Annotated in this window: 49 protein-coding genes and 1 pseudogene (1 of these 50 only partly in view); 28 read left to right on the top strand and 22 right to left on the bottom strand. The window is 69.0% G+C overall.

Annotated elements, in window-relative coordinates; all coding sequences use genetic code 11:
• From ACTWQN_RS28545 to ACTWQN_RS28535, 3 genes are all read right to left on the bottom strand, one after another.
• On the bottom strand, window positions 1-753 hold the 5' portion of the coding sequence (locus ACTWQN_RS28545) for an NB-ARC domain-containing protein (RefSeq protein WP_443206686.1). It extends 1,335 nt beyond the left edge of the window; only the first 753 of its 2,088 coding nucleotides appear in the window; its start codon is at window positions 751-753; the stop codon falls past the left edge of the window.
• 109 nt (window positions 754-862) lie between these two features.
• On the bottom strand, window positions 863-1,090 hold the full coding sequence (locus ACTWQN_RS28540; protein ID WP_443206685.1) for a hypothetical protein: 228 nt from the start codon (window positions 1,088-1,090) through the stop codon (window positions 863-865).
• A gap of 230 nt (window positions 1,091-1,320) precedes the next feature.
• Window positions 1,321-3,417, bottom strand: a complete 2,097-nt coding sequence (locus tag ACTWQN_RS28535) for an NB-ARC domain-containing protein (protein WP_443206684.1) — start codon at window positions 3,415-3,417, stop codon at window positions 1,321-1,323.
• 187 nt (window positions 3,418-3,604) lie between these two features.
• Between ACTWQN_RS28535 and ACTWQN_RS28530 the strand changes: the two genes are divergently transcribed.
• Window positions 3,605-4,411: an SAM-dependent methyltransferase gene (locus tag ACTWQN_RS28530; protein ID WP_443206760.1), complete on the top strand. Its 807-nt coding sequence runs from the start codon at window positions 3,605-3,607 to the stop codon at window positions 4,409-4,411.
• Between the two features lie 24 nt (window positions 4,412-4,435).
• Here ACTWQN_RS28530 and ACTWQN_RS28525 read toward each other — a convergent pair whose 3' ends face one another.
• From ACTWQN_RS28525 to ACTWQN_RS28510, 4 genes are all read right to left on the bottom strand, one after another.
• Window positions 4,436-5,032 carry a DUF1349 domain-containing protein gene (locus ACTWQN_RS28525; protein ID WP_443206759.1) on the bottom strand — a complete coding sequence of 199 codons (597 nt, stop codon included), beginning with the start codon at window positions 5,030-5,032 and terminating at the stop codon, window positions 4,436-4,438.
• A 94-nt stretch (window positions 5,033-5,126) separates the two neighbouring features.
• Complete coding sequence (locus ACTWQN_RS28520) at window positions 5,127-7,652, bottom strand: DEAD/DEAH box helicase (RefSeq protein ID WP_443206758.1); 2,526 nt, start codon at window positions 7,650-7,652, stop codon at window positions 5,127-5,129.
• Between the two features lie 403 nt (window positions 7,653-8,055).
• The gene (locus tag ACTWQN_RS28515) at window positions 8,056-9,708 is read right to left on the bottom strand and encodes a thiamine pyrophosphate-binding protein (protein WP_443206683.1); all 1,653 of its coding nucleotides are present in this window, start codon (window positions 9,706-9,708) and stop codon (window positions 8,056-8,058) included.
• Window positions 9,709-9,788: 80 nt separating this feature from the next.
• Window positions 9,789-11,222 carry a sodium:solute symporter family protein gene (locus tag ACTWQN_RS28510; protein ID WP_443206682.1) on the bottom strand — a complete coding sequence of 478 codons (1,434 nt, stop codon included), beginning with the start codon at window positions 11,220-11,222 and terminating at the stop codon, window positions 9,789-9,791.
• Window positions 11,223-11,412: 190 nt separating this feature from the next.
• On the opposite strand from ACTWQN_RS28510, the gene ACTWQN_RS28505 reads away from it, so the two are divergent.
• From ACTWQN_RS28505 to ACTWQN_RS28465, 9 genes are all read left to right on the top strand, one after another.
• Window positions 11,413-12,936, top strand: coding sequence for a PucR family transcriptional regulator (locus tag ACTWQN_RS28505; protein ID WP_443206681.1), 1,524 nt, complete (start codon window positions 11,413-11,415; stop codon window positions 12,934-12,936).
• A gap of 77 nt (window positions 12,937-13,013) precedes the next feature.
• On the top strand, window positions 13,014-13,211 hold the full coding sequence (locus ACTWQN_RS28500; RefSeq protein ID WP_443206680.1) for a DUF8847 domain-containing protein: 198 nt from the start codon (window positions 13,014-13,016) through the stop codon (window positions 13,209-13,211).
• Between the two features lie 241 nt (window positions 13,212-13,452).
• The gene (locus ACTWQN_RS28495; RefSeq protein WP_443206679.1) at window positions 13,453-15,357 is read left to right on the top strand and encodes a methylmalonyl-CoA mutase family protein; all 1,905 of its coding nucleotides are present in this window, start codon (window positions 13,453-13,455) and stop codon (window positions 15,355-15,357) included.
• On the top strand, window positions 15,354-17,561 hold the full coding sequence (gene scpA, locus ACTWQN_RS28490) for a methylmalonyl-CoA mutase (protein WP_443206678.1): 2,208 nt from the start codon (window positions 15,354-15,356) through the stop codon (window positions 17,559-17,561). The genes ACTWQN_RS28495 and scpA overlap by 4 nt, the downstream gene beginning before the upstream one ends.
• Before the next feature lie 2 nt (window positions 17,562-17,563).
• The gene (meaB, locus tag ACTWQN_RS28485) at window positions 17,564-18,550 is read left to right on the top strand and encodes a methylmalonyl Co-A mutase-associated GTPase MeaB (protein ID WP_443206677.1); all 987 of its coding nucleotides are present in this window, start codon (window positions 17,564-17,566) and stop codon (window positions 18,548-18,550) included.
• Window positions 18,551-18,618: 68 nt separating this feature from the next.
• On the top strand, window positions 18,619-19,212 hold the full coding sequence (locus tag ACTWQN_RS28480; protein WP_443206676.1) for a DUF4232 domain-containing protein: 594 nt from the start codon (window positions 18,619-18,621) through the stop codon (window positions 19,210-19,212).
• A gap of 71 nt (window positions 19,213-19,283) precedes the next feature.
• Window positions 19,284-19,640, top strand: coding sequence for a GntR family transcriptional regulator (locus tag ACTWQN_RS28475; RefSeq protein WP_443206675.1), 357 nt, complete (start codon window positions 19,284-19,286; stop codon window positions 19,638-19,640).
• Between the two features lie 426 nt (window positions 19,641-20,066).
• A complete protein-coding gene (locus tag ACTWQN_RS28470; protein ID WP_443206674.1) occupies window positions 20,067-21,260 on the top strand; it encodes a cytochrome P450 in 1,194 nt (397 codons plus the stop codon).
• Between the two features lie 834 nt (window positions 21,261-22,094).
• Window positions 22,095-23,291, top strand: a complete 1,197-nt coding sequence (locus ACTWQN_RS28465) for a cytochrome P450 (protein WP_443206673.1) — start codon at window positions 22,095-22,097, stop codon at window positions 23,289-23,291.
• A 7-nt stretch (window positions 23,292-23,298) separates the two neighbouring features.
• Here ACTWQN_RS28465 and ACTWQN_RS28460 read toward each other — a convergent pair whose 3' ends face one another.
• On the bottom strand, window positions 23,299-23,940 hold the full coding sequence (locus ACTWQN_RS28460; protein ID WP_443206672.1) for a DUF305 domain-containing protein: 642 nt from the start codon (window positions 23,938-23,940) through the stop codon (window positions 23,299-23,301).
• A 153-nt stretch (window positions 23,941-24,093) separates the two neighbouring features.
• Between ACTWQN_RS28460 and ACTWQN_RS28455 the strand changes: the two genes are divergently transcribed.
• Window positions 24,094-25,539 (top strand): LVIVD repeat-containing protein, encoded by a 1,446-nt coding sequence (locus ACTWQN_RS28455; RefSeq protein WP_443206671.1) that lies wholly within the window; start codon window positions 24,094-24,096, stop codon window positions 25,537-25,539.
• A 79-nt stretch (window positions 25,540-25,618) separates the two neighbouring features.
• Here ACTWQN_RS28455 and ACTWQN_RS28450 read toward each other — a convergent pair whose 3' ends face one another.
• The 3 genes from ACTWQN_RS28450 to ACTWQN_RS28440 form a co-directional block, all read right to left on the bottom strand.
• Window positions 25,619-27,781, bottom strand: a complete 2,163-nt coding sequence (locus ACTWQN_RS28450; protein ID WP_443206670.1) for a putative bifunctional diguanylate cyclase/phosphodiesterase — start codon at window positions 27,779-27,781, stop codon at window positions 25,619-25,621.
• A 105-nt stretch (window positions 27,782-27,886) separates the two neighbouring features.
• Window positions 27,887-28,696: an SAM-dependent methyltransferase gene (locus ACTWQN_RS28445; RefSeq protein WP_443206669.1), complete on the bottom strand. Its 810-nt coding sequence runs from the start codon at window positions 28,694-28,696 to the stop codon at window positions 27,887-27,889.
• Window positions 28,697-28,850: 154 nt separating this feature from the next.
• The gene (locus tag ACTWQN_RS28440; RefSeq protein WP_443206668.1) at window positions 28,851-29,756 is read right to left on the bottom strand and encodes an oxidoreductase; all 906 of its coding nucleotides are present in this window, start codon (window positions 29,754-29,756) and stop codon (window positions 28,851-28,853) included.
• Between the two features lie 615 nt (window positions 29,757-30,371).
• On the opposite strand from ACTWQN_RS28440, the gene ACTWQN_RS28435 reads away from it, so the two are divergent.
• Entirely contained in the window at window positions 30,372-31,826 is a 1,455-nt protein-coding gene (locus tag ACTWQN_RS28435; RefSeq protein WP_443206667.1) for an MFS transporter, read from the top strand.
• Window positions 31,827-31,836: 10 nt separating this feature from the next.
• Window positions 31,837-32,424 carry a TetR/AcrR family transcriptional regulator gene (locus ACTWQN_RS28430; protein ID WP_443206666.1) on the top strand — a complete coding sequence of 196 codons (588 nt, stop codon included), beginning with the start codon at window positions 31,837-31,839 and terminating at the stop codon, window positions 32,422-32,424.
• A 64-nt stretch (window positions 32,425-32,488) separates the two neighbouring features.
• On the opposite strand, the gene ACTWQN_RS28425 is transcribed toward ACTWQN_RS28430, so the two are convergent.
• The 4 genes from ACTWQN_RS28425 to ACTWQN_RS28410 all read right to left on the bottom strand — a co-directional run bounded on the left by ACTWQN_RS28425 (window position 32,489) and on the right by ACTWQN_RS28410 (window position 35,491).
• A complete protein-coding gene (locus ACTWQN_RS28425; protein ID WP_443206665.1) occupies window positions 32,489-32,722 on the bottom strand; it encodes an HAD-IA family hydrolase in 234 nt (77 codons plus the stop codon).
• 63 nt (window positions 32,723-32,785) lie between these two features.
• Window positions 32,786-33,406, bottom strand: coding sequence for a class I SAM-dependent DNA methyltransferase (locus tag ACTWQN_RS28420; RefSeq protein ID WP_443206664.1), 621 nt, complete (start codon window positions 33,404-33,406; stop codon window positions 32,786-32,788).
• A gap of 206 nt (window positions 33,407-33,612) precedes the next feature.
• Window positions 33,613-34,173: an NADPH-dependent FMN reductase gene (ssuE, locus tag ACTWQN_RS28415; RefSeq protein ID WP_443206663.1), complete on the bottom strand. Its 561-nt coding sequence runs from the start codon at window positions 34,171-34,173 to the stop codon at window positions 33,613-33,615.
• A gap of 355 nt (window positions 34,174-34,528) precedes the next feature.
• Complete coding sequence (locus ACTWQN_RS28410) at window positions 34,529-35,491, bottom strand: nitroreductase family protein (protein WP_443206662.1); 963 nt, start codon at window positions 35,489-35,491, stop codon at window positions 34,529-34,531.
• Between the two features lie 200 nt (window positions 35,492-35,691).
• Here ACTWQN_RS28410 and ACTWQN_RS28405 point away from each other — a divergent pair, with 200 nt between their 5' ends.
• From ACTWQN_RS28405 to ACTWQN_RS28395, 3 genes are all read left to right on the top strand, one after another.
• A complete protein-coding gene (locus ACTWQN_RS28405) occupies window positions 35,692-36,954 on the top strand; it encodes an aminotransferase family protein (protein WP_443206661.1) in 1,263 nt (420 codons plus the stop codon).
• Window positions 36,955-37,453: 499 nt separating this feature from the next.
• On the top strand, window positions 37,454-37,966 hold the full coding sequence (locus ACTWQN_RS28400; protein ID WP_443206660.1) for an ATP-binding protein: 513 nt from the start codon (window positions 37,454-37,456) through the stop codon (window positions 37,964-37,966).
• Window positions 37,967-38,231: 265 nt separating this feature from the next.
• Window positions 38,232-40,055 carry a transketolase gene (locus tag ACTWQN_RS28395; RefSeq protein WP_443206659.1) on the top strand — a complete coding sequence of 608 codons (1,824 nt, stop codon included), beginning with the start codon at window positions 38,232-38,234 and terminating at the stop codon, window positions 40,053-40,055.
• Window positions 40,056-40,108: 53 nt separating this feature from the next.
• Here ACTWQN_RS28395 and ACTWQN_RS28390 read toward each other — a convergent pair.
• A pseudogene (locus ACTWQN_RS28390) lies at window positions 40,109-40,588 on the bottom strand (MFS transporter); the annotation flags it as partial.
• A 314-nt stretch (window positions 40,589-40,902) separates the two neighbouring features.
• Here ACTWQN_RS28390 and ACTWQN_RS28385 point away from each other — a divergent pair.
• Complete coding sequence (locus ACTWQN_RS28385; RefSeq protein ID WP_443206658.1) at window positions 40,903-41,103, top strand: DUF2795 domain-containing protein; 201 nt, start codon at window positions 40,903-40,905, stop codon at window positions 41,101-41,103.
• A 26-nt stretch (window positions 41,104-41,129) separates the two neighbouring features.
• Here the strand turns inward: ACTWQN_RS28385 and ACTWQN_RS28380 are convergent, their stop codons facing one another.
• The 3 genes from ACTWQN_RS28380 to ACTWQN_RS28370 form a co-directional block, all read right to left on the bottom strand.
• Window positions 41,130-41,408, bottom strand: a complete 279-nt coding sequence (locus tag ACTWQN_RS28380) for a DUF3040 domain-containing protein (RefSeq protein WP_443206657.1) — start codon at window positions 41,406-41,408, stop codon at window positions 41,130-41,132.
• Between the two features lie 183 nt (window positions 41,409-41,591).
• Window positions 41,592-42,617 (bottom strand): MBL fold metallo-hydrolase, encoded by a 1,026-nt coding sequence (locus tag ACTWQN_RS28375; protein WP_443206656.1) that lies wholly within the window; start codon window positions 42,615-42,617, stop codon window positions 41,592-41,594.
• Window positions 42,618-42,656: 39 nt separating this feature from the next.
• Window positions 42,657-43,031 carry a hypothetical protein gene (locus ACTWQN_RS28370; RefSeq protein ID WP_443206655.1) on the bottom strand — a complete coding sequence of 125 codons (375 nt, stop codon included), beginning with the start codon at window positions 43,029-43,031 and terminating at the stop codon, window positions 42,657-42,659.
• 116 nt (window positions 43,032-43,147) lie between these two features.
• Between ACTWQN_RS28370 and ACTWQN_RS28365 the strand changes: the two genes are divergently transcribed.
• The 4 genes from ACTWQN_RS28365 to ACTWQN_RS28350 all read left to right on the top strand — a co-directional run bounded on the left by ACTWQN_RS28365 (window position 43,148) and on the right by ACTWQN_RS28350 (window position 47,439).
• The gene (locus tag ACTWQN_RS28365) at window positions 43,148-44,281 is read left to right on the top strand and encodes an amidohydrolase family protein (RefSeq protein WP_443206654.1); all 1,134 of its coding nucleotides are present in this window, start codon (window positions 43,148-43,150) and stop codon (window positions 44,279-44,281) included.
• Window positions 44,282-44,375: 94 nt separating this feature from the next.
• Window positions 44,376-45,077, top strand: coding sequence for a FadR/GntR family transcriptional regulator (locus ACTWQN_RS28360; RefSeq protein ID WP_443206653.1), 702 nt, complete (start codon window positions 44,376-44,378; stop codon window positions 45,075-45,077).
• An 18-nt stretch (window positions 45,078-45,095) separates the two neighbouring features.
• Window positions 45,096-46,514, top strand: coding sequence for a four-carbon acid sugar kinase family protein (locus ACTWQN_RS28355; RefSeq protein WP_443206652.1), 1,419 nt, complete (start codon window positions 45,096-45,098; stop codon window positions 46,512-46,514).
• A 46-nt stretch (window positions 46,515-46,560) separates the two neighbouring features.
• Window positions 46,561-47,439: an NAD(P)-dependent oxidoreductase gene (locus ACTWQN_RS28350; RefSeq protein ID WP_443206651.1), complete on the top strand. Its 879-nt coding sequence runs from the start codon at window positions 46,561-46,563 to the stop codon at window positions 47,437-47,439.
• Between the two features lie 124 nt (window positions 47,440-47,563).
• Here the strand turns inward: ACTWQN_RS28350 and ACTWQN_RS28345 are convergent, their stop codons facing one another.
• A complete protein-coding gene (locus ACTWQN_RS28345; RefSeq protein ID WP_443206650.1) occupies window positions 47,564-47,899 on the bottom strand; it encodes an Lrp/AsnC family transcriptional regulator in 336 nt (111 codons plus the stop codon).
• A gap of 117 nt (window positions 47,900-48,016) precedes the next feature.
• Here ACTWQN_RS28345 and ACTWQN_RS28340 point away from each other — a divergent pair, with 117 nt between their 5' ends.
• Both ACTWQN_RS28340 and ACTWQN_RS28335 read left to right on the top strand, forming a co-directional pair.
• Window positions 48,017-49,540 carry an AbgT family transporter gene (locus ACTWQN_RS28340; RefSeq protein WP_443206649.1) on the top strand — a complete coding sequence of 508 codons (1,524 nt, stop codon included), beginning with the start codon at window positions 48,017-48,019 and terminating at the stop codon, window positions 49,538-49,540.
• Between the two features lie 20 nt (window positions 49,541-49,560).
• The gene (locus ACTWQN_RS28335) at window positions 49,561-50,814 is read left to right on the top strand and encodes an amidohydrolase (RefSeq protein ID WP_443206648.1); all 1,254 of its coding nucleotides are present in this window, start codon (window positions 49,561-49,563) and stop codon (window positions 50,812-50,814) included.
• A 392-nt stretch (window positions 50,815-51,206) separates the two neighbouring features.
• Here ACTWQN_RS28335 and ACTWQN_RS28330 read toward each other — a convergent pair whose 3' ends face one another.
• Entirely contained in the window at window positions 51,207-51,839 is a 633-nt protein-coding gene (locus tag ACTWQN_RS28330) for a TetR/AcrR family transcriptional regulator (protein ID WP_443206647.1), read from the bottom strand.
• Window positions 51,840-51,897: 58 nt separating this feature from the next.
• Between ACTWQN_RS28330 and ACTWQN_RS28325 the strand changes: the two genes are divergently transcribed.
• From ACTWQN_RS28325 to ACTWQN_RS28315, 3 genes are all read left to right on the top strand, one after another.
• The gene (locus tag ACTWQN_RS28325; protein ID WP_443206646.1) at window positions 51,898-52,737 is read left to right on the top strand and encodes a class I SAM-dependent methyltransferase; all 840 of its coding nucleotides are present in this window, start codon (window positions 51,898-51,900) and stop codon (window positions 52,735-52,737) included.
• 158 nt (window positions 52,738-52,895) lie between these two features.
• Window positions 52,896-54,632 carry a WXG100 family type VII secretion target gene (locus ACTWQN_RS28320; protein ID WP_443206645.1) on the top strand — a complete coding sequence of 579 codons (1,737 nt, stop codon included), beginning with the start codon at window positions 52,896-52,898 and terminating at the stop codon, window positions 54,630-54,632.
• 2 nt (window positions 54,633-54,634) lie between these two features.
• Entirely contained in the window at window positions 54,635-55,480 is an 846-nt protein-coding gene (locus ACTWQN_RS28315) for a hypothetical protein (protein ID WP_443206644.1), read from the top strand.
• 3 nt (window positions 55,481-55,483) lie between these two features.
• Here the strand turns inward: ACTWQN_RS28315 and ACTWQN_RS28310 are convergent, their stop codons facing one another.
• Entirely contained in the window at window positions 55,484-55,954 is a 471-nt protein-coding gene (locus ACTWQN_RS28310) for a hypothetical protein (protein WP_443206643.1), read from the bottom strand.
• Window positions 55,955-56,119: 165 nt separating this feature from the next.
• Between ACTWQN_RS28310 and ACTWQN_RS28305 the strand changes: the two genes are divergently transcribed.
• Window positions 56,120-56,965: a helix-turn-helix domain-containing protein gene (locus ACTWQN_RS28305; protein ID WP_443206642.1), complete on the top strand. Its 846-nt coding sequence runs from the start codon at window positions 56,120-56,122 to the stop codon at window positions 56,963-56,965.
• Window positions 56,955-57,131 carry a DUF397 domain-containing protein gene (locus ACTWQN_RS28300; protein WP_443206641.1) on the top strand — a complete coding sequence of 59 codons (177 nt, stop codon included), beginning with the start codon at window positions 56,955-56,957 and terminating at the stop codon, window positions 57,129-57,131. The genes ACTWQN_RS28305 and ACTWQN_RS28300 overlap by 11 nt, the downstream gene beginning before the upstream one ends.
• Window positions 57,132-57,204 lie beyond the last annotated feature (73 nt).

The following is a 57,204-nucleotide window of genomic DNA, read 5'->3' as shown; positions in this document are numbered from 1 at the left end:
CTGGGCGGCAAGCACCCGTAACGCGAACGGATTCCTGCCGCATGCCGTCGTCAACTTCCGTAGCGCGGATTCCTCGACCACCGCCCCTTCATCGAGCGAACAAGACAGCAGCGCGATAGCCGAATCTTCCTCAAATGGCCCAACTGGCATCGGCTGAACACCATAGGTACGGAAGGTAAGCTTGAAACGGCTCGTAACAAGCACTGCGCTGGTCGGCGACGACGGCAGCAAGGCCTGCGCCTGATCAGCATCCGCGACATCGTCAAGGATCACTAGGATTCGACGCCGTGCGGTGATCTCGCGGAATGCCGCGCCACGCTCCGCCTCCGTTGGCGGAATCGCCCGGTCCGTCAGGCCGAGCCTCCTGAGGAACACCCCAAGCACCTCGGCTGGAGTTCGCGCTCGGGCGGGATCAGAGCCATGCAGTTCCCCGAAGAAGACCCCATCAGGGAACTCTTCAACCTTCCGGTGTCCCCACCGAAGAGTGGTCATCGTCTTGCCAATTCCCGGCATGCCGCTGAGCACAACGAAAAGCGGCCGCCCCACTCCCGACGCGGCCTGCCACAGCCGATCGAGTTCAGCCATCTCAACGACGCGGTTTGCAAATCCAAGATATTCGGGGTCCATCGTCAGCATGTTCGGCATCGGTAGCTCGGCGTGCCCACCAATGTGCATCATGATCTCGTCGATCCGACCAGCCTGGATCATGATCCCGTTCACCGAACCGCTGTTGGAGTTGTGCCACTCGACCATGCTGGCTCCCACAGGCGCTGTCGATCTGCTTTTAAGAGCGACGATACCGGGCAATGCGCCAGAATGTAATGGATCGATTACACATCGTTGTCGAAGCGGTTTCCATCAACTACGGCATTCGCCGGACTGGGCTTGGCGGCCCGCCGCCGCGTACGCCGTCGGCCGGGTCCACAGTGGACGAAATGTGGTGTTGGAGCGCTATCCGGCGGAGATGGTGCTGCCGGAGCAGGTTCCGCCGCGGAGTCACCTCGTCGTGGCCGCCGACCATCCCGAGCCGCGGCTGCGCGAGATCGCCGACATCATCGTGCTCACCGAGGCGGCGCAGTGGGGCCGCCACGCCGAAACCTGGCTGCGGGACGCACTTTCCGCGCATCGCGGACCGCAACTCGCCGCCGCGGTGCACGGCGACTGCTGCGTGGTCCGGACTCGCGGCGGGAACCAGGTCCGCCTCACCGGCGGCGACGACCCGGTGCTCTACGCATCGGCGGTGTTCGAGTGGCTGGCCACCGGTCGCGAACTCGCCGACCTCTCCCCGGCCTGGCCGTCAACGGGCGCCCGGTCGCGGTGTCATGACTGGCGTCCCAGCAGGGCCTGGGCCCGTCGATTTCCCAGCACCGCGAGGATTTCACCCGCCTCCCGGCGCTGCGCCGCTGCCGCCTGCTCGTCGCCGCCGCGGGCGCTGATCTCGGCGAGCAGTTCCAATGCCGCGGCCTGGTCGGCGGCCATCCGAGCCGCCTGGCAGAGCTCCAGCGCCTGCCAGCCCCAGTCCGAAGCCGCCGCGAGATCTCCGCTGCGCAACTGGGCTTCGGCCAACGACAGGGCCACCTTCGCGCTGTTGGCCGCTTCCCCGAGTTCGGTGAAGAACTCGAACGCCTCGACCAGGTGCGGCAACGCCTCCGCCGCCCGCCCGGCCTGCGTCAACACCTGGCCGGTATGCATCCGGTAGAGCGCGAGCGGTCGAGGCCGCCGTTCGGGCTCGAAGCGGGTCTGCACGATCTCGCGGGACCGCTCGAAGCAGTCCAGCGCCGCGTCGAACTTGCCGCGCCGCTCGTGCACCAGGCCGCGCCATTCGATCGCGCTCTGCTGCCCCCACGCGTCGTCGTGCTGCTCGGCGATTTCGGAGCAGCGCTCGAACTGCCGCATCGCCGCGTCGTACTCACCGACCGCGTAGCACGCCGAACCGTACTGCGAGTGCATCCGCACCTGGGCTTGGGGATCATCGAGCAGTTCGGCCGCCCGGATCCCGATCCGGTGGATTTCCACCAGGTCCACGAAGTAGTTGCGGTCGGTGAAGTACGGGAACAGGCTCTCGCACAACTGCCAGGCGCGGTCGTACAACTCGACCTCCGCCGCGATGCCCACCAACGCCGACAGGGTTTCGCGCTCCGCCTCCAGCTCGCCCAACGCCCGCTGCGCCGCGTGCTCGCCGTGATGCGCCGCGACCACCGCCTCGTACCGCGAGCTGAGCCGACGGCGCTTCGACAGCACGACGTCCCGCGCCATCACGAAGTCGTGGTAGTGCTCGACCATCCGGCGCCGGGCCGCCCGCGCATCGTCGTCGGCGGTCAGCTTCGCCCGCGCGTGTTGGCGCAGCAGCGCGTGGATGCGGTACCGCTCGCCGCCGACCGCAACGATCAGGTTGGCCCGGGCCAGCGCCCGCAGCAGGTCCTCGGTGTCGACGGCTGGCCGGTCGAGCAGCGCCGCGGCCGCGGCCAACGAGAACTCCGTCGCCGGATGGCAGCTCAGCAACCGGTAGGCGAGCTGCTGATCGGTCGACAGCGCCAAGTAGCCGAACTCGAAGGGCCCCTGAAGGGGATTCTCCCCATCGGCTTCCAGGCGCCGCAGCAGATCCGGCGTTATCCGGTCCACATAGGACGATATCGACGAGCGACCGCGCAGCTGGGCGGCGGCCAACTGCAACGCCATGGGATGCCGCCCGCATGCCTCGCTCAACTTCCGCAGCGCGGCATCCTCGTCCGCTGCGCCCGCACCGAGCGAACCGGCCAGCAGCTCGATCGCCGAATCCTCCTCGAAGGGCGCCATCCGCATCGTCTCGATCCCACCGGTGAGGAAGGTGAGCTCGCGTCGGCTCGTGACGAGCACCGCGCTGGTCGACGTCGACGGCAGCAGCGCCCGCACCTGCCCGGCGGTCGCGGCGTCGTCGAGGATCATCAGGATCCGGCGCTGCGCGGTGATCTCGCGGAACGCCGCACCGCGCTCCTCCTCCGTCGGCGGCAGCGCCGAGCCGGTCAGCCCGAGCCGCCCCAGGAAGATGCCCAGCACTTCGGCCGGGGTGCGCGCCCCGGCCGGATCGGATCCGCGCAGGTCCCCGACGAAGATCCCGCCCGGGAACGCCTCGCGCACCCGGTGGGCCCAGCACAGCGCGAGCAACGACTTGCCGATGCCGGGCATGCCGCTGAGCACCACGACCAGCGGGCTACCGGTGCGCTCCGCGTCGTGCCACAGCCGATCCAGTTCGGCGAGCTCCGCGGCCCGGTTGGCGAACCCGAAGTGTTCGGGGTTGAAGGTCAGCATGTCCGGTTTCGGCGGCGTGGTGTGGCCGCCGATCCGCATCACGAGCTGCTCGATGCGACCGGCCTGGATCACGTTGCCCGTCACGTCACCGCTGTTGGCGTTGTGCCACGAGTCCAATCCGACCCCCATCGGCGCTGATGATCTCCTCCTTCGGACCTTACCGGCCGGAACCTCGGAGTGTGACGACATAGACACAGCCCGGCAGGGTTCCCTCTGGCAAAGTCCGGAGGAGCAACCACGGGCAGGAAGCCGGGAAGGAGACGTCGTGCCTGGTGAGCAGTGGGACATCTCGTCCGGGGTCGGTATCACCGCGCTGATGGTCGCCGCCGCCCGCGCCCTGGAGACCACGCGCGAGGACCGGCTGATCGACGATCCGTACGCGGCGGCGCTGGCGAAGGCCGCCGGAGCGCCGGTGCCCGTCGCCGAGTCCGACTTCGGCTCCGGGTGGCAGGACGCCATCGACTACATCGGGGTGCGCTCCCGGTTCTTCGACGACTGGTTCGAGAAGGTCTGCGCCGACGGTTCGCGGCAGGCTGTCATCGTGGCATCCGGCCTGGACACCAGGGCGTTCCGGCTGCCGTGGCCGGACGGCGTGCGGCTGTTCGAGATCGACCAGCCGAAGGTGTTGGCGTACAAGGAAGAAGTGCTCGCCACGCAGGATGCCCGGCCCGGGTGCGATCGCCGCGTGGTTCCGGTCGACCTCCGCGACGACTGGGCCGGTGCGCTCCGGCAGGCCGGTTTCGACCCGACCCGGCCCACCGCGTGGCTGGCCGAGGGCCTGCTGCCCTACCTGTCCGCGGCGGCCGAAGTGCAACTGGTGCGGACGATCCACGAGCTTTCCGCGGCGGGCAGCGAAGCCGCGATCGAGAACCTCACCACGAAGCGGTCCATGCTGCTCGGCCCGGATCTGTCGGAGCAGTCGCGACGCTGGGGCGTCGACCTCGACGAGCTGTTCAGCAGCGAAGACCGGCCCAGCGCCGCGGATCTGCTCACCGAGCGCGGCTGGTTGGTGCAGCGGGAAACCAGCACCGAGGCGGCCGGTCGGTTCGGCCGCGAACTCGGCGGCGCGGCCCGCGGCATTTCGCGGGTCGGCGACCTGCTGACCGCCGAGCTGCCGCACTGAGCAGGCGTGGTCCTACCGCAACGATCACTCATCAGCCGAATCGGACAGCGCTAATTCGGCGAAGCGGATCGGGAAGCCCGCGCCGTCCGGCGAGGCGCACATCGGCCCGGCCTCGGCCGGGACGTCCGGCGGGAAGTACGCGACCCGCAGCAGCGTCTTCGGCTCGCCGCCCTCGGCGGCGTAGCGGATCGTCACGGAGTCGTCGGCGCGCTGCATTTCGAGGGTGATCGACTCGACCGCACCGCACACCGCCGCCAGCGGCACCACGTTCCAGTCCGAGACCTCGCGGGTCACCACCGCGCTGAGCAGCTGCTCGCCGTCGACGTACTCGATGCCGGTCTTGATCCAGTTGCGCTCGTCCAGCCGCAGCAGCAACCCGGCCTGGTCGTACTGCTCGCGGTAGTCGCCGAAGAACCGGGTCGTCAACTTGAACCGCGGCCCCACCTCTTGCAACAGCGCATGCCCGTTGTCCCGGACGAATCCGTAGTGGGTCGTGCGCCAGAAGTCGGTGCCGGAGTCGGTGGTGACCGTCAACCCCGCGTAGGACAACCAGTTCGCCGGTTCGTTGAGCCACCGCCATCCGTCGAGCCCGAACAGCGTGAGGTCCTCGGCCTGCTGCATGCCCACCCGTTTCCACTTGTCCGGCCAGCACGCTCGCCGTCCGGAGACGGCAGACGATATCCGAATCGCACCGTTCGGTGCCAGACCAGCAGTTTCAGAGCTGGTTGACGGCGGTGATGCGCAGCACCACCGTACCGGCCTCGTCGGATTCGGCTAGGTCGATCTCGGCGCTGAGGCCCCAGTCGTGGTCCTCGGCCGGGTCGGCGAAGATCTGCCGCACCAGCCAGCGCTGCGGTTCCTCGGTGATCATCAGCAGCGCCGGGCCGCGCGCGTCCGGGCCGGTGCCGATCTCGTCGTGCTGCTCGAAGTACTCCTCCAGCGCGTCGGCCCACGCGTCGGCGTCCCAGCCGCCCTCGGCATCCAGCGCACCGAGCTCGTCGTAGCGCCGCCGGGCCGCGAGCTCGACGCGCCGGAACAACGCGTTGCGCACCTGCACCCGGAAGGCCCGCTTGTTCGCCGTGACCCGCTCCGGGCCAACGTCGGCCGCCACCACCGCGGTCGGCTCCGCACCCGGGTGCCGCAGCTTCTCCCACTCGTCGAGCAGGCTGGAGTCGACCTGCCGGACCAGCTCGCCGAGCCATTCGATGATGTCGGTGAGCTCCTCGGTCTTGGCGTCGTCGGGCACCGTGTGCCGCAGCGCCTTGTAGACGTCGGCCAGGTAGCGCAGCACCAGGCCTTCGGAGCGGGCCAGCCCGTAGTGGTTGACGAACTCGACGAAGTTCATCGCCCGCTCGTACATGTCGCGGGCCACCGACTTCGGCGACAGCTCGTGCTCGCCGACCCACGGATGCCCCTTGCGGTAGGTCTGGTAGGCGGCTTCCAGCAGCTCGGCCAGCGGCTTGGGGTGGGTGATCTCCTCCAGCAGCTCCATGCGCTCGTCGTACTCGATGCCCTCGGCCTTCATCTGCGAGACGGCCTCGCCACGGGCCTTGAACTGCTGCTGGGACAGCACCTGCCGAGGATCATCCAAAGTGGACTCGATTACCGACAGCAGGTCCAGCGGGTAGTTCGGCGAATCGGCGTCGAGCAGCTGGATGGCGGCCAGCGCGAACGGCGACAACGGCTGGTTGAGCGCGAAGTCGAACTGCAGGTCCACGGTCAGCCGAACCCGGCGGCCCTGCTCGTCGGGCTCGTCGAGGCGCTCCACCACCCCGGCGGCCAGCAGCGCGCGGTAGATCGCGATGGCGCGCAGGATGTGGCGGCGCTGCGTCGGCCGGTCCTCGTGGTTGTCGGTGAGCAGGTGTTTCATCGCGGCGAATGCGTCGCTGTGGCCACCACCGGGCCGGTTGATCACGTTCAGCAGCATCGCGTGGTTGACCGCGAAGCTGGAACGCAGCGGCTCCGGCTCGGCAGCCTCCAGCTTCTCGAAGGTCTTCTCGCTCCAGGACACGAAGCCCTCGGGCGCCTTCTTGCGCACCACCTTGCGCTTCTTCTTCGGATCGGCGGCGGCCTTGGCAAGCGCCCGCTCGTTCTCGATCTCGTGCTCCGGCGCCTGCACCACCACGTAACCGGCGGTGTCGTAACCGGCCCGCCCGGCGCGACCGGCGATCTGGTGGAACTCCCGCGCCTTCAGGTGCCGGGTGCGCACCCCGTCGTACTTGGTCAGGCCGGTGATCAGCACGGTGCGGATCGGCACGTTGATGCCCACCCCGAGGGTGTCGGTGCCGCAGATGACCTTGAGCAGCCCGGCCTGCGCGAGCTGCTCCACCAGTCGCCGGTACTTCGGCAGCATCCCGGCGTGGTGCACCCCGATCCCGTGCCGCACCAACCGGGACAGCGTCTTGCCGAATCCGGCGGTGAACCGGAAGTCGCCGATCGCCTCGGCGATCTCGTCGCGCTGCTCGCGGGTGGCGACCTTGACGCTCATCAACGCCTGCGCCTGCTCCAGCGCCGACGCCTGGTTGAAGTACACGACGTACACCGGAGCCTGCTGCCCGGCCAGCAGTTCCTCGATGGTCTCGTGCAGCGGCGTCTTGGCGTAGCGGAAGGTCAGCGGGATCGGCCGCTGCGCCGAGGTGACCACCGCGGTCTCCCGGCCGGTGCGGCGGGCCAGGTCCTCCTGGAAGAAGCTGACATCGCCCAGCGTCGCCGACATCAGCACGAACTGGGTGCGCGGCAGCTCCAGCAGCGGCACCTGCCACGCCCAGCCCCGGTCGGGTTCGGCGTAGAAGTGGAACTCGTCCATCACGACCTGGTCCACGTCGGCGCGGGCGCCATCGCGCAGCGCGATGTTGGCCAGGATCTCCGCGGTGCAGCAGATGATCGGGGCGTCGGCGTTGACGCTGCTGTCGCCGGTCATCATGCCGACGTTCTCCGCACCGAAGACATCGACCAGGGAGAAGAACTTCTCCGACACCAACGCCTTGATCGGCGCGGTGTAGAAGCTGCGCTTACCCGCGGCAAGCGCGGCGAAGTGCGCGCCGACGGCCACCAGGCTCTTGCCGGAGCCGGTCGGGGTGCTCAGGATCACGTTCGCCCCGGTCACGACCTCCATCAGCGCTTCCTCCTGCGCCGGGTAGAGCTCGATGCCCTGGTCGGTGGTCCAGGACACGAACGCGTCGAACAGCGCATCGGGGTCCGGGGCGTCGGTCGGGCTGGGGAGTTGGTCGGTGAGCTTCATCGTGCTTCCCATCGTCCCTGTCCAACTCCCACCAGGACGACCCGGGGTGGCCGAGCCCGGCACCTCTCAGATCCTGTCTTTGAACTCGTTTTGGGTGGCGGTGCGGGTGGCGGAACTTCAGTGCCTGTTTTTGAAGTGGTCGTGTCGGGCCGTCCACCTCGGGTGAGGTGGCGATTTCGCGCGAAATCGCCAGGTCTGCCACCCGCACCGCGAAGCAAAACGAGTTCGAAGACAGGCTCTCAGAGGTCTTCTCGTCTCCGGGATCCCCGACTCATGTATCTCCGATACACCACGTCGAGGCAGGCCTCCCAGAGAACGCCAGTGGGCAGAGTCTGAGAACCCGCGGCGGTGCAAGTGCCGTACGTGGGCTAAGCGGCTGGCGCCGCCTCAAAAAACAAGCCTCTCAGCGCTGGTCCAGGTGGGTGGGGGCGAACATGCGGAGCCGCTGCGGGAGGACCACGACGCTCGGGCCCGGGGTGCGCAGTGCGGCCGCCAGGTCCTGGCGGAGGCGCTCCGCGGTGGATTCGACGGCCGGGACGCCGAAGGCCGCCGCCAGCGCGACGAAGTCGGGTCGGGCCAGTTCGGTGCCGGTGGACTCGCCGAACGCGTCGGTCAGGTATTCGCGGAGGATGCCGTAACCGCCGTCGTCGACGATCAGCCACGTCACGTCGAGCCGGTGCTGCACGGCGGTCGCGAGTTCGGCGATGCCGTACATCGCCCCGCCGTCGCCGGAGACCGCCAGCACCGGGCCCGCGGTGGCGGCGGCCGCGCCGAGCGCGGCGGGCAGGCCGAAGCCGAGACCACCCGCGCCCTGCGCGCTGTGCAGCGGCGCACCGTCGGCGTTCCACGCCGACCAGGCCCAGTAGCCGAGGATCGTCATGTCCCAGAAGCTCGGCGTGCCCTCCGGCAGCGCGGCGCGGACCTCGGCGAGCACCCGCTGCTCCAAACCCAGGTCCTGTTCCCGCAACCGGGCCTGGATCTTCTTCCGCAACTCGGCCACCGCCTGCTCGGCGCGCCCGTCGGGTGTCCGGCGCGGCACCTTTTCCAGCAGCGCCGACAGCGCGAGTCCCGCGTCGGCGTGCAGGCCCAGCGCCGGGTAGTTCGATTCGAGCTTGCCCGCGTCGGCCTCCACCTGGATGATCCGGCCGCGCGGCGCGAAGCGGTGGTAGTTGCTCGACAGCTCACCCAGCCCGGATCCGAGCACCAGCAGCACATCGGCGGCGGCGAGGAACTCGGTGCTGTACCAGTCCTCCAGCCACGACTGCCCGGACAGCGGGTGCTCCCAGGGGAAGACGCCCTTGGCGCCGAAGGTGCTCAACACCGGGGCGCGCAGCGCTTCGGCCAGTTCGAGCAGCTGCCCGGCCGCTGCGGCGCGGGCCACGCCGCCCCCGGCCAAGATCACCGGCGACTCGGCGCCCGCGAGCAGCCGGGCGGCCTCGTCGATCAGCTCGGGCAGCGGATCGAGGCGGGCCGGGGCGGCGCTGATCCCGGTGATCGGCGGCAGCCCGGCGGGGGCGAGCAGGACGTCCTGCGGGATCTCCACCCACACCGGCCCGTACGGCGGGGTTGCCGCGGACTGCCACGCCGCGCGCAGCGCGCCGGGGATCTGGCTGGCCGTCCGCACCACGTGCACCGACTTCACCACGTCCCGGAAACTCGCCTGCTGGTCGAGGAGTTCGTGCAGGTAGCCGTGCCGACCACCGCCCAGGCCAGCCACCGGGACCTGGCTGGCGATGCCCAGCACCGGCACTGCTGCCGCCCGGGATTCCTGCAGCGACGACAGCGTCAGCAGCGCCCCCGGCCCGGTCGAGACGATCATCGGCGTGACCGGGACCGGGCCGCTCGGGTCGGCGGCCAGCCGGGCGCGGGCGTGGCCGTCGGCGGCGAAGGCGAGGTTGTTCTCCACCCGGGAGCTGATCACCCGCAGCTCGGGGGTCCGCCGCAGCGCGTCGAACAGGCCCAGCGCGTGCTGGCCGGGCAGTCCGAAGACCGTCTCGGCGCCGAGCGCGCGCAGCGCCTCGACCACCAGGTCACCGCCGATCCGACGGTCGGTCATGTCGTCCTCCAGATCATTTGCGATTTCGCGCGAAATCGGCACCCAGCAGCGGAACGCGGGACGAGCTCAACGACAGCCTCTCAGGCCTCGGCGGGGGCCGGTTCGGCGTCGGCGCCGCTGACGCGGCGGTTCCACGCCGCCAGCACCGCCGCGTCGGTGCGCGGCGTCAGCAGGCTCACCACGACGTAGCTGAGCAGGCTCGCGCCGAGACCGTAGTAGATCGGTTCGTTGGCCAGCAGGCCGTGCACCGCCATCGAGATGATCACCACCACCGACCCGACGACCATCGAGACCAGCGCTGCGGCGCGGGTGCCGCGCTTCCAGACCAGGGCACCGAGGATGGCCACCAGCAGCCCGCCGACCAGGATGTTGTAGGCCACCGTCAGCGCGGCGACCACGTCGTCCACCACCGCGGCGATGCTGATCGCCAGCACCCCGAGCACCAGCGTCGTGATCCGGTTCGCGGTGACCTCGGATCCGCCCGGCGCGCGGCGCAGCTTGGCCATGATGTCCGTGGTGGTCACCGTGGAGCAGGCGATCAGCGCACCGCTGGAGGTCGACATCAGCGCGGAGAGCGCGGCGGCCAGCACCAGGCCCCGGACGCCGGTCGGCAGCAGGTTCGCCACGATGGTCGCGAACGCGTCGTCGGCGTCGGCGAGGTTCGGGTACAGCGCCTTGGCCGCGGTGCCGATCAGCGCTCCCGCGAAGCCGTAGACCAGGCAGTACACCCCGGAGACCAGCCCACCGGCGGTCGCCACCCGCGGGCTGCGCGCGGTGAACACCCGCTGCCAGATGTCCTGGCCGATGAGCAGCCCGAACCCGTAGGTCAGCACGTAGGTGACGATCGTCGCGCCGCCGATGCTGGTCAGGTCCAGGAAGTCGGCCGGTACCCGACTCGCCAGCCCGTCGCCGCCGCCGACCGCGACCAGCGCCACCGGCAGCAGGACCACCAGGATGCCGATGGTCTTGATGACGAACTGCGCGATGTCGGTGAGCGTGATCGACCACATCCCGCCGAGCACCGAGTAGAGCACCACGATGGATCCGCCGATGGCGATGCCGACGACGCTCGGGATGTCGAACAGCACGTGGAAGATGGTGGCGAAGGACAGCATCGAGGTCACCGTGAGCATCAGCGTGTAGCCCCACATCACCACACCGGCGATCACGGTCGACGACCCGCCGTAGCGGAGGTCGAGCATCTCCGAAACGGTGTAGACGCGCAGTTTCACCAGCCGCCGCGCGAAGAACGCGTGCAGCGCCAGGATGCCGAGTCCGATCGTCAACACCAGCCAGGCGCCGGAGATGCCGTGCGTGTAGCCGAGCCCGACGCCGCCGATGGTGGACGCGCCGCCGAGCACGATCGCCGACATGGTGCCGGAGTACATGAACCAGCCGAGCCGCCGACCGGCGACGAGGTAGTCGCTCTTGGTGCGGGCCAGGCGCATGCCGATCCAGCCGATGCCGATCATCCCGACGATGTAGAGCGCGATCACCGCGTAGTCACCGACCACGGCGGCCTCCTTGGTGGAAGTGGATCCCGAGTGGGGAAATCGAGCACTGCGGCGCGAGAAGCACGCACCGGTGCGCCCGGCGGGGTCGGCGAACGAGCCGGACCACTGCCGTTGTCGCAACACCGTAGGCCTGGACGACCACCGGCGACATGGGACGATCCGTCCTGGTTCGATCTAGGCTCTGGTCCCTATGACCAGTGGTGTCGTTTCCGCTGCCATTCCGCTGCGGGCGGTCGTCGACGATCCGGGGCTCGCCCTGGACGTCGTCGCGGACAGCATCCGCCCCGGCGCCTTCGACCTGCCGGTGCGCTGGGCGCACGTCAGCGAGCTGCGCGATCCGGCCCCGTACCTGCTGGGTGACGAGTTGCTGCTGACCGCGGGCGTGAACCTCGCCGTCGAGCGGGAAGACGTCGACCGCTACGTCCGGGGCCTGCTCGACGCCGGGGTCACCGCGCTGGGTTTCGGCCTGACGCCGCCGATGCACGAGGAACTGCCGGAGTCGCTTCGCGCCGCGTGCGTGCGGCACGGTCTGCCGCTGCTCGTGGTCGCGCAGCGCACGCCGTTCCTGGCGATCAGCCGGGCCGTCGCGGTCGCGCTCGCCGAGGCCGAGCAACGCGACCAGCGGCGGGCGGCCGTCGCGCGGGAGGCCCTGACCAAGGCGGCCGTCGACGGCCTGGTCCCGTTGATCCGGGAACTCGCGCAGCGGTTGGGCGGTTGGGTCGCCCTGGTCGGGGCGCGCGACGAGCCGGTCGCCGAGCACCGCGCACCGGCACCGTGGCCGCCCGCCGAACTGCCGGAGCTGCTCGCCCGGCTGCGCACCGGTCGCGGGCCCCGCACCGCCACCACCGAGCTGCCCGATGGGACTTCCGTGCTGGCGCAACCCGTTTCGCCGCAGGCGACGGCCTCGCACCTGCTCGTCGTCGGCCGCCGGACCCGCTTCGACGGCGCCGAGCGAGCGATCATCGCCGTCGGCGCGGGGCTGCTCGGCCTGGCGGACCGCTCCGGAACGGGAACCGCCGCGCTCGGTGCGGCCACCACCTCGCTGCTGTTGCACAGCGCGTCGCCCACCGACGTGCTGCGCGGCGTGCTGCCGGTTGATCGCTATCGCGTGGTCGCCGGAGCCGCGCTGCGTCGGCGGCCGAAGGACCGCGCCGCCGACCACGACTGGTTGAGCGCCCGCCTGCGGACGCCGCTGGTGCGGCTCGCCGACGACGGCGGCTTCACCGCGATCGTCGGCACCGCGCCCGATCCGGAGGTCGTCGCCGGGATGCGCGAGCAGGGCTGGCTGGTGGTGGTCGGCCGGGCGCACGACGCGGCGGCGCTGCCGCAGGCGATGCGGGAGGTCGAGAACCTGCTGCACCGCGCCCAGGCGCTCGACCGCCCGATCCTGGCCGACAGCACCGGACTCGGACTGTCCACAGTGGTCGAATCGGCTTCGGCGGAAGCCTTCGCCGCCGAGGTGCTCGGTCCGCTGCACCGGCTCGACCCGGACCAGCGCAGCGGCGGCCTGTTCGACACGCTGCGCGTCTGGCTCGCCCACCACGGCAGCTGGGAGCGGACCTCGACCGCGCTCGGCGTGCACCGCAACAGCGTGCGGCACCGCATCGGGCAGGTGGAACGGACGCTGGGGGTGGATCTCGGCGACCCGGAAGTTCGGATGGAATTGTGGTTCGCGCTGCGCTGGTGTCGCGCCCCCGAGATCGGAGACCATTGAACGGAGACACCGGACTGGGACTCTGGACTGGGCCCACCGGACCGGGCAGCAGACCTGCGTACGGGAGGAGGCGTGTCATGGCGAGCCGGAACGTGCGTTTCGTCGGGGGACCGTTGGACGGTCGGGTCCAGGACCTCCGCGATTCGGAAGCGGTCGCGGGTCGGCTGTTGCGCCACATCCACCTGCACGACGGCCCGAAGATCGAAACCCACTACGAACTGCACTACACCCCGGAAACGGGCTGGGTCTACCACGTCTGCGGCCGCCAGCCGTAAGCCCCGCACCTGAACACATTTCACGTAACGCCACGAGCAGCGCCGTTCTCCGTTCGGGTGACAGGTGAAGGGCACCTTTCGCCAAGTTGGTAGAAGGTGCCCTTCACCTCGTCTTCATCGGGTGAACCCGTGGTGTTGGTGGGTGGGGCGCGCAATTGTTGATGGTCCACAAAACTGCTTGGGACGCGTGTCACAGGTCTGATCAGGTTGGGTTCGGGGGCACCGGCCTACCATCTGTCCCATGGTGGCGCACTCGACGTCGAGCGGCGGCAGCCCGCAGCCCGCCCACACCGTGGAGCCGGGGCGCGCGACGGCCCCGCACGAACGCAGTCCGGAACCGACCCGCGAGCAGTGGCGGGCCCAGGTCGAGAAGGTGCTGCGGCGCTCCGGGCTGCTCGGTGAGCAGACACCGCCGGGACCGGTCGAAGACGCACTGGCCTCGTCCACCTACGACGGCATCACCGTGCACCCGCTGTACACCGAAGGCCCGGCGGAGGTCGGTGTGCCTGGGCTGGCGCCGTTCGTGCGCGGCAGCCGCCCGCAGGGCAGCGTCGCCGAGGGCTGGGACGTGCGGCAGCGGCACGAGAACCCGGACGCGGCCGAAACCAACCGGGAGATCTTGGCGGATCTCTACAACGGGGTGTCGTCGCTGTGGCTGCGGCTGGGGCCCGGTGGGCTGGCCGTGGACGACCTCGCCGACGCGCTCGTCGGAGTCCACCTCGACATGATCGGCGTGACCCTGGACGCGGGTGCCGAATTCGCCGCCGCCAGCGACGCCTTCCTGGCGCTGGCCGCCGAGCAGGGCCTGCGCGCCCACGCGCTGCGCGGCAACCTCGGCGCCGACCCGCTCGGGGTGCGGGCCCGCACCGGCGAAGTCGGCGACCGCAACGGCGCGGTCGCGCTGGCCCGCCGCTGCGCGGCGGAGTTCCCGGAGCTGAAGGCGCTGGTCGTGGACGGTTTGCCGTACCACGACGCGGGCGGATCGGATGCCCAGGAGCTGGGCTGCGCGCTGGCCGTCGCCACGACCTACCTGCGGTGGCTGACCGATGCCGGGCTGGACATCGACACCGCCGCCGGGCTGCTGGAGTTCCGCTTCGCCGCCACCGCCGACCAGTTCCTGACCATCGCCAAGTTCCGCGCCGCGCGGCGGCTGTGGGAGCAGGTGACCCGCTCCAGCGGCGCGTCGGAGTCGGCGCGCGCGCAGTCGCAGCACGCGGTGACCTCGGCGGCGATGCTGACCCGGCGCGATCCGTGGGTGAACATGCTGCGCACCACCATCGCGACCTTCGCGGCCGGGATGGGCGGCGCCCAGGCGGTGACCGCGCTGCCGTTCGACGCCGCGATCGGCCTGCCGGATGCCTTCGCGCGACGCATCGCCCGCAACACCCAGTCGCTGCTGCTGGCGGAATCGCACCTGGCGCAGGTGATCGACCCAGCGGGCGGATCCTGGTACGTCGAGTCGCTGACCGACGAACTGGCGCGCACCGCCTGGCGGTGGTTCCAGCAGATCGAGGCGGCCGGGGGGCTGCCCGCCGCGCTGGAATCCGGTCTGATCGCCGACCGGCTGGCCGCGACCTGGGCCGAGCGCCGCGCCGCGATCGCGCGCCGCGCGGACGCGATCACCGGTGTCAGCGAGTTCCCGAACTTGGACGAGCCGCCGTTGGCGCGGGCGCCCGCCCCCGAGCAGCCTTCGGGCGGTCTGCCGGTGCACCGCTACGCCGAGGACTTCGAGCGGCTGCGCGACGCCGCCGATGCGCACCTGGCCGCCACCGGCAGCAGGCCCGCGGTGTTCCTCGCGACGCTCGGCTCGCTCGCCGAGCACAACGCCCGCGCGTCGTTCGCGCGGAACCTGTTGGCCGCTGGTGGGATCGAGGCCCCCGACGCCGGAGCCACCGAGTCCACTGAGGACGTTCTCGCCGCCTACCCCGGCGCACCGGTGGTGTGCCTGTGCTCCAGCGGCGCGGTTTACGCCGAACGCGCCGTGGACACCGCGCGAGCGCTGCGGGACGCTGGCGCGCAGCGCGTGCTGTTGGCCGGGAAACCGAGCGATCCGGCACCGGCGGGCGTCGACGGGTTCATCTTCGCCGGATGCGATGCGCTGGCCGTGCTCACCGATGTCCAGGCCAGGATTGGAGTGGGGAAATGACGCAGATCCCGAACTTCGCCGATGTCGCGCTGGACACCCCGGTCGTCCCCGCCGACCCGGCGCGGTGGCAGCAGGCGCTGCTGGCCGCCACCGGCAAGGACGCCGACGCGTTGGTGTGGGAAGCGCCGGAAGGCATCGGCATCAAGCCGCTGTACGCCCCGGCCGACGTCGCGGGACTGGACTTCCCGCACACCTATCCGGGTCTGGCGCCGTTCCTGCGCGGGCCGTACCCGACGATGTACGTCAACCAGCCGTGGACGATCCGGCAGTACGCCGGGTTCTCCACCGCCGAGGAGTCCAACGCCTTCTACCGCCGCAACCTGGCCGCCGGGCAGAAGGGCCTGTCGGTGGCCTTCGACCTGGCCACCCACCGCGGCTACGACTCCGACCATCCGCGGGTGGCCGGTGATGTCGGCATGGCCGGAGTGGCGATCGACTCGATCTTCGACATGCGGCAGCTCTTCGACGGCATCCCGCTGGACCGGATGAGCGTGTCGATGACCATGAACGGTGCCGTGCTGCCGGTGATGGCGCTCTACATCGTCGCCGCCGAGGAGCAGGGCGTCGCACCGGAGCAGCTCGCCGGGACCATCCAGAACGACATCCTCAAGGAGTTCATGGTCCGCAACACCTACATCTACCCGCCGCAGCCGTCGATGCGGATCATCTCCGACATCTTCGCCTACACCTCGCAGCGGATGCCGAAGTTCAACTCCATCTCGATCTCCGGCTACCACATCCAGGAGGCCGGGGCGACCGCCGACCTGGAGCTGGCCTACACCCTCGCCGACGGTGTCGAGTACCTGCGCGCCGGACGCCAGGCCGGGCTGGACATCGACTCCTTCGCGCCCCGCCTGTCGTTCTTCTGGGGCATCGGGATGAACTTCGCGATGGAGGTCGCCAAGCTCCGCGCCGCCCGCCTGCTGTGGTCGAAGCTGGTGGCGACCAACGAGGCGAGCAACCCGAAATCGCTGTCGCTGCGCACCCATTCGCAGACCTCCGGCTGGTCGCTGACCGCCCAGGACGTCTACAACAACGTGGTGCGCACCTGCGTCGAGGCGATGGCCGCCACCCAGGGCCACACCCAGTCGCTGCACACCAACGCGCTCGACGAAGCCCTCGCCCTCCCAACGGATTTCTCCGCCCGCATCGCCCGCAACACCCAGCTGGTGCTGCAACAGGAATCCGGCACCACGCGGGTCATCGACCCGTGGGGTGGCAGCTACTACCTGGAGCGCCTCACCGCCGACCTCGCCGAACGCGCCTGGGCGCACATCGATGAGGTCGAGAACGCCGGGGGCATGGCGCAGGCCATCGACGCCGGGATCCCCAAACTGCGCATCGAGGAGGCGGCGGCCCGCACCCAGGCCCGCATCGACTCCGGGCGGCAGCCGCTGATCGGCGTCAACAAGTACCGCTACGACGGCGACGAGCAGATCGACGTGCTCAAAGTGGACAATGCCGGGGTCCGCGCGCAGCAGTTGGCGAAACTTCGGCTGCTGCGGGACGAACGCGACAGCGCGGCCTGCGAGGACGCACTGCGCCGCCTCACCGCCGCCGCCGAGGCATCGCTGTCGGACGAGCGGCCGAACGACCTGGCGCACAACCTGCTCACCCTCGCCGTCGACGCGGCGCGGGCGAAGGCGACCGTCGGCGAGATCTCGGATGCGCTGGAGAAGGTTTTCGGCCGCCACTCCGGGCAGATCCGTACGATCAGCGGCGTGTACCGGGACGAGTCGGGGCCCTCGGAGCGGTTGGAGACCGCCCGCCAGCAGGTCGCCGACTTCGCGGTGGCCGAGGGACGCCGACCGCGCATCCTGGTCGCCAAGATGGGGCAGGACGGCCACGACCGCGGGCAGAAGGTGATCGCCACCGCCTTCGCCGACCTCGGCTTCGACGTCGACGTGGGCCCGCTGTTCCAGACCCCGCCCGAGGTGGCCAGGCAGGCTGCCGAGGCCGATGTGCACATCGTCGGCGTCTCCAGCCTCGCCGCCGGGCACCTCACCCTGGTGCCCGCACTGCGCGATGAGCTGCGCGAACTCGGCCGCGACGACATCATGATCGTCGTCGGCGGGGTCATCCCACCGGCCGACTTCGACGCCCTCCGGCAGGCCGGGGCCAGCGCGATCTTCCCGCCCGGCACGGTGATCGCCGACGCCGCGCTCGGCCTGCTCGACGAACTCCGCACCCGACTCGACCACTGACCATGCCCCGAACCATCGACGTCCAGGACTACGCCAAGGGCGTGCTCGCCGGTTCCCGCACCAAGCTGGCGCAGGCGATCACCCTGGTGGAGTCCACTCGCGCGGATCACCGCGCACTGGCCCAGGAACTGCTCGTCGAACTGCTGCCGCACAGCGGCGGGGCGCACCGGGTCGGCATCACCGGGGTGCCGGGCGTTGGCAAATCGACGTTCATCGAGTCGCTGGGTTCGATGCTCACCGCGGCGGGGCACCGCGTCGCGGTGCTCGCGGTCGACCCGTCGTCGACCCGCAGCGGCGGCAGCATCCTCGGCGACAAGACCCGGATGGGTCGGCTGGCGACCGACCCGGCGGCGTTCGTCCGGCCGTCACCGTCAGCGGGCACGCTCGGCGGTGTCGCGCGCGCGACCCGCGAGACGATCCTGCTGATGGAGGCGGCCGGTTTCGACGTGGTGCTGGTGGAAACCGTCGGCGTCGGCCAGTCCGAGGTGACCGTGGCGGGCATGGTCGACTGCTTCCTGCTGCTCACCCTCGCCCGCTCCGGCGACCAGTTGCAGGGCATCAAGAAAGGCGTGCTGGAGCTGGCGGATGTCATCGCGGTCAACAAGGCCGACGGCGACCACGCGGCCGAAGCCCGCAAGGCCGCGCGCGAGCTGCGCAGCGCCCTGCGGCTGCTCACCCCGCTCAGCGCCACCTGGACGCCACCGGTGCTGACCTGCAGCGGTCTGCAGGGGCTCGGGCTGGATGCGGTGTGGGGGCAGATCGAGCAGCACCGGGCGGTGCTGGCCGAAACCGGCGAACTGGCCGAGAAGCGCAGCCGCCAGCAGGTCGAGTGGATCTGGGCGCTGGTGCGCGACCAGCTGATGTCGGACCTGGCCAACCACCCGGGGGTGCGGTCGATCGTGGGCGAGGTGGAAACCCAGGTGCGGGCTGGAGAACTCACCGCGAGCCTCGCCGCCGAGCGGCTGCTCGATGCCTTCCGGAAATCCTGAACCCGCGCGCAACCTCCCGGCGTCCGATGCGTCCAGTGATCAACAGTCCGACACTGGAAGGAAAGAAATTGCGACGCCACCAAGCTCTCCGGGCCACCACCGCCGTCCTAGCCCTGGCCGCGACGGCCGGACTGGCCGCCTGCGCGCCGTCCCCGGCTCCCGTCTCGCCGTCCGCGCCGGGGGCGCCACGGGCCGGTATCGCGCCCGGTGAGTCCGCGATGCATGGCAGTGACCAGCCGTCCGAGGATCCGGGAGAGGGCACCGGTTTCGGCAAGTGCTCCGCCGAAACGCTGTCGATGCGCGTCGAGTACCACGGCGACGAGGACGTGGCCCGCAGCGCCGACCTGTTCATCGCCAACGTCGGCACCAAAGCCTGCAACCTGCCCGGCTTCCCGGAACTGGCGTTCTACGACGCGAACAACCAGCCGATCAGCATCCCGACCTCGACGATCGGGGAGAGCCAGTCGTTGCTGGAGATCAAGCCGGGCGAACGGTTCTCCGCGCCGCTGGGCTGGTCGTCGAGCCCGGAATCCTCGCCCTGCGTCACACCGAAGACCGTCGGCGTGACGCCGCCGAACACCTCGGAGCAGAAGCAGATCCCGTGGACCGGCGCAGTGGTGTGCGCCAACGGCATCTCGATTTCCCCTTACCAGCGCGCCTGACCCGCCGCGAGTCCACGTAGGACCCGGGCCGATACTGGCCAGGCCAAAAGCCTCGACCTGGGACGGCAGCCATGCGGATCAGCGTTGACCACACCTCCGACGTTCCCCCCTTCGAACAGGTGCGGTCGGCGATAGCGGAGCAGATCAACAGGGGTGAACTGCCGGTGGGCGCGAAGCTCCCAACGGTCCGAGCCCTGGCGAGCGACCTGGGCATCGCGGCCAACACGGCGGCGAAGGCCTACCGCGAACTGGAACACGCTGGCCTGCTCGAAACCCGCGGCCGCGCGGGAACCTTCGTCAGCAGCGCGGGCGACGAGGCAGCAACCCGCGCCGCCGAAGCAGCGCAAACCTACGCCCAGATCACCCGCGCCTTGGGCATCTCCCGAGACGAAGCGCTGTCCATGGTCCGAGCCGCCCTGGAAGCGTGATTTTGCCGGGCTGAAGGGCACCTTTGACCGGCATACTTGGTCAAAGGTGCCCTTCACCCACCACCTGATCAGGTGTTGGGTTGTGCCCAGGTCTCGGCGGCGGGGCGTGGTGGGCGTGACAGGTGAGGGGCACCCGTGACCAACTAACCGGGCCACGGGTGCCCCTCACCTTCAGCCGGACCAATGCGCTGCGCCGGTCGGTGGCCGGTTCCGCTGATCAGGCGGTTTTTGTTGGGGTGCAATGGGATTCGTCACCCGAAAATCGGACCGGTTGGTGGTCGCCCAAAGATCATCCGCTCGGTAGCCTCCATCGCGAACCGCGGGATCCAGGTCGCCGGAGGGCCGTGTTCCGGCGGGCTGCGCCTTTTCGGCGACCGCGGCTCATCGTGTTGCGACTCTCCGGTGGGTTCCTCGTAGGGAGGCGTTTTGCGCGCAGCTGGAGTCGATCTCCTTCCGGTGTTTCCGTTCAGCGATCCCGATGCCACGTTCGCCCGGCTGCGTGCCGTGCAGCCCGTTTCGCGGGTGCTGCTGGCCGGTCAGCCGGTTTGGCTGATCACCCGTTACCAGGACGCGCAGTCGGTGTTCCTCGACCCGCGATTCAGCTTGGCGCGGGCCGCCGATCCGGACGTCCCGAGGCTCGGCACCTTCGAACCTCGACCCGGCCTGCTGCTGTCCATGGATCCGCCGGAGCACACCCGGTTGCGCAAGCTGGTGACGAAGGTGTTCACCGCGCGGCGCATCGAGCAGTTGCGGCCGCACGTGCAGAACACGGTGGACGGCTTGCTGGACCGCCTCGCCACCACGTCGCCGCCGGTCGATCTGATCGAGAACTTCACCGCGTCGCTGCCCATCGAGATCATCTGCGAAATGCTCGGAGTGCCCTGCGAAGACCGGCCCCGGTTCCAGGAGTGGACCGAACTGATCATGACCGTCTCCGGCCGGTCGCGCGCCGAAGTCCAGGCCGGTTGGGCGCGGATGACCGACTACATCGCCGGGTTGGTCGCCGAGAAGCGGCAGCGCCCGACCGACGACCTGCTCAGCTCGCTCATCGCCGCCCGCGACCAGGGCGACAAGCTCGACGAGAACGAACTCGTCCTCTTCGGAATCGTGCTGCTCGTCGCCGGGCACGAGACCACCAAGAACCAGCTGACCAACTCGGTGGTCATGCTGCTCGCCGAGCATCCCGACCAATGGCACCGGCTGGTCGAGCAACCCGAACTCGTGCCGTCGGCGATCGAAGAACTGCTGCGCCTGGTGCCGCTGTTCGGCTCGGACGTGACATTCCCTCGGGTCGCCACCGCGGAAGTCGAGTTGGGTGGCGTGACCATCGGCGCGGGCGACACCGTGCTCGTCTCGCTCACCTCGGCCAACCGCGATGCTGCCGCCTTCGACGCCCCGGAGGTCTTCGACCCCGAGCGCACCGACAACCGACACCTGGCCTTCGGCAACGGCATCCACCGCTGCCTCGGCGCCCAACTGGCCAAGATCGAGCTCGAAATCGGCCTCGGCGGGCTGCTCCGGCGGTTCCCGCACCTGGAACTCGACGTCGACGTCGACGAACTGCCGTGGAACACCGGTGGCTTCATCCGCGGCCTGCACGCCCTGCCGGTCAGGTGGTGAGCGGAGGTCAGCCACCTCGATCCGCAGGGCTCGCATGGTGTTGACCACACCTCGGACGTACCGCCCTTCGAACAGGTTACGGAGCAGATCAACAGCGACGAACACACGGCGGCGAAGGCCTACCGCGAACTGGAACACGCTGGCCTGCTCGACACCCGCAGCCGCGCGGGAACCTTCGTCAGCGACGCGGGCAACCAAGCGGCAGCCCGAGCAGCAGAAGCCGCCGCCACCCACTCCCGGATCACCCCGCCCTCGGCATCCCGAAAGAACAAGCCCTGGCCATCGTCCGAGCCGCCCTGAAAGCGTGATCTTTTCCGAGTGAAGGGCACCTTTGACCGACTTACCCGGTCAAAGGTGCCCTTCACTCATGAGCGGAGATCACGATTAGGAGCGGGGTGGCGGTGTCGCATTCCTTTTTGCGAGCGGGAGATCAGGGTCCGGTGGACGCTGGGAGACGGCCCGTTGCGGGCCAGGCGTGCCTACCGGGACGCGTGGCTCAGAGAACGCCAGCGCCATTAACCCGCAGGGCCACCGAATTCGATGGTTGCGGTGCCCGCGCACCGACATGCGACACGGTCAGTAACTGGGTGCGACTGTTCAGGTGATGGATTTGGACTGCGGTGCAACGGGTTTCGTCACTCAAATTTCGGATGGGCCGTTGGTCGCCGACCCACCGCCGGGCTCGGTACGCTGCGCAGGAACTGCCTGTTTTGTCCGAAATTTCTGGGGTTTCGGGGAATTTCACCGGTTGGCATATTCCGTCGAATCGGGTCGTCCGCCAACGGTTTCGGCTGCCCTGATGCGCTTGCCGGTTCCCCTTGAGAGGAGGGCGTTGTGCGTGCCGAAAGCGATCTTCCGGTTTTTCCCCTGAGCGACGCTGGTGGTGACGACGGCCTTCGGATCTCCCGGTTGCAGGCCGCCGCGGATCCCGTTTCGCGCGTGCGACTTTCCGGCCAACCCGTTTGGCTGGTGACCCGGTACGCCGAAGCGCACGCCGTGCTCGTCGACACGCGGTTCAGCCTTGCCCGCGCCACCGATCCGGGCATTCCGCGCCTGGGCACCTTCGAACCACCGCCCGGCCTGCTGGTGTGCACCGATCCGCCGGAGCACACCCGGTTGCGCAAGCTGGTGGCCAAGGTGTTCACGGCGCGGCGCATCGAGCAGTTGCGCCCGCGCGTGCAGGAAGTGGTGGCCGGGCTGCTGGACCGGCTCGCCGCCATGTCGCCACCGGTCGACCTGATCGAGCACTTCACCGCCCCCCTGCCCATCGAGATCATCTGCGAGATGCTGGGGGTGCCCCACACGGACCGACCGCGCTTCCAGGACTGGACCGAGCGGCTCCTCACCACCAGCGGCTTGCCCCGCGACGAGGTCCAGGCCGGGTGGACGCGGATGGGCGAGTACGTCGCGGGGCTGGCCGCCGAGAAGCGGCGCAACCCCGGCGACGACCTGCTCAGCGCGCTCACCGAGGCCCACGACGAGGGCGACAAGTTGGACCAGAACGAGCTGGTCCTCTTCGGAATCGGGCTGCTCGTCGCCGGGCACGACACCACGAAGAACCAGCTGGCCAACTCGGTCGTCGTGCTGCTCGACGAACACCCGGACCAGTGGCGGCGGCTGGTCGAGCACCCCGAGCTCGTGCCGACGGCGGTCGACGAGCTGCTGCGGTACGTGCCGCTGTGCGGCCACGACGTGACCTTCCCCAGGGTCGCCACGGCGAAGGTGGAACTGGGCGGCGCGACCATCGAGGAAGGCGACACCGTGCTCGTGGCGCTGGCCGCCGCCAACCGCGACGCGGCGGCGTTCGACGACCCGGACGCCTTCGACCCCGCGCGCGCCGAGAACCGGCACCTCGCCTTCGGCGGCGGAATACACCGCTGCCTCGGCGCGCAACTGGCGAAGATCGAACTCGAAGTCGGCCTCGGCGACCTCCTCCAGCGCTTCCCCCAGCTGGAGGTTGCGACCGACGAACTCCTTTGGAAGACCGGGGTATTCATCCGCGGCCTGCACGCCCTGCCGGTCAGGTGGTGAGCGGAGGTCAGCCCACCTCGATCTGCAGGGCTCGCATGGTGTTGATCTCGTCCTGCTGGGTGACCAGGACGTCCTGGGCCATCTCGTGGACCTGTTCCTCGCGGCCTTCGGTGAGGAAATCGGTGGCCATGGTGAGCGCGCCCTCGTGGTGGGCGATCATCAGCTGCAGGAAGAGCCGGTCGAAGTCGGCGCCTCGGGACGCCGCGAGCTGGGCGAGCTGTTCCGGCGTCGCCATGCCCGGCATGTCCGCCATACCGGTCATGTCCGCCATCCCCGGCATGCCCGCGTGCTCGTGACCGCCGTGCTCGTCGAGGCCCCGGCTGGCCAGCCAGCCCTGCATGGCGCTGATCTCCGGGCCCTGCGCCGCGCCGATCCGGTCGGACAGCGAGCGGAGCTTGGCGTTCGCGGCGCGTTCCGGGGAAAGCGCGGTCAGCTGCACGGCCTGCTGGTGGTGCGCGATCATCTTGCGCAGGTAGTCCGCCTCGACTTCGACCGGCTGACTCGGCTTCGGTGTGACGCTGGCCACCACCTGCGGCTCGTCACCCGGCGCTCCCGGCAGCACCACCGCCGGCGATGTCTGCTCGGCGGCACATCCACCGATCACACCCGCTGCCAGCAGCAACGCAAATCCGGTGGCTAACCGACGCATCTGACAATCCTCCTTCTACCGGGCCAAATGCCCCCAGGCGGCCTATTGGGGTGGCAAGCGGACATCACGATACTGATCATCGGCGGCGCCTCGGTACCGCTGATTGCGACTGCCCTGATCCGGGGCAGCAACTTCAGCCCAGCATGGGGGTGGATGGTCTTGAAACCGAGTTCCAGAGTTCGATGGCGAGCCGTTGGGGCCGCTGTCGGCGTATTAGCCCTCGGTCTGACCCTCGCACCGGCATCCGCGGCGACCCCGCCGAACGATCGCCCGGAGGAACACTCCGCGCAGACCGTCGCCGCCCCGTCGAGCGAGATCATCAAGAGCGACAACATCACGCAGACCGCGAACCTGCCGAAGCAGCCGCCGTTCGACACGCTTGAGGCCTACGGCACGGACATCGCGTTCAAGCAGAACTACGCGTTCGTCGGCAGCTACGACGGCTTCGTCGTCTACGACATCGCCAAGCCGAAGAAGCCGGAGATCGTCGCGCAGGTGCTCTGCCCCGGCGGCCAGGGTGACGTCTCGATCTCGGGCAACCTGCTGTTCGTCTCCACCGACTACCCGCGCACGAACAACACGTGCACCAGCGAGGAGACCGACGCGGCGGACCCCAACGGCTGGGAGGGCATGAAGGTCTTCGACGTCAGCGACCCGGCCAAGCCGCGCTACGTGTCGGCGATCTCCACCGACTGCGGTTCGCACACCCACACCCTGGTGCCGGACAAGGCCGGGGAGGCGGTGTACCTCTACGTCTCCTCCTACGGTCCGCGCGCGGAGTTCCCGAAGTGCCAGCCACCGCACGACAAGATCTCGATCATCAAGGTGCCGCTGGACAATCCGGCCGAGCCGGTGCTGGTCGACGCGCCGGTGCTGTTCCCGGACGGCGGCAACCCGGGCACGCCGACGACCAGCGCGACCACCGGCTGCCACGACATCACGGTGTTCCCGGAGAAGGACCTGGCCGCCGGTGCCTGCATGGGTGACGGTGTGCTGTTCGACATCTCCGACCGGGAAGCGCCGCGGGTGATCAACCAGGTCCGCGACGACCAGAACTTCGCGTTCTGGCACTCGGCGACGTTCAACAACGCGGGCACCAAGGTGATCTTCACCGACGAGCTCGGCGGTGGCGGCGCGCCGACCTGCAACGAGGCGACCGGCCCGACCCGCGGTGCGGACGGCGTCTACGACATCGTCGGCTCCGGTGCGGACGCGAAGCTGGAGTTCCGCAGCTACTACAAGATCCCCCGCCCGCAGGCCGATACCGAGAACTGCGTGGCGCACAACGGTTCGCTGATCCCGGTCGAGGGCCGCGACATCATGGTGCAGGCCTGGTACCAGGGCGGCGTGTCGGTGTGGGAGTTCACCGATTCCTCGCAGCCGCAGGAGATCGCCTACTTCGAGCGCACCGCGTTCGACCCGGCGAAGCTGCAGCTGGCGGGTTCCTGGTCGGCGTACTACTACAACGGCTACATCTACTCCAGTGGCATCCAGGAAGGCCTGGACGTGCTGGACATCCGCGACGAGCGGACGGATCCGGCCAAGAAGGTCCGCTACGAGGAGTTCAACCCGCAAACCCAACCGGTCTACCAGAACTGACCTGACAGCAACGAGAAACGGCCCCGCCACCTCCGGCGGGGCCGTTTCTCGTTGCTGGTCCCGGTAATCTCCCCGGCGCTCAGGACAGGTCGGTTCCGCCGAGGAAGTCCGGCACGTCGAAGGACAGCAGCGGGTCGCCGTAGAGCTCCCCGGCCGCGACCTCACAACCCATCTCGCGCCAACTGGCGGCCTGTTCTTCGGTTCGGATGCTGCCGACCCACAGCCGCGCCCCGCAGGCGTGGATCAGCGGAACCACACCGCGGATCGCCCGCACCTCCGGCAGATCGGCGGATTCCGCGGTGCGCACGAGTTCGACCAGTTCGTCGGCCACCCGCACGGCGTCGACCGGCAGGTCCCGCACCAGGCGCAGTTCCGCCGGTGAACCGTGGAAGCCGTGCACCGACGTCTTGATGCCGCGGCTGTTGAGGTGGCGGACGTTGTCGCGGGTCTCCTCGTTGTCGCCGCTGATCGCGGCCACCGGCAAGCACAGCCGCAGCCAGGTCGGGTCGACGTCACCGGCGGCGAGCATCCGGTGGATCACCGCGGCCAGATCCGGATCCTGCCCCTGGTTCGGGCTCAGCGACACGGTCAACTGCACCCGGTGCCCGGCGGCGTGCCATTCGCACAGCTGCTGCCACGCGGTTTCCAGCATCCAGTCCCGCAACGACAGCGTGACGCCGGAGCGCTCCGCCAGCCGCAGGCAGGTCTCGTGTTCGAGGGTTCCGTATCCGCCTGTCTCCCAACGCAGTCCGGCTTCCAGCGAGATCAGCTTGCCGCTGTCGACGAACGCCAGCGGTCGGTAGACCACGTCGAACTCGCCCAGCTCCAGCCCGCCGGGCATCACCGCGGCCAGCTTGGACTCGATCCGCTCCTCCGGTGCCTTGTCCGGGTCGAACAGCGCCCACTGCCGCTTGCCGGCCGCCTCCGCGCGGCGCAGCGCGACGTCGGCGGCCCACAGCATGTTCGCCGCGTCCGCCTCGGCCACCACCCGCTGCACCACGCCGACGCTGGCCGACGCGGCGATGCCCTGTCCCCCGATGTAGACCGGCTCGGCGAGCAGCTCGTTGATCAGCTGGGTCAACTTCGGCACCGACGGCGTCTTCTCCTGCTCCCAGACCAGCATCGCGAACTCGGTGCCGCCGAAGCGGGCGACGATCGCCTCTTCGTCCTCGACCAGCCGCTCCAGCCGCCGGGCCACCTCCTTGATCACCCGGTCGCCGGTCTCGTAGCCGAGACCGTCGTTGATCAGCTCGAAGCCGTCCAGTCCGAGCTGGTAGAGCGCCAGTCGGGAGTCGGGCGGCAGGTTCGCCAGGGCCGCTTCCAGCCTGGTGTGGAAGAACTGCCGGTTCGGCAGCCCGGTCAGGGCGTCGTGCAGCGCCTGGTACTGGAAGCGTTCTTGCAGCAGGTGCAGCTCGGTGATGTCCTCGACCATGGTGACGAAGTTGCGCGGTGTGCCGTCGGAATCCCGCAGCACCGACACCGCGAGGTACGCCCACGCTTCTTCGCCGTTCGCGCGCAGCAGGCGTTTGCGCTCGCCGAGGCGCTTCGAGCCGCCGCCCTCGGCCAGTTCGGCGTAGGCGGCCGCCAGGTACTCCGCGTCGTCGGCGTGGAACAGGTCGTGGATGGTCATCGCCGCCAGGTCTGGCGCCTGGTATCCGAGGGTGTCCTCCCACGCCGGGTTCACCTGGACGAACTTCCCGGTGAGGTCGCAGATCGCGACGCCGATCGGCGTCGTGGTGAACACCTCGCCGAACCGCGCCTCGCTGGCGGCCAGTTCCCGATCGGCGTTCAGCTTCGAGCGCAGCAGGGCCCGCTTGAGCGTCTCCTGCTGGTCGAAGGTGCTCTGCCGGTCCGCGGCGGCGTAGCCGGCCGCGATCGCGATCACCAGGGCCAGGACGCGGTGCACCGCGTCGTTGCCGCGCTGGTCGACCAGCACGTCGCGCAGCAGGTCCAGGCTCAGCGAAAGGCTGTTCACCCCGGTGGCGCGGATGTCCACCAGCCGGGTGCCGACCACCCGACCCACTTCGTCCACAATAGACGGATTGTCCAATGCCGCGATGACCTGGTCGACGAGCTCCAACAGGGTGTCCTCGACGGTCTGCCGGGACAGCGGGATGTACGAGGCGATGCTGAGCTCGGCAGCCCAGCGGTGCGCCACCTCGGCCTGCCAGTCGGCATCGTGCCGCTGCCGGACCAGTACCTCCGACGACGCCTGCGGGGCGTTCGCGGTTCCCTCGCTCATCTCAACCGTCCGTCGACTTCCGCCGAAAATCGCCCCAGTGGATCGCCTCAGTGCCACGCCTTCCTAGCATCACCGCGAATCAGCGCCACGCCCCCCGTGATCGCCTCATCTCTTGCGTCCCGCCCCCGCGTAGATCTGCGAGCCACCTGGCTCGTCAGCGGCCTGTTCGGGCCGCTCGGGTCGCCACAGCGCGGTACCGACCACCCCCGGGGGCACCAGCTCGAAACCGGTGAACAACTCGGTGATCTCGGCGTGCGTCCGGGTGTGGATGGGGTCGGCGCTGTGCCGCATGACCGCGATCACACCCGCCATCTCGTCCGGGCTGATGTCCGCGGTGAAGTGCGACAGCACCAGGTAGCTGCCGGGCACCAGCGCGTCCCGGTAGTGGGCGATGATCGCCGGAGCGTCCGCCTCGTGCGGCACGAAGTGGAAAACACCGGCCATGATCAGGCCGATCGGCTCGTCGAAGTCCAGCAGCCGCCGGGTCTCCGGATCCTGCAGGATCGCGTCGGGTTCGAGCATGTTGGCCTGGATGACGGTGGCGTTGTCGTTGTCCCGCAGCAGCAACTCGCTGTGCGCGACGGCGACCGGCTCGTAGTCCACGTACACCACCCGCGCCTGCGGATCGGCGTCCTGGGCGATCTGGTGCACGTTGCCGACCGTCGGGATGCCCGAACCGATGTCGAGGAACTGTCGGATGCCCTGCTGCGCCATGAACACCACGGCGCGGCGCAGGAAGGAGCGGTTGAGCCGGGCGACATCGCGGGCGCTGGGCAGCGCGGCGAGGAACTTCTCCGCCAGCGCACGATCAGCCGCGAAGTTGTGCGCGCCGCCCAGCAGGTAGTCGTAGAGCCGTGCCGCGCTGGGGATCTCCTCGTCGACGTTGTCGGGTACCCACATCGCCTGTTCGGTCACGGTTCGCCTCACCTTCGTGCCAGTGCGTGTCGACCAGACTACTGGGTGACACCAGCCGCCCTTGTTCGACGTAACCCGGCCGCGACCGTCGGTATCGATCGAGACCGCCATTCAGCGCAAAACCGACACGATTACCCCGCGGTAGCCGCGGGGATCAGTGCGCCGCTTCGAGCGTTTCGCCGTCGGCGACCATCGCGTCGAGTTCGGCGACGTCCTCGGCGGTGAGCTCCAGGTCCGCGGCGGCGGTGTTCTCCTGGAGGTGCTCCACCGACGAGGTGCCCGGGATCAGCAGGATGTTCGGCGAGCGCCGCAGCAGCCAGGCCAGCGACACCTGCGCCTGGGTGGCACCGCGCCGCTCGGCCACCGCGCGCAGCACGCCGTCCGCGCGGGCCCGGCTGTCGGCGAACCCGGAACCCAGCGGGAAGAACGGAACGAATGCGGCACCCGCTGCCGCGGCCTTCTCCAGCAACTCCGCCGATGTGCGGTTGACCACGTTGTAGAGGTTCTGCACGGCCGCGATGCGGGTGTGCCGCTGCGCTTCCTCGAACTGGGCGGCAGACACGTTGGACAGCCCGATGTTGCGCAGCAAGCCCTGCTCGCGGAGCTCGATCAGCGCCCCGAGCTGGTCGGCCAGCGTGATGCCCGGCTGGTCGGCGAGGTACCGCAGGTAAACCAGGTCCAGCGCTTCGAGCCGCAGGCGGCGCAGGTTGTCGTGCACCTGGGCGCGCAGCGCGTCCGGATGCCCCAGCGGCAGCCAGCCACCCTGGTGGTCGCGGTAGGAGCCGATCTTGGTCACCAGCACCAGATCGTCGCCGTAGGGGTGCAGCGCTTCCGCGATCAGCTCGTTGACCACCCACGGCCCGTAGTAGTCGCAGGTGTCGATGTGGTTGATGCCCAGTTCCACCGCACGCCGCAGCACCCGGATCGACCGTTCGCGGTCGCTGGGCGGGCCGAACACACCCGGCCCCGCCAACTGCATCGCACCGAAACCGACTCGGCTGACCAACAGATCCGCGGCCAGCGGGAATTCGCCACCCAGGGCGCTGGAAGCACTCGTCACGCCGCGATGCTGCTCGAAAAGAGCCGCCGATGCAACCAGCACTGCGCCACCGAGCCCAGCCACCGCACCGCCAGCGACACCAAGAGAGTGCGCGGGTTGGTTTGCGTGGCGGTGCGGGTGGCAGACCTGGCGATTTCGCGCGAAACCGCCACCCGCCCCGCGTGGGAGACGGCGATTTCGCGCGAAATCGCCCACCTCACCCGAGGCGGACGGCCCGACACGACCACTTCAAAGACAGGCACTCAGACGCCCCCTCGGTCCGGGATCCCCGACTCATGTATGTCCAGCCACATCGTGGCTGTCCTCGCGAGAAGGCCTCTGAGAACCCGCGGCGGTACGAGTTGCGAGGGTGGTGGGAAGCGGCTGACGCCGCTTGCCTGACGACCACCCCTGCTACGCCCGATCCGCGCGAGCTCTAAGTCAGAGTCACGAGCGTTCATCCTGGTAAAGAACCGGAGTGAACGCTCACGACTTTTTCTATCCACAGTAGACATTCATGGCGGACGAAACCTCCCTAGTCCCGCCGAAACGACACGAGCGGCGTCTTGCGACCCAGGGTGAACACGGGTTTACTCCTGAGGTGAACACAAGTTCACATCGATCGCGAGGAGCCAGATGAGCAACGCCACCTCCGCTTCCCCCGCCCCGCCGCGACGTTCGAAACTCGTCATCGGGGTGCTCGCATCGTGCGGGATCGCGGTGTCGTTGATGCAGACCCTGGTCGTACCGCTACTACCGGAATTCCCCCGACTCCTCGACACCACGCGCGCCAACGCGGCCTGGCTGGTGACCGCGACACTGGTGGCCGGTGCGGTGTGCGCGCCGGTGCTCGGCCGACTCGGCGACATGTACGGCAAACGGCGGATGCTGCTGGTAGCGCTGGCGACGATGTCGCTCGGCAGCGCGCTCGGCGCGGTCAGCGACGAGTTCATCGCGGTGCTGGTCGGCCGGGTGCTGCAAGGCGCGGCGATCGGCGTGGTGCCGTTGGGCATCAGCATCATGCGTGACGAGTTGCCCGAGGACCGGGTCGGTTCGGGAATCGCGCTGATGAGCGCGACGCTGGGCATCGGTGGCGCGGTGGGGCTGCCGGTCACCGGGCTGGTGGCCGAAAACCTCAACTGGCACTGGCTCTTCGCGGGCGCGACCGTGTTCGGCATCGGCGAGATCCTGCTCGTCCGACTGGTGGTGCCGGAATCGTCGCTGCGCAGCGGCGGCCGGTTCGACTTCGTCGGTGCGCTCGGCCTGTCGGCGGCGCTGACCTGCCTGCTGCTGGCGATTTCGAAGGGCAACGACTGGGGTTGGACGAGCGGTCTCGTGCTCGGCCTGCTCGCGGCGGCAGCGGCGCTGTTCGTGCTGTGGGGCTACTACGAACTGCGCGTCGCCGCGCCGCTGGTGGACCTGCGGGTGTCGGCGCGCCCCACGGTGCTGCTGACCAACATCGCTTCGGTGCTGGTCGGGCTGGCGATGTTCGCCGGGTTCATGGTCGGCGCGCAGATCATGCAAGCCCCGGAGGGCACCGGCTACGGCTTCGGCATGTCGCTGGTGGTCACCGGGTTGGTGCTGCTGCCGATCGGTGGCGCGATGGGTGTGTTCTCGCCGGTGTCGGCGCAGATCTCCCGGCGGCGCGGGCCGCGGACCACGCTGATCCTGGGCGGCGCGGTGCTGACGCTGGGCAACCTAGCCGGATCCCTGCTGCACGACCCGTTACCGCTGGTGGTGTTCAACCTGACCGTCGTCGCGATCGGCGGCGCGCTGTCCTACGGCGCCCTGCCGACGCTGATCATGCAGGCGGTGCCGCCGACCGAAACCGCCGCGGCCAACAGCCTGAACAGCCTGGCCCGCTCGATCGGGACGTCCAGTTGCAGCGCCATCGTGGTGGCGCTGACCACCGGGTCGGTGGTGCAGATCTCCGGGGTGAACTACCCGTCGTTGTTCGCGTACTCCTGGGTGTTCACGGTGGCCGGTGGGGCGGCACTGCTGGCCGCGGTGATCGCCGCGGCGACCCCGACCGCCCGTCGGTACGTGCCTGTTACCGCTCAGGTGGCGACCGCGATCGGGCGGTCACGCTAGCCTGAACGACATGCCCAGCACGGGTCCGGCCGCAGCGGTCAGCGAGGACCAGCGGCGCGACGCGTACGCCACCCGCGAGGTCATCCTCAAGATGGCCCGCCGCCGCTTCTCGTCGTGCGGCTACGCCGATGTGACGCTGCGCGACATCGCCGCCGACGCGGAGGTCAGCGCGGCGCTGGTGGTGAAGTACTTCGGCAGCAAGGAGAACCTGTTCGAGGAGGCCTCGACCTTCGAGCAGGACGCCGAACGCCTGCTGGACTGCGAACTCCCGCACCTCGGCGAACACCTGGTCCGAACCCTGTTGGACTACCACGACCGCACCCAGGGCGACCCGATGGTCCGGGCGGTGTTCACCTCGTCACGACCGGCGGGAGCCCAGTTCCGCGCGAACTTCGAACGCCAACTGGTCACCCGCCTGGCCAAGCGCCTCCCCGGACCGCAGGCCCGCCTCCGGGCGGAACTGGTCTGCAGCCACCTGATGGGCCTAGGAGCAGCCCGCCTGGTCCTGCGCACCAAGGCGATCAGCGCGGAACCCAAGGAGAACCTGATAGCGATCACGGCTCCCCTGCTCCAGAACTGGCTCAACGGCCCGCTGTAGAGGTGCCGAGGTGCGCCCGGCCTGCGCGCAGGATGGCGAGGTTAGCTGGTACGAACCGGAATGATCAGTCACGAGCCTCTGCCAGCACCGGAGCGAGGGCTTCGCGGAGCTGGGTTGGGTTTTGGTGGTGCAGTGCTTGCATGCCGAGTCCGCGAGCTGCCTCGACGTTCTGGAGGGTGTCGTCGACGAACAGGCAGCGGGCGGCCGGGGCACCGGCGCGCGCGGCCGCTACGCGGTAGATGTGCGGATCTGGTTTGGCGGTACCGACTCGGGCGCTGTTGACGACATCGAACGGCATCGCATCCATGCTGATCACGCTGCCATGCGCGGAGTGCGGCGCGGTTGAGCCCCTGGCTGTTCCTCAGCGGACTTCTAGGACTGGGATTCGGCAGTGGACGTTTTCGCCTCGTACCGATTCCCATTCGTCGGCTTCGCGGAGGTGGACCAGACCCTGTGCCACCAGGGTGTCGATGTGTTCGCCGACCTTGCGGGATTCCCAGACGTGGGCGACCGTCGCCACCACCAGGCCGCCGGGGCGGACCACCCGGACCAGTTCGTCGAAGACCTCCGGGCCGACGTGACCGTCGGTGATCGTGCCGACGCAGATCGCCGCGCTGTAGCTGTCGTCCGCGATGTCCAAGCGCTGCGTCAGGTCGGCCTTGTTCAGGTGCCGGTACACGCCGCGGGCCCGGGCTTGGTCGAGCATGCCCTGCGACAGGTCGACACCGTCGATCACCGGCACCGACCGGGCCGCCAGCGCCGTGCCGACCAGACCTGTCCCGCAGCCCGCGTCCAGCACCGGTCCCGGATCGCCGCCTGCCAGATCGACCAGTCGATTCGCGGCGTTCGCGGGCGCCACGTAGTCCATGCCCTCGATCATGTCCGCGTCGTAGTCCGCCGCCCACTCGTCGTAGACGGTTTCGGCTTCCGCCTTGCTCTTGAGGTCGTACGCGCGCTGCAGCTTCGGGCTGCGCTCGGCCATGATCGACACTCCCTTCGCTCGGATCGCCCAACCCTGTCATGATCCGAATCCGCGGAGTACGACCAAAATCACAGCACTGCCACGCGATCATCCGACCACGCAGCGCGTGACCCCTTTCAGGTGAGAGGTGAAGGGCACCTTTTACCAAGTAAGTTGGCGAAAGGTGCCCTTCACCCCGTTCCCATCACCCGCGTTCGCGGGGTTGTTCAGGCTGAGCGGCCGAGGACTGTGGAGTGGGGGATGCCTTCGAGGGCTTTGGTGAATTGTTCGATTACGTCGGTTAGGGGGGCTGCGGTGTCTGGGTGGATGCTGAGTTGGTCGCCCACCAGCGTGAGGTGCTTGTCGAGTACGAAGAGGCTTTGCACCGCGTGTCGGGCGCCTAGGGAGTGGATTACCGGGCGGAGTGCGTAGTCGATGGCCAGGACGTGGGCGATGCTGCCGCCGGTGGCCAGTGGCAACACCGCCTTGCCCGCGAAGCCGAACTGCGGCAGCAGGTCCAGGAACGTCTTGAGCAGGCCGGAATAGGCCGCCTTGTAGGTCGGCGTGGCCAGCACGATGCCGTCGGCCTCGGCGACCCGGCCGATGGCGTCGGCGATCGCCGGGGCGCGGGTGTCGGCACCGAGCAGCGCGTCCGCGGGCAGGGTGCGAACGCGCAGGTGTTCGACGCCGCAGCCGGAAGCCGCCACGCGTTGCGCCACGTGTTCGCCGATCCGCTCGGTCTTCGAAGTGCGCGACGGGCTGCCGGAAATTACCAGAACGCTGGACACACGTGCTCCCTGGGTCCGAGTTTCAAGTCCACTGTGGACTGTTGCTGAACCGGGTCCGCACTGCCGCGCGGGAACCGGGCTGGCGGAGCGCTAGGGCCGACACGCTTGGGCGGACACGCGGCGGAAATCCACGTGTCGCCGCTTCGTGAACACCGGGAACGTCACGAAACCAATCGTGGGCAGAGCAGCAGCGGCATGTCAATCGGCGGGCCGCACGTCCCACCAACCGGACGCTTCGCCCGACCCCGCTTCGACGATGCCAGGCGCTGAATCGGTTGCGATGTGGCGCTCGACACGAACCCGGCCCCGCCCAGTACCCCATGGGACCAGTACCCCATTCGACCACAGTGGACGGTCAGGTGTTCGGCCGCCGGGTGGCGCGCGGCATCGGGATCGCCGCCGGGTAGCCGACCCGCATCAGCAGCTGCGGCACACCACCGAGGCCGAGTTCGTCGCGCAGCCCCAAGCGCACCTCGGGCACGCGCAGCGGCTGGGTCATCACCGAGGCGGCCAGGCCCAGCCGGGTGGCCTCCAGCCAGGCGCGCTCGGCGGCTTCACCTACCTGGAGGTGATCTCGCGGACTGTCCGTGATCGTGCTGAAGACCAGCACCGATTCCTGCGCCAGCCATCGCGCGACGCGCTCCGGGTGCAGCTGGGCCTTGGCGCCGACCCGGCCGACCGCGGGCAGGTCGATGCCCGACGGCGCGTCTGCCGCGATCGGTGCGATCCAGACGTCCAGCTCGTGCTGGTAGCTCGGTTCGTCGTGGTCGGCCCGCGCGGCGTGGCCGAGCAGCCTCGCCAGCGCGCGCTCCTCCGCAGGCCCGTGCACCCAGGCGGCCTGCGTGGTCGACGCGTCGAGCACGGCGGCGCGCGCCAGGTGCGGCACCGGCCGGTCGGTGAAGGCCCGCCGGAAGTCGACCAGGTGGGCGATGGCCTGCCAGCGGTCGCGGTCCACCGCCGTGGCGTGGTGCCGGTGGGTGCCGATCACGGTCGCCGCGCCCTCCCGCTGCTCGTCGACGTGCCAGTGCGCATCGGTGGCCCAGCCGAGACCGCGCAGCGCGGTCACCAGGTTGGCCACCGCCGCCCCGCACGACATCCGCCGGTCGCGTCCGTCCGGGTCCTGCTGGACCAGCTCCGCCATCGAGCGGAGTCGGAGCGTGGCGGTGCGCCCGCGCATCCGCAGCGACCAGGGCTGCGGGCCGTGCACCGACGGGGTGCAGCGCACCGCCTCGGCCAGCGCGGCGACGTCTTCGCGAGTCCACGAACGCTCGTCGGGGGGTTCAACCGGGGCCCGGCGAAGCATCGGGAACCAGTCCATGGGTTGATCACCTCCATGCGGTTCACCGTGCCGCCGATAGCACACCCTCAGCAGAGGACAAAGTCCCGGCCTCCGAATGCGGCGCAGCGCCCGGTGTGGGCGAACTGGCCAACTCATCCGACGTTTTTCGGCGTTTTGGCACTGGCGTACTCACGGGTCGGACGACGAAGCTGGGGGCGCGACACCGAATGGAGGAACGCATGTCGACAGCACCGCGCAATACTGCGTTGTGGCACCCGTTCGCGGACATGTTCGAGGTCAAGGGCAGCCAGTTCTGCGTCAGCAAGGCTGACGGGGTCTGGATCCACGACCAGGACGGCCGCCGTTACCTCGACGGCACCGCGAGTCTCTGGTACGCCAACGTTGGCCATGGTCGCGCTGAGATCGTCGAGGCCGCCGCAGCGCAGATGCGCACGCTGGAGTCCTACTTCGTGTTCAACGACTTCACCAACCCGCCCGCCGAGGCGCTCGCGGAACGGCTCTCGCAGCTCGCCCCGATGGACGACGCGAAGATCTTCCTGACCACCGGCGGTGGCGAGTCGATCGACACCGCGGCCAAGCTGGCCCGGCAGTACTGGGCCCAGCGCGGGCAGCCGCAGCGCACCCACATCCTCAGCCGGGGCAACGCCTACCACGGCACCAACGGCATGGGCACCAGCATCGGCGGGATCGACGCCAACCAGGTCGGGTTCGGCCAGCTCGTGCCGGAGACCAGCCGGGTCTCCCACGACGACGCCGAGAGCCTGCGGGAGGCCATCGACCGGATCGGCGCGGACCGGGTCGCGGCGTTCTTCGCCGAGCCGGTGATGGGCGCGGGCGGGCTGTACCCGCCGCAGCCGGGCTACCTGGAAGCGGTCGCCAAGATCTGCGCCGAGCACGAGATCCTGTTCGTCGCCGACGCGGTGATCTGCGGGTTCGGCCGGGTGGGCAGCTGGTTCGGGGTCGAGCGGTGGGGTCTGCAGCCCGACATGATCACCTTCGCCAAGGGCGTGACCAGCGGATACCTGCCGCTGGGCGGGGTGGTGATCGCCGGTCGGGTGGCCGAGCCGTTCTGGAGCCAGCCGGGCCGTCCGTTCCGGCACGGCGCCACCTACTCCGGACATCCCACGGTGTGCGCCGCGGCGCTGGCCAACCTCGACATCCTGGAGCGCGAGAAGCTGCTGCCGCGTGCCGACGAGCTGGAGCGCCCGCTGCACGAGGCGCTGCTGCAACTCGCCGACCACCCGGCCGTCGGCGAAGTGCGCGGCGGCACCGGTCTGCTCGGTGCGGTGGAGCTGGCGCCGGAACTGCTGGCCGAAGATCCCGGCGCGCTGGTCCGCGCGCAGCTCGCCATCCGCGATCTCGGCGTCATCGTGCGACCGCTGGGCAAGGCGATGGCGGTGTCGCCACCGCTGATCATCAGCGAGTCGGAGATCGAGCTGATCGGCAAGACCATCCGGGAAGGCCTGGACACCCTCGTGTGAACGGTTCGGGTGCCCGCGACGCATTGCGGGCACCCGAACCGCCGCTGCCAAAACCGGCCATCCGGCCGCTAGACATCCCGCCAACATAAGGCTGGAATATTCCCGTTGCGGAACCGATACGCGCCGGTCTGTACCAACTGGGATCAGTGCCGTAATTTTTTGGCCAGACCACTGCCGTCGGCTTCGACCGCGGTCGGCGTGGTCGAGCATCCGTGACGGAACTCGCTGTGCCGCAACAGGGTTCGCCGAAAAACCGTCCACAAGAGACAGTTGGTAAGATGTCCGATATGCACCGAATCACCTGACGGGGCGCGCCGTGCGGGCCGACCGGGTGCCGCACGACGCGCCCGCCGGAGAAACCACATTTCAGCCGGAAAAGACCCGTAGAGCGGCGTTTCGAGAAGTCGCCGCCCCTGTGGACAAGCCACCCGCACGTGTTGGCAAAATACGGCAGGCGGGTGATGACGCGCAGCGGACGCGGACGGAGGACGACAACCAGGTGAACAACACCCAGACCACACAAGTCGACGATCTGCGACTCATCGCACTACCCAGCGCGTTGAACTGCACGGAAATGTTCGTCAGATTCGCTCTCGCAGAGTGGTCGCTGCGTGAACTGGTCCAAGAAACCATGGAATTGGCCGAAGCGCTGGTGACCGCGGCGGTGGACAGCGCCGATCCGGACTCCCCCGGTTTCATCACGGTCCGGCTGCGGCTCAGCGGCGACAGCCTGGTGGCCGAGGTGGAGGACGAGCAGGGCACCATCCCGCCCGCGCTGGCGCCCGGCTTCGCCGGTGGCCGCTGCGGTGCGACCGCGCTGCGCGGTGGCGGCACGCTGGTGTGGTGCGAGGTGCCGTTGCCGCGCGGTGTCGACGCGAACGCGGTGCCGTTGCCCCGCCGCTCCCGGAAGCGCGCTGGCCAAAACGTTCATTCCGTCGACGAAACCGCCGAGATCGATCCCGAGGTGATCAAGCGCCTGCTCTCCGGCCTCAGCAACTCCGACATGATCTGAGCTTTGTCGATGACTCCTGCTGCGAGGCGGAGCGGGTAGCGGAACCTCAGACGCCGTCTCGGCCCTGGATCCCCGACATCATGTATCCCCCAATACATCACGTCGAGGCTGTTCTTCCGAGACGACGCCTGAGAACCCGCGGCGGTGCGAGCTGCGAGAGTGGGCCGCTTCAAGAGATTCAAAAACATGATCTGCGGTACCAGGCTGCGGGCGCCAGCGGTCGGTGCTGGTTTCGCGGGCCGCGTCGGCGGGCATCACCCGAGGCATGGACCATCTGACGTTCCGCTTCGAGTTGGCGCAGCAATTGCGCGTCGACTCCGTGCGCGCGAGCAGTGCTGCTGGATCGGGGCACCCCACGTCGTCGATGTCCGCCGCCGATCTGCTGGCCGGACTGCTGGACGGTCACCTGCGGCTGGACTTCGACCACCCGGACGATCCGCGCAACGACCACCTCATCTTCTCCAAGGGGCACGCCTCGCCCCTGTACTACTCGTGCTTGAAGGCCGTCGGCGCGATCGATGACGCCGAACTGCTCACCTTCCGGAAGTTCGGCAGCCGTCTGGAAGGCCATCCGACACCGGTGCTGCCCTGGGTTGACGTGGCCACCGGATCGCTGGGCCAAGGCCTGCCGATCGGCGTGGGCCTGGCGCTGACGGCGCGGCGGCTGGACCGGCTGCCCTACCGGGTCTGGGTGCTCTGCGGCGACAGCGAAATGGCCGAGGGGTCGATCTGGGAAGCGCTGGAGCACGCCGGGCACGAGCAGTTGGACAACCTCATCGCGCTCGTCGACGTCAACCGGCTCGGCCAGACCGGGCAGACGATGCACGGCTGGGACCTCGACGCCTACGCCGCCCGAGCCCACGCGGCCGGGTGGCGCACGCTGCAGATCGACGGCCACGACCCGGAGCAGGTCGAATCCGCGCTGAAGGACGCCGCCTCCGGCGACGGTCGGCCGGTCGCCGTGCTGGCGGCCACCAAGAAGGGCAAGGGCGTCGCCGAAGTCGAGGACAAGCCGGGGTTCCACGGCAAAGCGCTGGTGCACCCCGACGAGGCGATCCGCGAACTCGGCGGGATCCGCGACCTGCGCGTCACGGTGGCCAAACCGACCGGCACCGAGACACCGCACACCTTCGCGGTGCGCGGCGGCGGGCTCCCGGCGTTCGAAGTCGGCGGCAAGGTCGCCACCCGCAAGGCCTATGGCGAGGCGCTGCGCGCGCTCGGGGATCGGCGCGGTGACGTGGTGGCGCTCGACGGCGAGGTGTCGAACTCGACCTTCTCCGAGCTGTTCCGGGCCGCGTTCCCGGAGCGCTACTTCGAGATGTACATCGCCGAGCAGCAGCTGCTCTCCGCCGCGATCGGCATGCAGGTGCGCGGCTGGACGCCGTTCGCCTCGACCTTCGCGGCCTTCCTCACCCGCGCCTACGACTTCATCCGGATGGCCGCGGTCAGCCGCGCGAACCTGCGCCTGATGGGCTCGCACGCGGGGGTGTCCATCGGCGAGGACGGACCGTCGCAGATGGCGCTGGAAGACCTCGCCGCGTTCCGCGCGGTGCACGGCAGCACGGTGCTCTACCCGTGCGACGGCAACCAGACCGTGCGGCTGGTCGAGGCGATGGCCGACCAGACCGGTATCAGCTATATGCGGACCACCCGCGGCGCCACCCCGGTGATCTACCAGCCCGGCGAGGAGTTCCCCATCGGCGGCTCGCGCGTGGTGCGCGACGGCGACGACGTGACCCTGGTCGGCGCGGGCATCACCCTGCACGAGGCGCTGCGCGCGGCGGAAACGCTTGACCAGGAGGGAATTCGGGCCCGCGTGATCGATCTGTACTCGATCAAACCGGTGGACGCCGCCACGCTGCGCCGGGCCGCCACCGAGACCAGCGGGCTGGTCACCGCCGAGGACCACTGGCCGGAAGGTGGTCTCGGCGAGGCCGTGCTGAGCACCCTGACCGGCACCGGAACCCCGGTGCGGATCCTGGCGGTGCGCAACATGCCCGGTTCCGGCACCCCGGCCGAGCTGCTCGGGCAGGCGGGCATCGATGCGCCCGCCATCGCGGCAGCTGCCCGCAAACTCGTCACCGCCTGACCGGAACAGGTCGCCGCGGCGAGCGCGACGAAGGCGCGGCTGCGCACCACCGCGCCCGGATCTCCGTTGCGCACCTGCTCGGCGCGCGCGACGCGCGGCCAGGCGCCGCGCAGGCCGAGCACGTGCGCGGGGATCGTGATCAGCCCCAGGATCACGGCGAGCACGACGTAGGTCGTCCGCCAGTCCAAGTAGGCGACCAGGACGGCCGTCAGCGGTGCGAACACGGTGCTGGCCAGTCCGGCGACGAGGGTCACGGTGGTCAGGGCTTTCACCCGCCGCTGCCCCCACCACCTGGTCAGCGCGGCGAAGGCGGGCTGGTAGAGCACGCCGGAGGTGGCGAAACCCGCGACGATCCAGGCGATGAAGTACCACGCCGGGTTCGCCGCAAAGGCGATGCCCACCAGCGCCGGGACGGCCAGCATCGAGCCCGCCGTCATCACCGGGCGCGGGCCCCAGCGGTCCAGCCAGCGGCCGACCAGCACACCGGTCAGCGCCGCGATGATCTGGCAGACCGAGAACCCGGCCGTCAGCATCGCCACCGACCAACCGGTGTCCGCGCTGATCGTCGGCGCCAGCACAGGAAAGGCGTAGACCAGCACGCCCCAGCTGGTGATCTCGGTGGCGCACAGCACCAACAAGACCCGGCGCAGACCTGCTTCGGAAAGCGGGCCCACCGCCGCACTTCGTGGTGATCGCGCATCCCCGCCAGCAGCACCACCGACGGCTGTGGTGTCAGCTCCCAACCGACCCATTCGCCACATCCGCGAGGTCATCGCGACACCGCGTGTGCCCGCCAGGTGGGAAGGGTAGTCGGTTGTCGACACGGCTGGCTCGACCAGCGGGGGACATGATGCCCGTACCTGACCGCGCGGAACTGCTCAGGTTCCTCTGCCACGTGCGTTTTCCGGCCACCAAGCAGGAGATCTTCCAGCAGTGCGTCGCACTGGGCGCGCCGACGGCGCACCTGGACCGCATCGAGAGCCTGCCCGAAGGCGTCTACGTCGAGCCCGACACGGTGCTGCAGGCACTGCCGCACCCCACGTCCTGAACCGTCCACATCGGACGCAATGGGTTTCACGGATGCCGGTTCCGCCGAAAATGCCAACAAACACCGGCGGTCCCCGCGACGGTCAGCAGTCCCAACATGATCGAGCTCAACACCAAACCGCTCACCAGGCACAACAACGCCAACAACGCGGTGACCACGAGCATCAGCAGTACCAGCAGCCTGCGCACCCCCGGCCAGCCGCGGCCGCCGTCGAACCGATCGAACTTCTCCGCCAGCCGAGGATCATCGGACGCCAGAGCGGATTCGATCTCGGCCAACCTGTCCCGCTCGTGCCTGCTCAACATGACGAGCTCCTAGCAACGTTCGCTTCGACCCCAACGAGGTACCCGCCCCCCAGCTGCCTCAAGCCCCTGATGGGCCTCTCCAGACTCGCACGCCGAGGTTGGTCACCGAACGCGGCAGCCGGGTGATTTTCCTGCACGCACAGCAACATCCGGCGATTACCGAAAGTTGCCGGACGGGACTGGTCAAGCCAACTCGTAGTGCACGACATCCTCGATCTCCGTTTTGTCCAGCTTGCCTTGCAGGCACAGCACATCCAGATGGGCGGCGGTTTCCAGCACCGCCAACATCTGGTTGAACGGATCGAGTTCGTCGAGGGTTCGTTCGCGACGCGTCCAAGTCAGCGCGCGGGCTGTTTCGTAAGCGGTGCTGGCGCCCCTGCCGACGACCTCCGCGGTCGCCGCCAGCCGCCTGTCGTGGTGGTCGAGCAGCTCGTCCACGCGCTGGTGCACGCTGTCGGCGACCGGACCGTGCGCGGGCAGCAGTCGCATGTCGGGCAGTGTGCGGACCAGCCGCAGCGACGCCAGGTAATCGCGCAGCGGCGCCTCGCTCGGCGCCTGCTCGAAGCCGATGGACGGCGTGATCTGCGGCAGCACGTGGTCCCCGGCGAACATCAGACCGCTCACGTCGTCGATGAACACCAGGTGCCCGCGGGTGTGGCCCGGGGTGGCCAACGCGCGCAGCGACCGGTCGGCCAGGCCGAGGTCGGCGGAGTTGCCGATCCACTCGTCGGGCTCCTCCCAGACGTGCTTGCCGCGTCGGCCGCCGTCGCGGGCGGCCGCCACCGCGTCGCGCACCGGCTTGGCGCCGCAGGCGAGGAGCATCTCGATCTGCTTGTCCAGCGACCGGTGCTCGGGATCCGCCAGGGCGCGGATGGTGTGCCGCTCGTCCTCGCCCAGCAGCACCTTGGAGCCGTACTCCCGGCGCAGCGCCACGGCCTGGGTGTAGTGGTCGCGGTGCGCGTGGGTGACCAGGAATCGGCTGATGTCGCCGAGTCCGGCCCCGAGCTGGCGCAACGCGGCGCTGAGCTGGTCCCGCGATTCCTCCAGCGCCCATCCGCCGTCGATCAGGGTCAGCGCGTCGCCGTCGGTCACCGCGTAGACGTTCACGGCGCGCAGCCCGTCGTTTGGCAGGGGCAGCGGAATCCGGTGCACGCCCGGCGCGACGGGGTATGCGCCCGGCTGCATCCACTCGTGCCGCGAGTCGCCCATGATCACACCTCCGAACACGCCCCTGACCTGGGCGGTCCATCAGGAGTACCACACGCATACCAACCGGTCAGTGTGCTGCGCGCCGCAGCGGCACGACGCGATCGGAACCGTCCGCTCGACCAGACGCGGCGGTGCGGGTACCACCACCGACCGCGTCGATGCCCGGTGCAGCGCGGCAGAGCTGCGAACTTCGGCCACGCGCGGAGTCCCACGACCACGCGCACCCACGGTGTCCAAAATGGACGCCACAAGGGCCCGAGGCGGAGAAATAGTGGCGTTGGTCACGTTCGAGGCGATTTCGCGCGAAATCGCCGTCCCCTCCCCAGGGGACGTGCCGATTTCGCGCGAAATCGCCAGGTCTGCGACCCGTGCCGACACGTGGGCGCGCGACGACGAACGGTCGGGCATGGCCATCCGAGTGGATCGTACGATTCCACTTCGCGGAAGATGCCCGGGCTCGTTCCATACTCGATGTCGGCGCCGAACTGGCGCACCTCGACGGATCCGACGACGCACCGAGAGGACAGCGGATGTCTACTGAGGACCTCGCAGCCGCCATCGACGACCTGCCGCTGGTGGACCACCACGTGCACGGCGCGCTGGCCAGCGCGGTCGACCGGCCGACGCTGGAACTGCTGCTCACCGAGTCCGACCGGCCGGTTCCGGCGTGGATGACCCAGTTCGACTCGCAGCTGGGGTTCGCCATCCGCCGCTGGTGCGCCCCGGTGCTCGACCTGCCGCCGCACGTCGACGCCGCCGACTACGTGGCGCGGCGCGAAGAACTCGGGGCCCACGAGATCGCGCGGCGGCTGCTGGCTGCCAGCGGCATCGAGCACTACCTGGTGGAGACCGGGTACCGGGGTGAGGAGATCCTCTCCCCCACCGAGATGGCGTCGGCGTCGGGTGTCCCGGCCGACGAGGTCGTGCGCCTGGAAGCGGTACTGGAAGACCTCGCACGGGAGGGGGTGGGCGCGGCGGAGCTGTCGTCGCGGTTCCCGGAGGTGCTCGCGGAGCGCACCGAGCGCGCGGTGGGCCTCAAGAGCATCGTCGCCTACCGCTACGGTTTCGACTTCGATCCGCGGCGCCCCTCGCCCGCCGAAGTCGTCGCGGCCGCCAGGAGCTGGCTGCGCTCCGGCACCACCCGAGTGGCCGACCCGGCGCTGCTGCGCTTCCTGCTGTGGTCGGGCCTCGACCGGGGTCTGCCGCTGCAGTTGCACGCGGGCTACGGCGATCCAGACATCGAGTTGCACCGCTGCGACCCGCTGCTGCTGACGCGGTTCATCAAGCTCGTCGAGCCGTTCGGGGTGGATCTGCTGTTGCTGCACTGCTATCCGTTCCACCGCAATGCCGGATACCTGGCGCAGGCATTCCCGCACGTGTACTTCGACGTGGGGCTCGGCGTGAACCACAGCGGAGTCCGCTCCTCCGCCGTGGTCGCCGAGTCGCTGGAGCTCGCGCCTTTCGCGAAGATCCTGTTCTCCTCCGACGCCTGGGGGCCGCCGGAGCTGCACCACCTCGGCGCGCTGCTGTGGCGGCGCGGCATGCGAAAGGCCCTGTCGGAGTGGGTGGACGCGGGCGAATGGTCGGCCTCCGACGCGATCCGGGTGGCCCGCATGATCGGGCGGGACAACGCCCGCCGCGTCTACCGGCTGGCAGCGCGGTGAGCGATCGCCACCCGCTGAACCGCGTCCTTGACGGGATGCGGGCGGAGGTTTAGTCTCGCTCAGGACATCTGACGTCTGATGACAGGAGCCTCGGGTGTCGTTGCCGGACGAGCTCTCCGAGAAGCTGCTCGGGTCGATCATCGACGGCACCTACCCGCCTGGCACCGCGCTGCCTTCCGAAGGGGAGCTCGCCGAGCAGTTCTCGGTGAGCCGGTTGACCATCCGGGAGGCGATCAAAGCGCTGCGGGTGCAGAACGTGGTGCGCATCCAGCGCGGACGCGGCACCTACGTCAACGCCCCGGCGCAGTGGACCGCGCTGGATCCGATGATCCGGGCCGCCACCTCGCCCCGATCCAGCAGCCGGGCCGTCTCGGAAAGCCTGATCGAGGCCCGTCGGCTGCTGGAGATCGGCGCCGCGGAGCTCGCCGCGGTCAAGCGGACCGAGGAAGACCTCGTGCAACTGCGCGAGCAACTGCACGACATGCAGACCGCTGCCGACACCGACGACGTGGAACTGTTCGTCGCCGCCGACATCGCCTTCCACAACACCGTGATGCAGTCCACCGGAAACGTGTTCATCCCGCAGATGTTCGAGCCGTTCGGCCGGTTGCTGATCGAAGGCCGCCGGGAGACCTCCTCGGTGGGCGAGATCCGCGCCAACGCCATCGAGCAGCACACCAAGATCCTGCGCGCGCTGGAATCCGGCGATCCGGCGCGGGCTCGCCAGGCGATGATCGACCACCTCGCGCAAACCGCCGACGACCTGCGCACCCACCTGATCGACAAGCAGGACTGAGCAATGCCGGGAGGAGCAATGCCGCACCCCAGCACACCGGTTGCGATCGACGAGCTGCTGGCCGGGCTGCCGCCGGTCCGCTCGGTCGAGGCGGCCGAGATCGTCGACGGGCCACACCTGGTCATCCTCGACGACGACCCGACCGGCACCCAGACCGTCGCCGACGTGCCGGTGCTGACCAGTTGGTCCACCGAGGACCTGCGGTGGGGGCTGCGGCAGCCGGGGCGCGCCTTCTTCGTGCTCATCAACACCCGCAGCCTCGCCGCCGAGGACGCCGCGGCCCGCAACCGCGAAGTCGTCGACGCGCTCACCGCGGCGGCCCGGGCCGAAGGCGTGGACTTCGTGCTGGCCAGCCGCAGCGACTCGACGCTGCGCGGCCACTTCCCGCTGGAAACCGATGTGCTGGCCGACGAACTGGACCGGCATGGTCGCCCGGTCGACGGTGTCGTGATCGTGCCCGCCTTCCCGGATGCCGGTCGGATCACGATCGACTCGGTGCACTGGACGCGAACCGCCGACGGGATGGTTCCGGCCGGGGAGACCGAGTTCGCCCGCGACGCCAGCTTCGGCTACCGCAGTTCGAACCTCCGCGATTGGGTCGCGGAGAAGACCCGGGGCCGGGTCGCGGCCGAGGACGTCATGGCGATCACGCTGACCGACTTGCGCACCGGTGGGCCGGAGCACGTCGCCGGTCTGCTGAGCGGGGCGCGCGACCGGCGGCCGATCGTCGTGGACGCGGCCTGCGACGACGATCTGCGGGTGCTCGCGCTCGCCCTGCACCGGGCGGAATCGCAGGGCACCCGGCTGCTCTACCGGGTCGGCCCGGCATTCGTCCGGGCCCGCATCGGGCAGGACGCCAGCCCGCCGCTGGACGGCGCCGCGCTGCGCGCGTACGGCGCTGGGCACGGACTGATCGCGATCGGCTCGCACGTCGGGCTGACCACCGCCCAGCTCGCCGGGCTGCGCGAGCTCGGCGGCATCGAAGAATTCGAACTGGACGTGCCGACGCTGCTGGATCCGTCCACTAGGGACGATCACATCGCCGAGGTCAGCGCCCGTGCGGCGCAGGCGATGTCGCGCTGCGACGTGGTCATCCGCACCAGCCGGACCCTGGTCACGGGTGCGGATGCGGACGACAGCCTGACCATCGCCCGCGCGGTGTCCGCCGCCCTCGTCGAGGCGGTGGCCGCGACCGTGCGGCGGCACCGGCCCGGGTTCGTCGTCGCCAAGGGCGGAATCACCTCCAGCGACATCGCCACCGACAGCCTGCACATCCGCCGCGCGATCACCAGGGGCACGCTGCTGCCCGGCATGGTGTCGCTGTGGGAACCGGTGACCGGTGCGTCCGCCGGGATCGCCTACATCGTCTTCCCCGGCAACGTCGGGGACGAGCACGCCCTCGCCCACGTCGTCCGCACCCTGCGCACTCGTGGGTGATCTCGGTGGTAACAGCACGCAGCAGCACTCACGACCGGAGGAAGACATGGCCACGCCACGGGTTTCGGTGATCGGCCTCGGCGCGATGGGGCTGCCGATGGCCAGCCATCTCACCGCCGAGTTCCCGGTGACCGCGTTCGACGTAGCCGCGCAGCAACGCGCCCGAGCCGCGGAGCAGGGCGCCACCCCGGCGGCGAGTCCGGCCGAGGCCGCCGCCGACGCCGATGTCGTGCTGCTCGCGCTCCGCGACCAGCAGCAGGTCGACGAGGCCCTCTTCGGCGCGCAGGGTGCCGCGTCCACGCTGCGTTCGGGCGCGGTCGTGGTGCTCACCAGCACCGTCGGCCCGCAGGCGGCCCGAGCCACGGCGGCTCGGCTGACCGACCAGCGCTTCGTCGACGCCCCGGTCAGCGGCGGCCCGGCCCGCGCCGGAACCGGCGACCTGCTGATCGTCGTCGGCGCCGACGACGAGGCGCTGGCCATCGCCCGCCCGGTGCTCGAACGGCTCGCGTCGACGGTGACCGTGATCGGCCCCAACCCCGGCGACGGGCAGGCCCTCAAGGCGATCAACCAGCTGTTGGCCGGGGTGCACATCGCCGCTGCCGCCGAGGCGGTGGCGCTGGCGCGCGGCATCGGCCTGGACCCGGGCGTGGTCATCGAAGCGCTCAGCCAGGGCGCGGCCAGCTCGTTCATGCTCGCCGACCGGGGTCCCCGAATGCTGGAGGCCTACGGCGACGGAGCGGAAGTCCGCTCGCGGCTGGACATCTTCGTCAAGGACATGGGCATCGTCGGCGAACTCGCCCGCGACGCCCACGTGCCGACCCCGCTGGCCGCGGCCGCGCACCAGCTCTACCTGATCGGCGAGAAAGCGGGCCTCAGTGCCGCCGACGACTCCACCATCGTCACCGTCCTGTCGCCGAAGGACTGAACCCGCGGCGGACCCGGGTGGCGGACGGGGTGGACGATTTCGCGCGAAACCGCCGCTCCGCGTGGGGCGGAGATGGCGATTTCGCGCGAAATCGCCAACTCCCCCACCACCTCCGAACAGGTGCTCACGCGGAACTGAGGCCCAGCAAGGTTGGCTGGGTGTCCAGGCGGAGTTCTGCCCGGCGCAGAAGCGGATTTCCGGCAGCTTCGCCAGGGCTCGCCCCACTTCGGACAACTCGTCGGGCGCCACGCTCGCCCAGAAGATCGCCGAGACCGGTCAGCCGAGCGTAGGCGGTCATCCACACCAAGCCCAGCTCGTTGATCCGCTGCCAACGGCGCGCCACCGTGCTCGGATCGACGCCCAGCACCGAGCCGAGGACCTGCCAGGAGCCGCGCGGGGCGATCTGCACGGCATTGACCAGCGCCAAGTCGAGCTCGTCTAAGGTGGACGAATCTTGCATGCACGAACCTTCATCTGACCGTTTCCGGCAATCCAAGCAACGCGGCTGACGGCTTGTCCACCCTGTCTGCACTGCGGGATCCAGCCCGCAGCGAGTTCGACTGCGCTCGGAGAGCACATGGACACAGCGCGTACCCGGACCACCCGGCTGGACCGGATCTTCGCCGGAATCGAACGGCTCGGCGCCAAGATCCCCGAGCCGTTCTTCCTTTTCGTCTACCTCTTGATCGCGCTGGCGGTGATCTCCACCGCGGTGGCGGCCTTCGGCGTCACCGTCGAGGTGCCCGGCAAACCCGAACCGGTCCCGGTGCACGCCGTGCTCAGCACCGAGGGCCTGGTGTGGTTCCTGACGAACTTCGTGGACAACTTCATCGGTTTCCCGCCGCTGGGCACGGTGCTGGCGATGATGCTCGTCGTCGGCTTCGCCGAGCGGACCGGATTCCTGTCCGCCGCCGTCACCCTGGCCTTCGGCCGAGCGCCGCGCTGGCTGCTGCCCTACGCGGTGGCGTTCGTGGCGTGCCAGGGGCACGTGATGTCCGATCCGTCCATGATCGTCATCCCGCCGCTGGCCGCGCTGATGTTCAAGGCCGCCGGTCGGAATCCGGTGGCCGGGTTGATCGGTGCTTTCGCCTGCGGCGCAACGGGTTACGGCGGCGGAATCCTGATCGGTTCGCTGGACGGGCTGCTGGAGGGCATCACCAGCAAGGCGGTCCAGATCGCCCCGCTGCCCACCGAGGTGCACACCCACATCGCGATGAACTACTTCTTCGCCGCGACCGCCGGGCTGCTGCTCCCGCTGGTGGGCGGGTTCCTGATCGACCGGGTGCTGGAGCCGCGGCTCGGGCCGTGGACGGATCCCGACGCGGAGCAGACGACGGAACTCACCGCACGGCAGCGCAAAGGTGTGTGGCGCGCGCTCGCGGTGCTCGTCGGTTACGCCCTGCTGGCCTTCGGGGCGTGGCTGGTGCCGGGCAGCTTCCTGCGCGGCGACGGCGGCACGCTGGTTCCCTCGCCGTTCCTGGACAGCCTCGTCCCGCTGATCATCTTCGCGTTCCTGCTGGCTGGGGTGGCCTACGGCGTCACGGCGGGCACCGTCACCAAACGCGCCGACGTGCCGAGGATGATGACCGAGACCGTCAAGGACCTGGCCGGTTACATCGTGTTCATCTTCGTCGCCGCCCAGTTCATCGCCCTGTTCACCTGGTCGAACCTGGGCACCCTGATCGCCGTCGGCGCCGCCGACGGCCTGCGCGCGGCGCACCTCACCGGTTTCCCGGCCATCCTGGTGATGATCCTGCTGGCGACCGTGGCGAACCTGTTCATCACCTCGGGTTCGGCGCTGTGGTCGCTGCTGGCGCCGGTGATGATCCCGGCGTTCACCATCCTCGGCTACGACCCGGCGTTCATCCAGGCCGCGTACCGGATCGGCGACTCGTCCACGCAGGCGGTCAGCCCGCTCAACGCCTACGTCTACATCCTGCTGAGCGTGAACCGGAAGTACCAGCCGGAGACGCAGTTGGGCACGCTGCTGGCCAGGCTGAGCATCTTCGTGCTGCCGTTCTTCGCGGTGTGGTTGCTCATCCTCGCCGTCTTTTACTTCTTCAACCTGCCGGTGGGGCCGGGCTCCGGCATCCGGCTGTGACCGTCTACAAAGGAGAGAACATGCAGTTCGACGAGCTCGTGGCGCTGCGACGCGACTTCCACCGGTACGCCGAGCCCGCGTTCCTGGAGATCCGCACGTCCAGCATCGTCGTGTCACACCTGCGGAAACTGGGCCTGCAGCCGCTGACCGGGCAGGCCGCGATGCGGGCCGACACGGTGGTCGACTACCCCAGCGCCCAGCGGCGCGAGCTGTTCGCCGAGCGCGCGGTGATCACCGGGGCCGATGCCGCGAGCGTCGAGCACGCCGCCGAGTTCGGCACCGCCGTGATCGCCGAGGTCAGCGGCAACCGCCCCGGCCCCACCTGGGGGCTGCGCTTCGACATGGACGCGCTGCCGCTGACCGAATCCGACAGCTCGGAGCACACCCCAGCCGCACTCGGATTCCGCTGCGACTACGGCGCTATGCACGCGTGCGCGCACGACACCCACACCACCATCGGTCTCGGGCTGGCCAGCCGGTTGGTCGCGGACAACGACTTCGCGGGCACGGTCCGGTTCCTGTTCCAGCCCGCCGAGGAAGGTGGCCGTGGTGCGGCGTCGATGCTCGCAGCGGGCGCCGCCGACGGCATCGACCGGTTCGTGGCGGTGCACCTCGGGCTCGACGAACCGGCCGGGAAGGTCAACGGCGGCATCCGCGGCCTGCTGGCCACCACCAAGATGCGCGCCAACTTCACCGGCACGGCCGCACACGCCGCAGGAGCGCCGGAACAGGGCGCCAACGCACTCGTCACCGCGGCGAGCGCGCTGCTCAACGTGATGGCGCTGCCGCGCTACTCCACTGCGGACACCCGCATCAACGTCGGCACCCTGCACGGCGGTGACAACGTGAACATCGTGCCGTCCTGGGCGGAAATGACACTGGAAGCCCGCTCCACGGATTCCGGGGTCAGCACGGATCTGACGGAGCGAATCAAGAACGCGCTGCGCGGCGCGGGCACGATGCACGGGGTCGCCGTCGACGTCGTAGAAACCGGCGGTTCGGCCACCATGGACTGCGACGCGGAACTAGTCGACACCATCAACCGCATCGCGGCCGAACTACCAGAAGCCACAACGGGTTCCGGCTACCAAGAGATGGGCGGCAGCGATGATGCAAGCCTGTTCGCCCGCACCGTCCAGCAACAGGGCGGCATCGCCACCTACATGACAGTCGGCGGCGGCAACACCGCACCACACCACAACCCACTGTTCGACATCGACGAAACCGCCATCCCAGTCGCCCTCAACGTCATGGAACACCTCCTCCGCCGCTGACACCCGACTGCAAGTACGGTGACAGGAACGGGGTGAGGGGCACCCGTGACCCAGTTACTTGGTCACGGGTGCCCCTCACCCCTCACCTGAATGGGTCGCGAGTCGAGTGCGACGCTGGAGTGGTTTCGGACAACCCTGTCCGGCCAACACATCGACGGCACCGGCTCGTCCCGATCGATCGCCACCAGTTCGGCGCCGACCGGGACCGGCCCCGTTCGACCGCGAGCGGCGCCACATCACGTCGTGGCCACGCCGCAACGCGACGGCAACAACTTCCTTCGACAGGAACGAAGTTCCACCCGGCACGAGGATTCGCATGTCCTCGACCCTGCCCGGCACTGCACCGGTCGTCGACCACAATCGCTACCGGTGAACACGCCCCAGGCCGGATGTCAGGGTTGGCAGAGCTGGGCGCGAAGGGTGTCGAAAGCCCACTGCTCCCACTGCTGCGGCGCCCAGCCGCGGTCGCGCACCAGCAGCAGGTAGAGCTCGGGGCTGAGCAGGCCGAACAGCACGTCGGCGGCGTGTTCGGCGGACAGGTCGGCGCGCACACCGGGTTTGGTGACCAGCACCTTCGCCGCAGCCGCCTGGACGGTGTAGCGCGGGTCGGCGTCCTGCTGCCACAGATCCGCGATCTCGGGGTCCGCCGCGGCGGCGATGCGCAGCATTTCGCTGATCGTGGCGACCCGCTCCATGATGTGCCGCACGCCCGCGACATGCGCCCGCAGCTGGGCCTCTGCGGTCTCGGCGTCGAGGGCCGCGCGGAACCACGGCCGGTCCATCGTCGCGATCGGCTCGTCGTCGCCTGCGATCGCGGTGTCCACGACCTCCTTCAGCAGCGTTCGCTTGTTGCGGAACGTGAAGTAGATGGTCTGCACCGCGACCCCGGCCCGGTCGGCGATGTCCTGCAGCGGCGTCGCGCCATAACCGCGCGCGACGAACAGCTCCCCGGCGGCCTGCAGCATCCGCAGCCGTGTCTGCCGGGCCTTCTCCGCCCGCTTGCCGCCCTTGTTGACCGGACTCATACCCGGAGTCTATAACTAGAGTCGAACACTAGAGAACGACTCTAGCGAGAGGGACGTCATGCAACCCGTGGTCAACGTGCAACAGGCCGAAGCGTGGAACGGTTGGGAAGGCGAGCACTGGGCGGAGAACCCGGACCGCTACGGCGGAATGGTCGACGATTTCAACGAATCCTTCTTCACCGCCGCCGAGATAGGCGAACGGGACCGCGTCCTCGACGTCGGATGCGGCACCGGGCACATCACCCGGCTGGCCGCCGCGAAGGCAGCGCGCGGTCGGGTCGTCGGCATCGACCTGTCCGCCCCGATGCTGGCCCGCGCCCGCGCCGACGCCGAAGGCATCGCGAACGTCGCGTTCGAACAGGGCGATGCTCAGGTTTACCCGTTCCCGGACGGCGAATTCGACGTTGCGGTCAGCCGCGGCGGGGTCATGTTCTTCGCCGACCTGGTCGGCGCATTCGCCAACATCCACCGCGCCCTGCGCCCCGGCGGCCGACTGGTGTTCATCTGCCCCACGGCGCCGAGCCCGGACGGCGACTACGGCCGGGCGACGGCCGCGCTGCGCGAGTTCTCCCACAGCCCATCACCCGCAGCCCACGGGATGATGTCCTTGGTGGACCCCGAACGCATCCGCGAGGTGCTCGGCCAAGCCGGATTCGGCGACATCACCATCGACTCCGTCAATGCGACGATGACGCTCGGCGCGGATGCTGCCGACGCCGCCGCGTTCATCTGCTCCACCGGACCGGCCCGCTTCAACCTCCAAGGCCTCGACCAGAACACCGTCGACCGGATTCGCGATGGTGTCCGGGACGGATTCCGGCCGTACGAAACCCCGCAGGGCGTGCGTCTTCGCGGCACCGTCTGGCTGGTCACCGCCACCCGGCGGAGTGATGAGTGAAGGGCACCTTTGACCGGCATAGTCGGTCGAAGGTGCCCTTCACTCGGAAATAGCTGCTCCTGGAGGGGGCGCGCTGATCACAGTTCGCTGAAACCGGTTGATCACTGGTTGGGCGTGGCCTAGGACTGTGGGGTTGCCGCGGTTCTAGGGGGAACGGGATGGATCGGTTCGCTGTTCGTTACGCCGCGATCGGTGAGGCGTGGGAAAGCGTGCGCGACGCCACCGGGCAGATCCGGACGAAGCTGGCCGATCTCGACGGATCACTCGGGCCGCTGCGGGCGTCCTGGACCGGGCAGGCTGCGGAGAGCTTCGAGGTCGCACGGGCGACGTGGGTTCGCGAAGCCGAGGAGATGACCCAATTCCTCGACGACATGGCGGACCTGCTGTCGCTGATCGACGAGAACTACGGCAGCGCGCACCAGGCGAACCTGGCCATCTGGGATACCGGTGGGGCATCGGGCGGGTCGGCGACCGTGCCGATGTCGGCGGGCCCGGCCGCCGGGCCCGATGGCGAGGTCGACGTCTCCGTCGAGGAACTGCGCCGCGCCGCGCGGTCGTTCCACGGACTCCAGCAGCAGCTGGCCGACAACATGGGCTGGATCAGCCGGAACCTGCACGGCAATGCCGTCGGCATGGCCGGAGCCGACCCGGTGCTGGCCCCGTGGCGCACCCTCTACGACGACACAGCGCGGGCGGTGTGGGCGGTGCTCGGCGCGGCCACCGACCTGCTGGGCGGCATCGCGCAGGGCATGACCGACACCGGCAACAACTACATCGACTCCGAAGAAGCCTCCATCGCCGGACACGGCGCCGCACTGCCCGAACGATTACCCCAGCTCCCGGTCGACACCGTCCTCCCAGGCCCCGAACCCCCACCCAGCGGCTCGGGCGCCCCGGCGCAGGCCTTGGAGGACTGGGGCTACGAGTACTGGCCCGACGGCGACCCCGAGAAGCTGATGTTCGCGTACGACGAGTGGAAGCGCTTCGCCAGCACGCTGCGGGACGTCTCGCGATCCGGCGATGAACTGATCAGTGGTTTGGTGGAATCCAATCGCGGCGCGGTCTTCGACAGCATCCGCCAGTACTGGGCCACCAAATCCCAGCTGTGCGGAACCTCGGAGATCCTGCCCGTGCTCACCTCCGCGTGCAGCGCATTGAGCGAATCGTCCAGAGTCCTGTCCAAGGCGGTGCGCAACGCCCAGGCGAGCATCGCGAGGCTCAACGAGATAGTGGGCGATCTGGACATCTTCTCCGCGCTCGGCTTCTTACGGCGAAATCCGATCGCCTCGCTCGCCGAACTGGGTGCCGAGGCAGGCAAGTACATGGCGGTCCAGACGATCACCCCCAAAATCAAAGCAACATACGAGTACGAGCGCGGCGAAGCCATGCAGTTGCTGACAACCGGCGTCGCCGACCGGCTGCACGACTGGGCACGCAGTGCCGAGGCAGTCACGCTGGACTCCGAGCGGCGGGCCTACGATCAGGCAGACCATGGACTCGAACAACACCTCGGCACCGCGCCGTACGACGCCTGGACAGGAGTGGCCGAGCCACACCCCGCCCCGGCATCCGTGCACATCACGGCCGACCGAGCGACCCACATGCTCGACGGCGACCCGCCGCCAAAGACCGCAGGCGGCCATCTCGCCGGGACCGGGAAACCAGGGAAGACCGAGTTTCCTCCCGGCTGGAGCCGAACAGACATTCTGAATCGGGTTCAAGACGTGGCGAAGGATCCGGATAGTCCGCCGGTACTTCAGCCAAACGGCCGCTGGAAGGCCGTCGGCGTCCGGGACGGCGTTTTCATCGAGGTCGTCCTCGACGGGAACGGTAGCGTCGTCACCGGCTACCCCAAGAGCGGACCTGGCGTGCACGAGAATCCGAGAGAAATGTGACCATGAACGAAGTCGAATTCATGAACAGGACGGACGCTCTTTTTCAGGGAATGCGGGAGCGCATTCCCCAAGAGACGTACTCGTTCATGTCCAGCGCAGCGCATGCTGGCGAGCACTACGAGGTTCTCGACGTGCTGTTGGCCATGCTCAAGAAGAAATTCTTCCCAATCTCGCGGCCAGAGAGGGACGAGCTTCGCGCGATCATGGAATCAGTCCCCCTCCCGATCGACATGTGCGACTTCATCAATGACTGGGAGAATATCGTCGCCTCGCTGAACGTCATCGATGATGAGCCCGTCCGGGACGAGCCCGAACCGCCGGTAGCGTCCGGTCCGTCGGTGATCGTGCACGAGAACCCCGACTTCGATCGCACGTTGCGGACCCAGGTCGGGCTGCACGTCGATCTGCCGCCCCGGTTGTACGAGCCGTTCGTGGATCACTTCACCGCCGCCGTCGGGGTCGGTGTCGAGATCAACCTCGCCCGCACCAACCCCGACCAATACCTGCGAGACGGCAAGGTGCACAAACCCACGCAAGCGGAAACTGAGTTCGTGCCCGTACTGCTCAGCATGATCAGCACGGGCTCGATCTGGGGCGGCGGCATCCTGCTGCGCGGCTTCGAACAGTGGTGGACCAAAGGCCGTTCTGACGCCGAGCACCTGATCCGGCAGATCCCCACGATCCTGGCGGCGGAGCGCTACGGTGGCGACAACTTCCACATCGCCCTCGCGGACCTATCTTCGTCCACGGTGGAGCAGGTGCTCACCGTTCTGGCGGAATCGGGGGTGCTGGACGCATTCCCCGAGCCCGTCCCACCAGTCCCGGTGTTCAAGTACCCGCCGATGTGAGGGTCAGGCTCGCGTGGCGAGCCAGCCGAAGCGGCGCAGGGCGCTGGCGAGGCGTTCGGTGTCGGCGGCCAAGCGGCCCAGGCGTGCGGTGTCCACATCACCGGTCGGGATGCGGTGCGCTTCGTCCGCCAGATCCTGTTGCAGCACCTGCATCGCGGACGCCATCTCGCGTGGCGTATCGATCCGCGCCGGGATCATCCCGTCCACGGATGTTCGGTCGGCGAGACCCGGAAACCTGACCGCCACAAAGCAATCCGCGCATTCATGCACTCCCACCGACAGCCCAGGGCGCGGCTCCCCAGGTGGCGAGCACTCCTCCACCTCGCCAGCCTGAAACACCTGTCGGCACCAAGACCGGACCAAGGAATCGCTTGCGCCGCAACGGATATGCGCGAACCGGCACCACTCCGGCACAACCTCCTGCCGGTACTGGAAATACCGATTCTGATTGGCTGATTGATCGACGGGTTGCATGAGACGCCCTCCCAGCGCAAGCGTTTAGGTTGCCACGATGTGGTAATTCCTAACTTTGGCGCGAACTGGCATTATCAACAACGTTGTGACCGTGGGCGCAACAGGTGAGTCCGACGGCAATGCCCGGCGAAGCCGCTGTTGCGGACCTGACAACGGAGACGCGCTATGACCAAGACACCGAAAGGCCGCGCGCTGGGGAACGCGCTACGCCAGGCAAGGCAGGAGCAAAACCTCACGCTACGGGAGTTCGCCACTCAGCTCGGACGTGATCCCGGAGTGCTGTCAAGATGGGAGACCGGAGACCGCACCCCCAAACCCGAGCAAGTTGCGCAGATTCTCACGTCGCTTGGCGTCAACGGTGACCGGTACGAAGAGATCGTAGATCTGGCCTACGGCGCGGATGACTCGAACTGGGTCGCCACGACGCTTCCAGCTCAGCGCCAGCAACTGGCGGCCTTCATCGACTTCGAGCAGAACGCGACGAAGATTCTCGAAGTGTCGCCACTACTGATTCCCGGACTGCTCCAGACAAACGACTACGTCCGGGCTGCCATGACGGCAGCGCGCGTTCCAGCCAGCGAGCTGGCCAGCCGAGTGGCCGTTCGGATCGGGCGCCGCGAGGTGATCACGTGCGATCGACCCACTCCGTTCACCGCACTGATCGGCGAAGCCGCCATCCGACAGCTACTCGGCGGCAGAAAGGTGATGATCGAGCAGCTCAGGTATCTACTCGAAATGGCCCGTCGACCCAACGTCGACCTGCGGATCTTCCGTTTCGATAGCAGCTGGCACCCCGCACTCGCAGGACAATTCCACCTCATTGAGACCACTGATAGCACGATCGTACACCTGGAAAACCTCAAATCCGCATTGTTCTTGCACGAGGACTCAGACGTACGCACCTACCGGCTAGCGGCAGAGAAGGTACTTGACGTATCGATGAACCAGGCCGAGTCTGCCAAGCTGATCAGGTACATCGTCAAGAACATGGAGAAGGACAGTGAATGCTGAGACAACCTGGCGCAAGTCCAGCTACAGCCCCAACTCCGGGACCTGCGTCGAGCTCGCGAGTTCCTTAGACCGCATCCGCGACTCCAAGGACCCGCACGGGCCGACGCTGCGCGTCGACGTCGTTGGGTTCGTACGAGCCGTCAAAACCGGACGGTTCGACCGCTGAACATGGGTCGGCCCCGCCCGAGCTAAGGCGGGGCCACCGTAGGCAGGGGTTTGGGGGGGGGGGGGGGGGGGGG

This window comes from Saccharopolyspora antiqui, assembly GCF_052246905.1.
GTDB lineage: Bacteria > Actinomycetota > Actinomycetes > Mycobacteriales > Pseudonocardiaceae > Saccharopolyspora.
This window is presented reverse-complemented; position numbering and strand designations above follow the sequence as displayed.

Coding starts and splice junctions, on each gene's coding strand:
- ACTWQN_RS28535 (WP_443206684.1), bottom strand. CDS start 3,417: ATGGGGGTCGGATTGGACTCGTGGCACAACGCCAACAGCGGTGACGTG.
- ACTWQN_RS28530 (WP_443206760.1), top strand. CDS start 3,605: ATGGTCGCCGCCGCCCGCGCCCTGGAGACCACGCGCGAGGACCGGCTG.
- ACTWQN_RS28525 (WP_443206759.1), bottom strand. CDS start 5,032: ATGCAGCAGGCCGAGGACCTCACGCTGTTCGGGCTCGACGGATGGCGG.
- ACTWQN_RS28520 (WP_443206758.1), bottom strand. CDS start 7,652: ATGAAGCTCACCGACCAACTCCCCAGCCCGACCGACGCCCCGGACCCC.
- ACTWQN_RS28515 (WP_443206683.1), bottom strand. CDS start 9,708: ATGACCGACCGTCGGATCGGCGGTGACCTGGTGGTCGAGGCGCTGCGC.
- ACTWQN_RS28505 (WP_443206681.1), top strand. CDS start 11,413: ATGACCAGTGGTGTCGTTTCCGCTGCCATTCCGCTGCGGGCGGTCGTC.
- ACTWQN_RS28500 (WP_443206680.1), top strand. CDS start 13,014: ATGGCGAGCCGGAACGTGCGTTTCGTCGGGGGACCGTTGGACGGTCGG.
- ACTWQN_RS28495 (WP_443206679.1), top strand. CDS start 13,453: ATGGTGGCGCACTCGACGTCGAGCGGCGGCAGCCCGCAGCCCGCCCAC.
- scpA (WP_443206678.1), top strand. CDS start 15,354: ATGACGCAGATCCCGAACTTCGCCGATGTCGCGCTGGACACCCCGGTC.
- meaB (WP_443206677.1), top strand. CDS start 17,564: ATGCCCCGAACCATCGACGTCCAGGACTACGCCAAGGGCGTGCTCGCC.
- ACTWQN_RS28475 (WP_443206675.1), top strand. CDS start 19,284: ATGCGGATCAGCGTTGACCACACCTCCGACGTTCCCCCCTTCGAACAG.
- ACTWQN_RS28460 (WP_443206672.1), bottom strand. CDS start 23,940: ATGCGTCGGTTAGCCACCGGATTTGCGTTGCTGCTGGCAGCGGGTGTG.
- ACTWQN_RS28455 (WP_443206671.1), top strand. CDS start 24,094: ATGGTCTTGAAACCGAGTTCCAGAGTTCGATGGCGAGCCGTTGGGGCC.
- ACTWQN_RS28450 (WP_443206670.1), bottom strand. CDS start 27,781: ATGAGCGAGGGAACCGCGAACGCCCCGCAGGCGTCGTCGGAGGTACTG.
- ACTWQN_RS28435 (WP_443206667.1), top strand. CDS start 30,372: ATGAGCAACGCCACCTCCGCTTCCCCCGCCCCGCCGCGACGTTCGAAA.
- ACTWQN_RS28430 (WP_443206666.1), top strand. CDS start 31,837: ATGCCCAGCACGGGTCCGGCCGCAGCGGTCAGCGAGGACCAGCGGCGC.
- ACTWQN_RS28425 (WP_443206665.1), bottom strand. CDS start 32,722: ATGCCGTTCGATGTCGTCAACAGCGCCCGAGTCGGTACCGCCAAACCA.
- ACTWQN_RS28420 (WP_443206664.1), bottom strand. CDS start 33,406: ATGGCCGAGCGCAGCCCGAAGCTGCAGCGCGCGTACGACCTCAAGAGC.
- ACTWQN_RS28410 (WP_443206662.1), bottom strand. CDS start 35,491: ATGGACTGGTTCCCGATGCTTCGCCGGGCCCCGGTTGAACCCCCCGAC.
- ACTWQN_RS28405 (WP_443206661.1), top strand. CDS start 35,692: ATGTCGACAGCACCGCGCAATACTGCGTTGTGGCACCCGTTCGCGGAC.
- ACTWQN_RS28395 (WP_443206659.1), top strand. CDS start 38,232: ATGGACCATCTGACGTTCCGCTTCGAGTTGGCGCAGCAATTGCGCGTC.
- ACTWQN_RS28385 (WP_443206658.1), top strand. CDS start 40,903: ATGATGCCCGTACCTGACCGCGCGGAACTGCTCAGGTTCCTCTGCCAC.
- ACTWQN_RS28380 (WP_443206657.1), bottom strand. CDS start 41,408: ATGTTGAGCAGGCACGAGCGGGACAGGTTGGCCGAGATCGAATCCGCT.
- ACTWQN_RS28375 (WP_443206656.1), bottom strand. CDS start 42,617: ATGGGCGACTCGCGGCACGAGTGGATGCAGCCGGGCGCATACCCCGTC.
- ACTWQN_RS28370 (WP_443206655.1), bottom strand. CDS start 43,031: ATGGCCATGCCCGACCGTTCGTCGTCGCGCGCCCACGTGTCGGCACGG.
- ACTWQN_RS28365 (WP_443206654.1), top strand. CDS start 43,148: ATGTCTACTGAGGACCTCGCAGCCGCCATCGACGACCTGCCGCTGGTG.
- ACTWQN_RS28355 (WP_443206652.1), top strand. CDS start 45,096: ATGCCGCACCCCAGCACACCGGTTGCGATCGACGAGCTGCTGGCCGGG.
- ACTWQN_RS28350 (WP_443206651.1), top strand. CDS start 46,561: ATGGCCACGCCACGGGTTTCGGTGATCGGCCTCGGCGCGATGGGGCTG.
- ACTWQN_RS28345 (WP_443206650.1), bottom strand. CDS start 47,899: ATGCAAGATTCGTCCACCTTAGACGAGCTCGACTTGGCGCTGGTCAAT.
- ACTWQN_RS28340 (WP_443206649.1), top strand. CDS start 48,017: ATGGACACAGCGCGTACCCGGACCACCCGGCTGGACCGGATCTTCGCC.
- ACTWQN_RS28335 (WP_443206648.1), top strand. CDS start 49,561: ATGCAGTTCGACGAGCTCGTGGCGCTGCGACGCGACTTCCACCGGTAC.
- ACTWQN_RS28330 (WP_443206647.1), bottom strand. CDS start 51,839: ATGAGTCCGGTCAACAAGGGCGGCAAGCGGGCGGAGAAGGCCCGGCAG.
- ACTWQN_RS28325 (WP_443206646.1), top strand. CDS start 51,898: ATGCAACCCGTGGTCAACGTGCAACAGGCCGAAGCGTGGAACGGTTGG.
- ACTWQN_RS28320 (WP_443206645.1), top strand. CDS start 52,896: ATGGATCGGTTCGCTGTTCGTTACGCCGCGATCGGTGAGGCGTGGGAA.
- ACTWQN_RS28315 (WP_443206644.1), top strand. CDS start 54,635: ATGAACGAAGTCGAATTCATGAACAGGACGGACGCTCTTTTTCAGGGA.
- ACTWQN_RS28310 (WP_443206643.1), bottom strand. CDS start 55,954: ATGCAACCCGTCGATCAATCAGCCAATCAGAATCGGTATTTCCAGTAC.
- ACTWQN_RS28305 (WP_443206642.1), top strand. CDS start 56,120: ATGACCAAGACACCGAAAGGCCGCGCGCTGGGGAACGCGCTACGCCAG.